Source organism: Bradyrhizobium sp. USDA 4541 (genome assembly GCF_024171085.1).
Classification (GTDB): domain Bacteria; phylum Pseudomonadota; class Alphaproteobacteria; order Rhizobiales; family Xanthobacteraceae; genus Bradyrhizobium; species Bradyrhizobium australafricanum.
The window spans coordinates 3,455,120-3,512,468 of record NZ_JALJZF010000001.1 but is presented as its reverse complement, the minus strand read 5'-3'; the positions used below and the strand labels follow the sequence as shown (position 1 = coordinate 3,512,468).

At 65.7% G+C, this 57,349-nt stretch carries 49 protein-coding genes (2 of these 49 cut by a window edge); 25 read left to right on the top strand and 24 right to left on the bottom strand.

Annotation, left to right across the window (positions count from 1 at the left end; translation table 11 throughout):
* Together J2R80_RS16465 and J2R80_RS16460 are read left to right on the top strand one after the other, a co-directional pair.
* Positions 1–152, top strand: partial view of a cytochrome c gene (locus tag J2R80_RS16465; RefSeq protein ID WP_253638898.1) — the end only. Its footprint begins 160 nt before the window's first position; only the last 152 of its 312 coding nucleotides appear in the window; the start codon falls outside the window, past its left edge; its stop codon occupies positions 150–152.
* 283 nt (positions 153–435) lie between these two features.
* Positions 436–636 (top strand): cold-shock protein, encoded by a 201-nt coding sequence (locus tag J2R80_RS16460; RefSeq protein ID WP_057019268.1) that lies wholly within the window; start codon positions 436–438, stop codon positions 634–636.
* Between the two features lie 213 nt (positions 637–849).
* Here J2R80_RS16460 and J2R80_RS16455 read toward each other — a convergent pair whose 3' ends face one another.
* The 3 genes from J2R80_RS16455 to J2R80_RS16445 all read right to left on the bottom strand — a co-directional run bounded on the left by J2R80_RS16455 (position 850) and on the right by J2R80_RS16445 (position 4,321).
* Positions 850–2,922, bottom strand: coding sequence for a tetratricopeptide repeat protein (locus J2R80_RS16455; protein WP_253638897.1), 2,073 nt, complete (start codon positions 2,920–2,922; stop codon positions 850–852).
* A 209-nt stretch (positions 2,923–3,131) separates the two neighbouring features.
* Positions 3,132–3,755 carry a hypothetical protein gene (locus J2R80_RS16450; protein ID WP_057019267.1) on the bottom strand — a complete coding sequence of 208 codons (624 nt, stop codon included), beginning with the start codon at positions 3,753–3,755 and terminating at the stop codon, positions 3,132–3,134.
* Positions 3,756–3,859: 104 nt separating this feature from the next.
* Positions 3,860–4,321 (bottom strand): Lrp/AsnC ligand binding domain-containing protein, encoded by a 462-nt coding sequence (locus tag J2R80_RS16445; RefSeq protein ID WP_038386239.1) that lies wholly within the window; start codon positions 4,319–4,321, stop codon positions 3,860–3,862.
* A 114-nt stretch (positions 4,322–4,435) separates the two neighbouring features.
* On the opposite strand from J2R80_RS16445, the gene putA reads away from it, so the two are divergent.
* Together putA and J2R80_RS16435 are read left to right on the top strand one after the other, a co-directional pair.
* The gene (gene putA, locus J2R80_RS16440) at positions 4,436–7,444 is read left to right on the top strand and encodes a bifunctional proline dehydrogenase/L-glutamate gamma-semialdehyde dehydrogenase PutA (RefSeq protein WP_253638896.1); all 3,009 of its coding nucleotides are present in this window, start codon (positions 4,436–4,438) and stop codon (positions 7,442–7,444) included.
* 171 nt (positions 7,445–7,615) lie between these two features.
* Positions 7,616–8,821: a CaiB/BaiF CoA-transferase family protein gene (locus J2R80_RS16435; RefSeq protein ID WP_057019265.1), complete on the top strand. Its 1,206-nt coding sequence runs from the start codon at positions 7,616–7,618 to the stop codon at positions 8,819–8,821.
* Between the two features lie 153 nt (positions 8,822–8,974).
* On the opposite strand, the gene J2R80_RS16430 is transcribed toward J2R80_RS16435, so the two are convergent.
* From J2R80_RS16430 to J2R80_RS16420, 3 genes are all read right to left on the bottom strand, one after another.
* A complete protein-coding gene (locus tag J2R80_RS16430; RefSeq protein WP_168855758.1) occupies positions 8,975–9,139 on the bottom strand; it encodes a hypothetical protein in 165 nt (54 codons plus the stop codon).
* A gap of 98 nt (positions 9,140–9,237) precedes the next feature.
* Positions 9,238–10,785 (bottom strand): hypothetical protein, encoded by a 1,548-nt coding sequence (locus tag J2R80_RS16425; RefSeq protein WP_253638895.1) that lies wholly within the window; start codon positions 10,783–10,785, stop codon positions 9,238–9,240.
* A 193-nt stretch (positions 10,786–10,978) separates the two neighbouring features.
* On the bottom strand, positions 10,979–12,052 hold the full coding sequence (locus tag J2R80_RS16420; protein ID WP_253638894.1) for a hypothetical protein: 1,074 nt from the start codon (positions 12,050–12,052) through the stop codon (positions 10,979–10,981).
* A 204-nt stretch (positions 12,053–12,256) separates the two neighbouring features.
* Between J2R80_RS16420 and J2R80_RS16415 the strand changes: the two genes are divergently transcribed.
* From J2R80_RS16415 to J2R80_RS16405, 3 genes are all read left to right on the top strand, one after another.
* The gene (locus J2R80_RS16415; protein WP_018273297.1) at positions 12,257–12,631 is read left to right on the top strand and encodes a Crp/Fnr family transcriptional regulator; all 375 of its coding nucleotides are present in this window, start codon (positions 12,257–12,259) and stop codon (positions 12,629–12,631) included.
* Complete coding sequence (locus J2R80_RS16410; protein WP_057019263.1) at positions 12,628–13,437, top strand: MBL fold metallo-hydrolase; 810 nt, start codon at positions 12,628–12,630, stop codon at positions 13,435–13,437. The genes J2R80_RS16415 and J2R80_RS16410 overlap by 4 nt, the downstream gene beginning before the upstream one ends.
* A 139-nt stretch (positions 13,438–13,576) precedes the next feature.
* The gene (locus tag J2R80_RS16405; RefSeq protein ID WP_168855761.1) at positions 13,577–14,191 is read left to right on the top strand and encodes a glutathione S-transferase family protein; all 615 of its coding nucleotides are present in this window, start codon (positions 13,577–13,579) and stop codon (positions 14,189–14,191) included.
* A 198-nt stretch (positions 14,192–14,389) separates the two neighbouring features.
* Here J2R80_RS16405 and J2R80_RS16400 read toward each other — a convergent pair whose 3' ends face one another.
* The 3 genes from J2R80_RS16400 to J2R80_RS16390 are packed head-to-tail and all read right to left on the bottom strand — an operon-like array spanning position 14,390 to position 16,420.
* Positions 14,390–14,884: a TPM domain-containing protein gene (locus J2R80_RS16400; protein ID WP_253638893.1), complete on the bottom strand. Its 495-nt coding sequence runs from the start codon at positions 14,882–14,884 to the stop codon at positions 14,390–14,392.
* A 2-nt stretch (positions 14,885–14,886) separates the two neighbouring features.
* Positions 14,887–15,783: a YgcG family protein gene (locus tag J2R80_RS16395; protein ID WP_253638892.1), complete on the bottom strand. Its 897-nt coding sequence runs from the start codon at positions 15,781–15,783 to the stop codon at positions 14,887–14,889.
* 19 nt (positions 15,784–15,802) lie between these two features.
* The gene (locus J2R80_RS16390; RefSeq protein ID WP_253638891.1) at positions 15,803–16,420 is read right to left on the bottom strand and encodes a LemA family protein; all 618 of its coding nucleotides are present in this window, start codon (positions 16,418–16,420) and stop codon (positions 15,803–15,805) included.
* A 160-nt stretch (positions 16,421–16,580) separates the two neighbouring features.
* On the opposite strand from J2R80_RS16390, the gene J2R80_RS16385 reads away from it, so the two are divergent.
* The 3 genes from J2R80_RS16385 to J2R80_RS16375 are packed head-to-tail and all read left to right on the top strand — an operon-like array spanning position 16,581 to position 19,799.
* Positions 16,581–17,435 carry an enoyl-CoA hydratase gene (locus J2R80_RS16385; RefSeq protein ID WP_256527846.1) on the top strand — a complete coding sequence of 285 codons (855 nt, stop codon included), beginning with the start codon at positions 16,581–16,583 and terminating at the stop codon, positions 17,433–17,435.
* 8 nt (positions 17,436–17,443) lie between these two features.
* Entirely contained in the window at positions 17,444–18,589 is a 1,146-nt protein-coding gene (locus tag J2R80_RS16380) for an acyl-CoA dehydrogenase family protein (RefSeq protein ID WP_253638890.1), read from the top strand.
* A gap of 13 nt (positions 18,590–18,602) precedes the next feature.
* Positions 18,603–19,799 carry an acyl-CoA dehydrogenase family protein gene (locus tag J2R80_RS16375; RefSeq protein ID WP_141342655.1) on the top strand — a complete coding sequence of 399 codons (1,197 nt, stop codon included), beginning with the start codon at positions 18,603–18,605 and terminating at the stop codon, positions 19,797–19,799.
* A gap of 123 nt (positions 19,800–19,922) precedes the next feature.
* Here J2R80_RS16375 and J2R80_RS16370 read toward each other — a convergent pair whose 3' ends face one another.
* The 7 genes from J2R80_RS16370 to J2R80_RS16340 form a co-directional block, all read right to left on the bottom strand.
* On the bottom strand, positions 19,923–22,250 hold the full coding sequence (locus J2R80_RS16370; RefSeq protein ID WP_253638889.1) for a xanthine dehydrogenase family protein molybdopterin-binding subunit: 2,328 nt from the start codon (positions 22,248–22,250) through the stop codon (positions 19,923–19,925).
* Positions 22,251–22,409: 159 nt separating this feature from the next.
* Positions 22,410–23,498: a S1C family serine protease gene (locus J2R80_RS16365; protein ID WP_253638888.1), complete on the bottom strand. Its 1,089-nt coding sequence runs from the start codon at positions 23,496–23,498 to the stop codon at positions 22,410–22,412.
* Between the two features lie 97 nt (positions 23,499–23,595).
* Positions 23,596–24,471: a dihydrodipicolinate synthase family protein gene (locus tag J2R80_RS16360; RefSeq protein WP_253638887.1), complete on the bottom strand. Its 876-nt coding sequence runs from the start codon at positions 24,469–24,471 to the stop codon at positions 23,596–23,598.
* The gene (locus tag J2R80_RS16355; RefSeq protein ID WP_253638886.1) at positions 24,464–25,420 is read right to left on the bottom strand and encodes an NAD(P)-dependent oxidoreductase; all 957 of its coding nucleotides are present in this window, start codon (positions 25,418–25,420) and stop codon (positions 24,464–24,466) included. Before J2R80_RS16355 ends, J2R80_RS16360 begins: the two co-directional genes overlap by 8 nt.
* A 23-nt stretch (positions 25,421–25,443) precedes the next feature.
* The gene (gene pgm, locus J2R80_RS16350; RefSeq protein WP_253638885.1) at positions 25,444–27,084 is read right to left on the bottom strand and encodes a phosphoglucomutase (alpha-D-glucose-1,6-bisphosphate-dependent); all 1,641 of its coding nucleotides are present in this window, start codon (positions 27,082–27,084) and stop codon (positions 25,444–25,446) included.
* Between the two features lie 231 nt (positions 27,085–27,315).
* Entirely contained in the window at positions 27,316–28,968 is a 1,653-nt protein-coding gene (locus tag J2R80_RS16345) for an acetolactate synthase large subunit (RefSeq protein ID WP_253638884.1), read from the bottom strand.
* 78 nt (positions 28,969–29,046) lie between these two features.
* A complete protein-coding gene (locus J2R80_RS16340) occupies positions 29,047–31,713 on the bottom strand; it encodes a M1 family metallopeptidase (protein WP_253638883.1) in 2,667 nt (888 codons plus the stop codon).
* Positions 31,714–31,962: 249 nt separating this feature from the next.
* Between J2R80_RS16340 and J2R80_RS16335 the strand changes: the two genes are divergently transcribed.
* Entirely contained in the window at positions 31,963–33,417 is a 1,455-nt protein-coding gene (locus tag J2R80_RS16335) for a GH1 family beta-glucosidase (RefSeq protein WP_253638882.1), read from the top strand.
* A gap of 1 nt (position 33,418) precedes the next feature.
* On the opposite strand, the gene J2R80_RS16330 is transcribed toward J2R80_RS16335, so the two are convergent.
* Complete coding sequence (locus J2R80_RS16330; RefSeq protein WP_253638881.1) at positions 33,419–34,486, bottom strand: maleylacetate reductase; 1,068 nt, start codon at positions 34,484–34,486, stop codon at positions 33,419–33,421.
* 20 nt (positions 34,487–34,506) lie between these two features.
* Positions 34,507–35,487 (bottom strand): helix-turn-helix domain-containing protein, encoded by a 981-nt coding sequence (locus J2R80_RS16325; RefSeq protein ID WP_253638880.1) that lies wholly within the window; start codon positions 35,485–35,487, stop codon positions 34,507–34,509.
* 152 nt (positions 35,488–35,639) lie between these two features.
* Between J2R80_RS16325 and J2R80_RS16320 the strand changes: the two genes are divergently transcribed.
* On the top strand, positions 35,640–36,365 hold the full coding sequence (locus J2R80_RS16320; protein WP_253638879.1) for an alpha/beta hydrolase: 726 nt from the start codon (positions 35,640–35,642) through the stop codon (positions 36,363–36,365).
* A gap of 167 nt (positions 36,366–36,532) precedes the next feature.
* Here the strand turns inward: J2R80_RS16320 and J2R80_RS16315 are convergent, their stop codons facing one another.
* From J2R80_RS16315 to J2R80_RS16305, 3 genes are all read right to left on the bottom strand, one after another.
* Complete coding sequence (locus J2R80_RS16315) at positions 36,533–37,696, bottom strand: IS4 family transposase (protein WP_253637922.1); 1,164 nt, start codon at positions 37,694–37,696, stop codon at positions 36,533–36,535.
* Positions 37,697–37,854: 158 nt separating this feature from the next.
* Positions 37,855–39,348, bottom strand: coding sequence for an NAD(P)/FAD-dependent oxidoreductase (locus J2R80_RS16310; protein WP_253638878.1), 1,494 nt, complete (start codon positions 39,346–39,348; stop codon positions 37,855–37,857).
* 121 nt (positions 39,349–39,469) lie between these two features.
* Positions 39,470–39,919, bottom strand: a complete 450-nt coding sequence (locus J2R80_RS16305) for a cupin domain-containing protein (RefSeq protein ID WP_057019245.1) — start codon at positions 39,917–39,919, stop codon at positions 39,470–39,472.
* A 263-nt stretch (positions 39,920–40,182) separates the two neighbouring features.
* On the opposite strand from J2R80_RS16305, the gene J2R80_RS16300 reads away from it, so the two are divergent.
* The 4 genes from J2R80_RS16300 (at position 40,183) to J2R80_RS16285 (ending at position 43,102) form a co-directional block, all read left to right on the top strand.
* Complete coding sequence (locus tag J2R80_RS16300; RefSeq protein WP_253638877.1) at positions 40,183–41,211, top strand: AraC family transcriptional regulator; 1,029 nt, start codon at positions 40,183–40,185, stop codon at positions 41,209–41,211.
* 97 nt (positions 41,212–41,308) lie between these two features.
* On the top strand, positions 41,309–42,175 hold the full coding sequence (locus tag J2R80_RS16295) for a S1C family serine protease (protein ID WP_253625652.1): 867 nt from the start codon (positions 41,309–41,311) through the stop codon (positions 42,173–42,175).
* Complete coding sequence (locus J2R80_RS16290; protein WP_057019243.1) at positions 42,172–42,543, top strand: response regulator transcription factor; 372 nt, start codon at positions 42,172–42,174, stop codon at positions 42,541–42,543. The genes J2R80_RS16295 and J2R80_RS16290 overlap by 4 nt, the downstream gene beginning before the upstream one ends.
* A gap of 397 nt (positions 42,544–42,940) precedes the next feature.
* Positions 42,941–43,102, top strand: a complete 162-nt coding sequence (locus J2R80_RS16285; RefSeq protein WP_253638876.1) for a hypothetical protein — start codon at positions 42,941–42,943, stop codon at positions 43,100–43,102.
* A 192-nt stretch (positions 43,103–43,294) separates the two neighbouring features.
* Here the strand turns inward: J2R80_RS16285 and J2R80_RS16280 are convergent, their stop codons facing one another.
* Positions 43,295–43,645 carry a hypothetical protein gene (locus J2R80_RS16280; protein ID WP_057019241.1) on the bottom strand — a complete coding sequence of 117 codons (351 nt, stop codon included), beginning with the start codon at positions 43,643–43,645 and terminating at the stop codon, positions 43,295–43,297.
* Positions 43,646–43,994: 349 nt separating this feature from the next.
* Between J2R80_RS16280 and J2R80_RS16275 the strand changes: the two genes are divergently transcribed.
* The 7 genes from J2R80_RS16275 (at position 43,995) to J2R80_RS16245 (ending at position 53,026) form a co-directional block, all read left to right on the top strand.
* The gene (locus J2R80_RS16275; protein ID WP_253638875.1) at positions 43,995–45,089 is read left to right on the top strand and encodes a mandelate racemase/muconate lactonizing enzyme family protein; all 1,095 of its coding nucleotides are present in this window, start codon (positions 43,995–43,997) and stop codon (positions 45,087–45,089) included.
* A 219-nt stretch (positions 45,090–45,308) separates the two neighbouring features.
* Positions 45,309–46,727 (top strand): M20 family metallopeptidase, encoded by a 1,419-nt coding sequence (locus J2R80_RS16270; protein ID WP_057019239.1) that lies wholly within the window; start codon positions 45,309–45,311, stop codon positions 46,725–46,727.
* A gap of 446 nt (positions 46,728–47,173) precedes the next feature.
* Positions 47,174–48,964: a peptide ABC transporter substrate-binding protein gene (locus tag J2R80_RS16265; protein ID WP_168855780.1), complete on the top strand. Its 1,791-nt coding sequence runs from the start codon at positions 47,174–47,176 to the stop codon at positions 48,962–48,964.
* 280 nt (positions 48,965–49,244) lie between these two features.
* Positions 49,245–50,201: an ABC transporter permease gene (locus J2R80_RS16260; RefSeq protein ID WP_076830660.1), complete on the top strand. Its 957-nt coding sequence runs from the start codon at positions 49,245–49,247 to the stop codon at positions 50,199–50,201.
* Positions 50,167–51,084: an ABC transporter permease gene (locus J2R80_RS16255; protein ID WP_028334911.1), complete on the top strand. Its 918-nt coding sequence runs from the start codon at positions 50,167–50,169 to the stop codon at positions 51,082–51,084. Before J2R80_RS16260 ends, J2R80_RS16255 begins: the two co-directional genes overlap by 35 nt.
* Positions 51,081–52,061, top strand: coding sequence for an ABC transporter ATP-binding protein (locus J2R80_RS16250; protein ID WP_141340051.1), 981 nt, complete (start codon positions 51,081–51,083; stop codon positions 52,059–52,061). Before J2R80_RS16255 ends, J2R80_RS16250 begins: the two co-directional genes overlap by 4 nt.
* Positions 52,058–53,026 (top strand): ABC transporter ATP-binding protein, encoded by a 969-nt coding sequence (locus J2R80_RS16245; protein WP_076830657.1) that lies wholly within the window; start codon positions 52,058–52,060, stop codon positions 53,024–53,026. The genes J2R80_RS16250 and J2R80_RS16245 overlap by 4 nt, the downstream gene beginning before the upstream one ends.
* A gap of 188 nt (positions 53,027–53,214) precedes the next feature.
* Here the strand turns inward: J2R80_RS16245 and J2R80_RS16240 are convergent, their stop codons facing one another.
* Positions 53,215–54,177: a LysR family transcriptional regulator gene (locus tag J2R80_RS16240; RefSeq protein WP_253638874.1), complete on the bottom strand. Its 963-nt coding sequence runs from the start codon at positions 54,175–54,177 to the stop codon at positions 53,215–53,217.
* Between the two features lie 100 nt (positions 54,178–54,277).
* Here J2R80_RS16240 and bla point away from each other — a divergent pair, with 100 nt between their 5' ends.
* Entirely contained in the window at positions 54,278–55,177 is a 900-nt protein-coding gene (bla, locus tag J2R80_RS16235) for a class A beta-lactamase (protein WP_233475349.1), read from the top strand.
* A gap of 34 nt (positions 55,178–55,211) precedes the next feature.
* On the opposite strand, the gene J2R80_RS16230 is transcribed toward bla, so the two are convergent.
* Positions 55,212–56,633, bottom strand: coding sequence for an amidase (locus J2R80_RS16230; RefSeq protein WP_076830648.1), 1,422 nt, complete (start codon positions 56,631–56,633; stop codon positions 55,212–55,214).
* Between the two features lie 222 nt (positions 56,634–56,855).
* Here J2R80_RS16230 and J2R80_RS16225 point away from each other — a divergent pair, with 222 nt between their 5' ends.
* On the top strand, positions 56,856–57,349 hold the 5' portion of the coding sequence (locus J2R80_RS16225) for an ankyrin repeat domain-containing protein (protein ID WP_253638873.1). 421 nt of this gene lie beyond the right edge of the window; 494 of the gene's 915 nt are visible here — the first part of the coding sequence; its start codon is at positions 56,856–56,858; the stop codon falls past the right edge of the window.

Below are 57,349 nucleotides of genomic sequence, written 5' to 3'. Positions count from 1 at the left end.
CGGCCGACTACATCAAGACCCAACCGCAGGGCGAGAAGTTCAAGAAGGATTTTTGGCAGGCCGAGGTGACCAAGATGATCAAGGTCTACGGTGCGCCGATCGACGAAGCCGACGTCGGCAAGATCGTCGAATACCTCTCCGCGACCTATTGAGACGCCGCCGGTCGATCCCCGCGCGCCGGCCGAAAAGGCAGCGCGCGGGACGATCGATCCAGTTCGGTACACCGGAACCGATCCGTTTTTGCAGCGCATCAATTGACCACGAAACGGGCAATCCGGCGTAAAACCCCCGCAAAGCGGGTTGTTTCCGGTCAAAAACACACCGTCGTTTGATCTACCCAGCTTTTTTCAAACTGCTATCCTGTCGTTGCGGACAAGCCGGTTTTTGCGGGGACCGACTGGTCTGTTTTCGATTGATTCCGCGGAGACGACTGGAATGCCCAAAGGTACAGTGAAGTGGTTCAACCCGACCAAGGGTTATGGATTCATCCAGCCCGCATCGGGCGGCAAGGACATTTTCGTTCATATTTCAGCAGTTCAGAAGGCTGGCCTTCAGACCCTCAACGAAGGTCAGTCGGTTGAATACGAAGAGATTGCAAATCGCGGCAAGACGTCAGCCGAAAATCTCAAGGTCTAGCGTCACAGCGCCAGATCCGGCGGCGCACTCTCGGACGCCATCCGGGAGTGGGGGCCGATCCACACACCAGACAACGTGACGTTCGGCGGGGCGGGCACGATGCCCGCGCGCCATGGCGTTGAACTATATGGCGTTGAACTATTTCGGCGGCCACCGCTCGCGCGCCGACAACAGCCTTTTGCGCCGGGAAGCGCGCGGCTGCGCATTGCAGCATCACAGGCACGTGCCGCTCTGGCCGTTGCCGCACGGCACCCGCTTCGACAGCTGCTGAACCTTGCGCTTCGACTCGGCCTGCGCCAGCACGTCGAACACGCTTGACGGGGTGAGCTGCGTGGCCTTGCGGAAGTCCTCGGTCGCCTTGTCGACATGGTTGAGCGCCTCATGCGCCTTGGCGCGGGCGAACAGGCCCTCAACCGTCTCCTTCTGCGCGATCGCCCGGTCGAGATCCTCGACCGCCTTGTCGTAGTTGCGCAACGCCGACCAAGTGATGCCGCGCAATGTCAGCGCCGGCTGATAATCGGGCCGCGCAGAGAGGATGAAGTTGAGATCCTTCATCGCGTTATCCGGCTTCTTCAGCCCGAGATAGGCCCGGGCGCGCAGCACATGCGGGAAAGCATCGTTGGGCGCCCGCGTGATGATCTGGTCGAAGGCGGCGATGGCGCGGTCGTACTGGGAGGAAGTCAGCATCGCGAGCCCGCGGCCGAGCTGTGCCGTCGGATTGTTCGGGCTTCGCTCCAGCACAGCGTCGATATCGACCAGTCCCTCATCTGCGCGGCCCTTGAGCATCAACGCGAGGCCGCGCCACGATTTGGCGATCAGATTGGTCGGCACCAGCGCCAGGGCCTGATCGAAATCCAGCAGCGCCTTGTCGAGCTGATTGAGGCCGATATGGGCGAGTCCACGCTCTGTGAAAGCGAGCGTCTCCTTGGGATTGAGCGAGATCGAATGATCGTAGTCGGCGAGCGCGTCCTGCACCTTGCCGGTGCCGGCCTTGACGAGGCCACGCGCCAGATACGCCAACGAATTGTTCTGATCGAGCGTGATGGCACGGCCGGCGTCGGCCATCGCTTGATCGAACTGCCGCGTGCCGGCGGCATTGAGCGCGCGGGCCGCCAGCAGCTGCGGATTGTCCGGCTTGACCTTGAGCAGGGCATTGAGATCGTTGCGCGCGTCCGCCGACCGGCCGAGCTTTGAATAGGCCAGTGCACGCAGGCGCAGCGCAGCCTCGTTGCGGGGATCGCCGCCCAGCACCTGGGTGAGATTGGCAACGGCGCCCGCGTAGTTGCCCTGTGCGACGAGCTGCTTGGCCTGCTCGACCTGCTGGTTACCCGCCGCCGGCCCGGCTGGCCGCGCCGGCGGCGCGCCTGGAGCCGGTGCGGCCTGCGGCGGCGCGGCGCCGCCTGCTGCCTTGGCGAGTTCGGCCTGCATCGTGACCGCCTGCTGGCGCTGCTGCTGTATCTCCTTGTTGTCGGGAAGCACCGCCAACAACCGGTCGAAGTCGGCAATCGCGCGGGCATAGTCACCCTTGGCGCTGTAGAGCTGGGCACGGGCGAAATAGGCGTTGCGCTCGGCCTGCGGCGCCTGCGCGATCGCACGCGAGAAATCCTCGATCGCTTTATCCATGTCGCCCTTGCGGCGATGGGCCTGACCTCGCCAGTAGAATGCATTCGGCGTGCCGGCGTTGACGGCAATCGCGGTGTTGGCGTCGGCCACCGCCGCATCGGGCTGTCCGGTTTCGACATAGGCCCGCGCGCGCCCGACACGGGCAGCGGGAAGATCCTGCCGCAACGTGATCGCCTGGTCGTAATCCGAGATCGCATCGCTCCAGGCGTGCTGGTCGGCGCGCAGATTGCCGCGCGCCAGGAAGCCGAACGGGTTCTTCGGCTCGAGCTCGATCACGCGATCGAAATCGGCGCGGGCCTGATCCAAGCTGCCCTTGCGTTGCTGGACATAACCGCGCGCGATCAGCGCCGGCACGAATTGTCCATTCAGCTGCACCGCTGCATCGGCATCGCTGAGGGCCTGATCGATCTTGCCGCGCGCGATGCCAAATCGCGAGCGGCCGGTGAAGGCCTTGGTGCGGTCCTCCGTGGAGCGTGCGGTATCGTTGATGATGCCCGAGCACGCCGCCTCGACCTTGTCCGTCGGCGGCCCGCTGCAATCCTCGACATCGCCCGCGCGGGCCGGACCGGCGAGCACGGGCCAAAGTAGCAGCGCAAGCGCCAGCAGCTTTGGGAAACGAACGCCGCGGGTGGCGGCATCAATGCAGATCGAACGTGAACGCATATGGTAGCCTCGGGTTGACCGAATGCTGCCGGTGTTAACGCGTCACTTGGTTCTTATGGTGATCGGCACTGAACGTATTTTTTGGAACCATATCGTGCGAAGCTATTGTTCGAATCCTGGCATTCGGTTCCCAGCGTCGCGCGGAACGCTATCCCTGCGATCAATGAGGATAGAACAGCGCGGAACGCGCAGCTGCGACGCTCAGCCGTTCAATCTTCCGTCACCCATTTGGCGACGGTCATGACATCAGGCGGTTGCAGATAGCCGCGGGGCCAGAGATCGACCGCCCATTCCACCTTGGTCGCGCGCTCGACGAGAACGGCGGTGTTGTGCGGCGTTTGCACCAACGAAAATCCGCGGTAGTGGGGATCCCCAACGTCATGAAACCTGAACAGGTTCCACGCCTGCATCACCAGCATCAGGCTGGTCGTGTTCCGCGTCGTGTCCCAGCAATCATAATTGTGTTTGTCGTCGTTGGCGCGGAAATCCGCTTTCGCCACGCGCTTGTCGGTGCCGAGGATCGGCCCCATGCGCCGGTCGAACCAGATCACGGCCTTTTGCACGGCCGCGCGTTCGGCGGCGGCATTGGCGCGGCCCGTGGCCATGATCTTGGCCAGAGCCGCCCGGTCGGCTGCGCTGAAGTCGAGCATCTCGCGACGCCGGCAGACGAAGCCGTAACAGACGGTCATCCCCGTCGCCGACGGCGGATAGATCGAGACCGAGGTGTAGAGCTGCAGGATGCCGGAGCTGAGCTCGGCCGCGCGGGCCGGCATGGCCGACGGCAACGACAGCATGAGCACAGCAAGCGCGCCGGCAAATCCGGCCCGCTTCATTCGTATCGGCTGATCAGCGTCTTTCATGAACCACCGCCCCAACTCGACCAAAGGATTATCGCGGGCGTGTCGCGATGCCAAGACATCCGGCGCATGGCTGTGGATCAGACCGGCAGCGGCGCGTCGCGCTTGACTTCCTCCATCACCGCGTAGGTTCGCGTTTCGCGCACGCCCGGCAGCGCCAGCAGGGTCTCGCCGAGAAACCTGCGATAGGCGGTCATGTTGGCGACCCGCGCCTTGACCAGATAGTCGAAGCCGCCGGCCACCATGTGACACTCGAGCACTTCCGGCGCGGTCTGGACCGCCCTGGCGAACTTCTCGAATACATCGGGCGTGGTCTTGTCGAGCAGCACCTCGACAAACACCAGCAGGCCAAGCCCGAGCCGGTGCGGATTGAGCCGGGCGCCATAGCCCTCGACGAAGCCGTCGCGCTGCAGCCGCTTCAACCGTTCGCCGACCGAGGTCGGCGACAGGCCGATCCTTTCCGCCAACTCCACATTGGCAATCCGGCCATCCCCTTGCAGGATCGAGAGGATTTTGCGGTCAGTCTTGTCGATTTCTGTCATATCTACGGTAATTCTCGAATTGATCCTGATTTTCTAAGGCAAATCTGCTAATTTGTCTATCGAACTACGGTTCACTAGCGCGTACGTGTTCCCACACAATCTCAAGGAACCGCCATGCCAGACCCGTTGCCGCTCCCGCCCCCGTTCAGCGCGCCGTATGCGCCAGACGACAGCGCCATCGCCGCCCGCCTGCGCCAGGACGCGACGCTCGGCGCGGAGGCGGAGGCACGGATCGATCGCACGGCAACCCGCCTGATCGAGGCAATCCGGGCCAACGACGATCCGCTTGGCGGGGTCGAGGACATGTTGCGGGAGTTCGCGCTGTCAACCAAGGAAGGGCTGGCGCTGATGGTGCTGGCGGAGGCGCTGCTGCGGGTCCCGGACGCGCGCACCGCCGACCAGTTCATCGAGGACAAGCTCGGTCAGGGCGACTTCGTCAACCACGAGACCAGATCGAGCGCGTTCCTGGTCAACGCCTCGGCCTGGGCGCTCGGCATGTCGGCGCGCGTGATCCAGCCCGGCGAGACGCCGCAGGGCACGATCGGGCGGCTGACGAAGCGACTCGGTGCGCCAGCGGTGCGCGCCGCGACACGGCAGGCGATGCGGCTGATGGGTAGCCATTTCGTGCTCGGCGAGACCATCGAGGCGGCGCTGTCGCGCGCGCAATCGCACACGGCGCGCGGCTCGCGCTATTCGTTCGACATGCTCGGCGAGGGTGCGCGCACCGCCGACGATGCCCATCGCTATTTCGAATCCTACGCCCGCGCCATCGATGCGATCGGCAAGGCGGCCGGCGATCAACCCCTGCCCGACCGGCCCGGCATCTCGGTGAAACTCTCCGCGTTGCACCCACGCTTCGAGGCGGTGAGCCACACGCGGGTGATGACCGAGCTGGTGCCGCAGCTGATCGATCTCGCGCGCCGCGCCAAGGCGTTCGACCTCAACTTCACCGTCGATGCCGAGGAGGCCGACCGGCTGGAGCTGTCGCTCGACGTCATCGCCGCCGCATTCGCCGACCCCTCGCTCGCCGGCTGGAGCGGCTTTGGCCTCGCGATCCAAGCCTATCAGAAGCGCGCCGCCGACGTCATCGACTATGTCGATGCGCTGACGCGTGCGCTGGATCGCAGGATGATGGTGCGCCTGGTCAAGGGCGCCTATTGGGACACCGAGATCAAGCGCGCGCAGGAGCGCGGGCTCGACGGCTATCCGGTGTTCACCCGCAAGGCGATGACCGACCTGAACTACGTCGCCTGCGCGCGCAAGCTGCTGGCGCTGCGGCCTCGGCTGTTTCCGCAATTCGCCACCCACAACGCGCTGACGGTCGCAACCATCCTCGAACTCGCCGACGATCCCTCAAGCTTCGAATTCCAGCGGCTGCACGGCATGGGCGAAGCGCTCTACGCCCAGCTCGGCGAGGACAGGCCCGAGATCGCCCACCGCACCTATGCGCCGGTCGGCAGCCACCGCGACCTGCTCGCCTATCTGGTGCGGCGGCTGCTCGAGAACGGCGCCAACTCGTCCTTCGTGGCGCTGGCCGCCGACAATCGCGTGTCCATCGTGGACCTGCTGCGCCGCCCGGCCGAGATCGTCGGCACCGACGACAAGGCGTCGCACTCCGCGATTCCGTTGCCGGCCGAGCTTTATTGGCCGCAGCGCGAGAACTCGCACGGCACCGAATTCGGCGAACGCAAGGCGCTCGGCGCGCTGACGTCGGCGATCGCGGCCGAACGGAAGGCTTCGCCTTCCGTCACGCCATCAACCACCGAGCAGGCGAATGCCGCCGTTGCCGCGGCGCGCCGCGGCTTCAAGGCCTGGAACGCCACGCCGGCCATAAAGCGTGCGGCGATCCTGGACAAGGCCGCGGAGCTGCTCGAGCAGCGCCGCGCACACTTCCTCGCTCTGCTGCAAAGCGAGGGCGGCAAGACGCTCGATGATGCGCTATCGGAAGTGCGCGAGGCGATCGACTTCTGCCGCTACTATGCCGCGCTGGGGCAAGAGCTGTTCGGCGAAGGCGAGACGATGCCGGGCCCGACCGGCGAAAGCAATGTGCTGGAGCTGCACGGCCGCGGCGCGTTCGTCGCGATCTCGCCGTGGAATTTCCCGCTCGCGATCTTCCTCGGCCAGGTGACGGCGGCATTGATGGCGGGCAATGCGGTGATCGCAAAGCCGGCCGAGCAGACGCCGCGCATCGCAGCCGAAGCCGTTGCCATGCTGCATCAGGCCGGCGTGCCGCCATCGGCGCTGCATCTGATCCAGGGCGACGGCGCGGTCGGCGCCGCGCTGGTGGCGCATCCCACCATCGCCGGGGTCGTCTTCACCGGCTCGACGGAGGTCGCGCGGTCGATCAACCGCACGCTCGCCGCCAAGGACGGCCCGATCGTGCCGCTGATCGCGGAAACCGGCGGCATCAATGCCATGATCGTCGATGCCACCGCGCTGCCCGAGCAGGTCGCCGACGACGTCGTGACCTCGGCGTTCCGCTCCGCCGGCCAGCGCTGCTCGGCGCTGCGGCTGTTGTTCGTACAGGACGACGTCGCGGACCGCATGATCGAGATGATCGCGGGCGCCGCGCGCGAATTGAAGATCGGCGATCCCTCCGAACCGTCGACGCATATCGGACCGGTGATCGATGCCGACGCCAAGCAGCGGCTCGATGCGCATATCGCGCAAATGAAGCAGGAGGCGCGCGTGCATCTCGCCGGCGAGGCGCCATCAGGTAATTTCGTCGCGCCGCACATCTTCGAACTGTCGGCGGCCGGGCAATTGAAGGAAGAGGTGTTCGGCCCGATCCTGCATGTGGTGCGCTACCGCGCCGACAAGCTCGGCGAGGTGCTGAGTGCGATCGAGGCGACCGGGTTCGGGCTGACGCTCGGCATCCATTCCCGCATCGACGACACGATCGAGCACGTGATCGACCGCCTCCAGGTCGGCAATATCTATGTCAACCGCAACATGATCGGCGCGGTGGTCGGCGTGCAGCCGTTCGGCGGCAGCGGCCTGTCCGGCACCGGCCCCAAGGCCGGCGGCCCGCATTACCTCGCGCGCTTCGCCACCGAGCAGACGATCACCATCAACACCGCCGCCGCGGGCGGCAATGCGGCGCTGATGGCGGGGGTGGAGTAATACTCATCACCGACATGTCATTCCAGCATGGTGCATGGGCGCCAGGTCCGGAATGACTTGGTTGCATCGTGCCCCCCAGATGGGTCAAATGGCGGTCCGATCGGGATCATTGCTTGCGATAATTCCAGCTACCGGAAAAACACCAACAAGCGCCACGGGAGCGACGGCACGATGGAAAAAGGCATTTTTGACGGGCTCAAGGTCCTGGACTGCGCGAGCTTCATCGCGGCACCCGCGGCCGCCACCGTGCTGTCCGACTTCGGCGCCGACGTCATCAAGATCGAGCCGCCCGGCGCCGGCGATCCCTATCGCAATCTGCCCAATCTGCCCGGCTATCCATCGAGCGAGCACAATTTCGCGTGGATGCTGGAGGCCCGCAACAAGAAGAGCCTCGCGCTCGACCTCACCAAGCCTGACGCGCAGCAGGTGCTGTACAAGCTCGTCGCCGAGGCCGACGTGTTCATCACCAACATGCCGCCGCAGGTGCGCGCAAAGCTCGGCATCACCTACGACCATCTTGCCCATCTCAACGACCGGCTGATCTACGCGTCCTTCACCGGCTATGGCGAGAAGGGCGAAGAGGCCAACAAGCCCGGCTTCGACTCCAACGCCTATTGGGCCCGCTCCGGCCTGATGGATCTGGTGCGCGCCGACGAGGAGACCACGCCGGCCCGTTCCGTCGCCGGCATGGGCGATCACCCCTGCGCGATGGCGTTCTACGGCGCGATCGTCACCGCGCTGTTCCAGCGCGAGAAGACCGGCAAGGGCTCGCACGTCTCGACCAATCTGATGGCCAACGGCGTCTGGGCCAATGGCGTGCTGGCGCAGGCCAAGCTCGCCGGCGCCAAGTTCAAGAAGCGCAAGCCGCGCGAGGAGGCGCTGAACGCGGTCACCAACCACTATAAGTGCAAGGACGGCCGCTGGCTGATCCTGTCGCTGCTCAACGAAGACCGGCAATGGCCAACGCTGGCGCGCTGCATGGGCCGCGAGGATCTCGTCGCCGATCCGCGCTTCGCCACCAAGGCGGACCGCCATGCGCGCTCGGTCGAGCTGATCAAGATCTTCGACGAGGTGTTCGCCGGCAAGGACCTCGCCGAATGGCGCAAGATACTCGATGGCAACGGTCTCGTGTTCGGCGTCGTCGGCATCCTCGACGACATCCCGAACGACAAGCAGATGATCGAGAACGAGGTGCTGGTGCGCTTCGAGAACGACACCATGCTGACCGTCAACAGCCCGATCTTCATCGACGGCGCGAGGAAGGTGCAGCCGCGCAAACCGCCCGAGGTCGGCGAGCATTCCGACGAGATCCTGCGCCAGGCCGGCTACGACGAGGCCACGATCCAGAAGCTGCGCGCGTCGGGCGCGGTGGCGTAGCGAACTAACCACCTTCGTGAGTAGCCCGGATGGAGCGAAGCGAAATCCGGGACAAGTCTCGCAATCGGATCACGCAATCCCGGATTTCGCTTCGCTCCATCCGGGCTACGAGGTCAGCGAGCATTCCATCGCAGGCATCCAACGCCTAGGAAGCTATCTTTTCATCCAGGCCCAGACCAGGACCACAACGATGATGCCGAGGATGACCGCGAGCCCGATCGCCCAGCTGCTGACGCGGACGGCGCTGACCGCCTGACGCTCGGCCTCGTTGGCCGCAATCTCGCGGTCGCGCTGCTTGTCGTCCTCGGGAGCACTCATCGGCCGGTCTCCGCTCAAGGCTGGCTGTTCGGGGCATGGTCGCGACGTGGAATGTAGCATCGAATAATGACGCGCAGCCGCTCCGGTTCCGGCGGAAATCACCGGCCCTTCACGAAGCACATGCCGATGCGCGAGGCCTTCCCGGCCACCTGGCAGGCAAGGCCGTCGGCGCAGGTCCAGCCGCGGAAGCTGCGGTCGGTCTCGGCGGGCCTCGCGCCCGGCAGATAGCAATGCGCGCCCCAGCCGTCGCTGTATTCGGTGCCGGCAAGTTCCGCGCTGCCGCGCAGCTGCGGCCGGTTGGAGAAGCCGCGCGAAAAGTCCGGCGCCTTGCCGTCGCGGAAGCTTGCGAGGATATCGCGGCGGCGAGGCTGGTCGCCGAAGAAATGCGGCGAGGCCGGCACCACGGTGGAGTTCGACGGCTTTGCCGCCATCCAGTCGACGCCGGGGAAATGGAAGCCGCCGATGCCGCGGGTCTGGTGGCAGCCCGCGCAAGTGACATCGTTGAGGCGCCGCTCGAAGCCGGCCGGCGACTGGATGTTCTGCAGCTTCGTTCCGTCGGCCGCAGCCTTCTGCAGGGCGCCGACGACGTCACCATCGGAGAACACCGCATTGCCGGCCGTGCCCTCGCCCTGCACCATGCCGAACTCGGGCTCCAGCTCGCTGACATCGAAACCGGTCGGCGTTGGCGCGACTGCTGCGGTCGCGAGGAAGCGATCGGGGATCAGCAAGGTGCCGCGATCGAGCTCGGCAAAATGCTTGGGGTCAAGCAGCCACGCCTTGAAGTCGCGCCTCAGTGCCCCGTCCGCCAGAATGCGGTCGCGATCGATCTGGTTCTCCAGCGGCGCTTCGGCAAACCGCTTTGCCGCGCCGTCATAATCGAACACTTTGAGCAGATAGTCGGTGCGGAAATCGCGCACGGCGGATTTCGGCGCGTGCGCGATCTGCAGATTGGTCTCGATGCGATCGATATTGCGCGCGTCGATCAGGTCGAGCGGACCGTCCTTGCCGGACAGTTTCTCCATCGCCGCCGGCGCGCTGCCGGTCGCGAGCCAGCGCCGCGCGATTTCGTGGCAGCCGAGCGATGCGTCGTTGCCGTCGCCTTTCGCCTTCAGCACGAGGTTCAGCGTCATCGGCAGCCGCTGCGACACCGCGTTCTCGCCGATCGGCGGCACATCGGTACGGGTCAGCCGGTAGATCAACCGGATCTCGCCGCAATGTTTCGGCGCCACATAGGCGCGGTCCATGCGGTTGACGATGCCGGCAAGCACGAACCGAACATCGGGGGACTCGAGCAGCGCGCGGTCGAACAGCTGAAACGCAAAGCCGTCGCCGACGCCAATGCTCTCATTCGGCAGGCTTGCTTTATGCTTTGCAACATAGCGATCGAACTCGCGATCCAGCGCCTCGCGCACCGGAACCATCACGGCGAGCCCGAACAGATCACGGTTGGACAGCGGCGTATCGGCGGAACGCTCCGGCGCGAGCATCCGGCCGAGGCTGAAGCGGCCGTGGTCGAACTCGCGCAGGGTGGCGGGATCGATCACCGCCGTGCCGCGCTCGAGCGCGCGATCCTCGGCGGCACGTGCAGGCGCGGCGCCGCAGAGCAGAACGGACATCACCAGAAGGCATTTCAGCGCGCGGCTCATGCCCCACTAACACCGCGCGGCAAACCCTATTCAAGAAAAAAGGCGCTTCACATCGTGGTGAAGCGCCCTGGTGTTGTCGTGTTGCGGAGATGATAGCGTTTTCGAGCGAAGTGGACCCCGGTTCGCGTGAAGAAAACGCGTCCAAACGACGAGCTGGAGCTTCGGTTCTGATTCAGTCAGAACCGAAAATGCTCTAGCGCAAAACGATCAGGCCCTTGCTGGTGACGACCACCCAACGGCCGTCCTGCTTGCGGATGGCATCGACGCGGCCGAGACCGGGGACGGGGTCGCCGGCGTAAACCTCGTAGATGCCGCCGCGGCCTTCGATCAGCGCGCCGCCATTGCCGACGTCGCGCAGCGACCAGCCGTCGACCACCGGCAGGCGGCCGACCTCGGGCCTGGGGGCGGCCGGCGCCGCCGCGGCAGTCGCCGGGGTGATCGAGCCCGTGACCTCGCGGGCGGGCGTCGCCGCGGCGACGGTGGTCTGCGGCGCGGCGCGGAGCTTGTCGACCGCCTCGCTGAGCTTGTTGAGCTTGGCCATCGGCTCGGCCTGGGCCTTCTCGACCTTCTCGATCCGGTCATTGGTCTTGCTGACCTGGGCCTGGCCGGCCCTGGCGGTCTGCTCGACGCTGGCCTTCAGCGCGGCGACCTCGGATTCGATCCGGGCGAGCGCGGCATCGGCCGCCTCCTTGTTGGCGGCGGCGTCCTTGGCAGCCACATCCCTGACGGAGGCAGCAGCGGGGGCGGCGAGATGGCCGAGCCCCGCGGTCGCGAGCGCACCGCCGATGGCGCCGGCCACGGTCGCCAGCGCGATCACCGCGGCCATCGCGCCGATCCGGCGCGTGCCGGCCGGCTTGCCTGCCGCCTTGGCCGCCTGTTCGGCGCCTGGCCTGGATGCGGTCGCCTCATGGTCCCAGGTGCGGTCACCCGGCGCCATGATCATCAGCTTGCCCGGAAAATGCGGCTCTTCCCGCTTGCCGGTCTCGACCTTGGGCACGTCCATATTGGTCGGCTCGACCTTGGCCTCGACCTTCGGCTCGATCATGGACTCGATCTTGGGGTCGATCTTGGGCGGCTCAACCTTCGAGGGTTCAACCTTGGGCGCGTCCATCCGGGGCGCGTCCGCCTTTGGCGACGTCTCTTCCTGCTCGGGCGCAAGCCGGGTAGCTTCGACACCGGTCGCGGCCATCACGGGCTCGCTTTTCGCCGCCATTTCGGCGCCGGTTTGACCGCTGACCGGCTCGCTCTGCTGCTCACTCACGTTCAAAGTCTCCAGACTAGGTTGACAATTCGGTAACTTTTATTGCTTGCGAAATGGTTACCCCGTTCCGCCATTACCTAAATTTTAGGGAGTTTTCCGGGCCGGATTTGGGCGATGCTGCCCTGCGGCAATCTGCGCCGCTTCCGTTTGCGCGCGGCGCTTTCCCGATTAACATACCGTCATCTTCCAGCCAGAAGGCAGGAGAGCGCCATGACGATCGAGAAATGCATCAAGGAATTTGGTGTCGATGACGTCATCTTTGAGGAAGGCTCGACCGGCCGCGAGCTGTTTGTCGTGCTCGACGGCAAGGTCGACATCGCCAAGATCGATCGCGGAAACAAGACTGTTATCGTCAGCCTCGGCAAGGGCGAGTTCTTCGGCGAGATGGCCGTGATCGACGGCTCGGCGCGCTCGGCGACCGCCATCGCCTCCGCGCCCGCAACGCGGGTGATGCGGATCAACCACGCCCGCTTCGTCTATCTGGTCAGCCAGCAGCCGGCGTTCGCGCTGATGGTGATGGATGCGCTCTCGAAGCGCCTGCGCGCATCCAACGCGGTCACTTACCGGACGGCGGCAACCCCATGAGCGACCGCAAGCCAAGCCCGTTCAAGACGCTGTTCGACGCCGAGGTCGCAACGCTGATCCAGGCCGCCGACGACGTCTATCAGATCCGCTTCAAGAACCGTGCGGCGAACGCCTATCTGGTGCGCGGCAGCAAACGGACCATCATGATCGACGTCGGACTGTCGAGCAATTATCCGTCGCTCGTCGCCTGTCTCAACCATCTTGGGGTGACGCCCGAGATGGTCGACATGGTGGTGCTGAGCCATGAGCATCTCGACCACATCGGCGCGGCGTACCATTTCCACGGCAGCGCCTACGTCGCCGCGCACCGGCTCGCCGCCAACAAGATCATGCTGCGCGACGATTTCTCGATGCTGCGCAAGATGTTCAACGAGCCGAACGTGCCGATCGATATCGACATCTGGCTCGAGGAAGGCAACCTGATCGACCTCGGCAATTTTCGCCTCAACGTGATGTACACGCCCGGCCACACCTCGGCCTGCATCACGCTGTTCGACCAGGACAAGGGCCTGCTGTTCGCCGCCGACACGCTGATGCCCGGCGGCGTGATGGGCGGCGTGTTCGGCTCCGGCTCGATCGCCGACTATATCCAGTCGCTGGAGCGGCTGAAGGGCCTCAACTCGAAGATCCTGCTGTCGGGACATGGCCGGCTGTCCGACACGCCGCAGGACGATGTGCGGATCGCGCTGCAGCGCTCGCACGGCCTGCTCGAGGACACCGCGCAACTGTTCGATGCACTCGATGCGCGCTCGAATTTCGAGCCGATCATGCAGTCGGTGCGCGACCTCAACAAGCTCGACGATTGAGCTCAGTTCCTCCCCGTCGTTGCGAGCCAACGGGTCGCAATGACGTTCGGGCGACCGAGCGCCTTCACATTTGACAAATCCGCGCCCGGTCTGTTCAACAGCGGCAACAACAACGTTGAAGAAACAGGGAGCGAGGATCATGAAGCTTTACGACTCGATCGGACCCAATCCGCGCATCGTGCGCATGTTCATGGCGGAGAAGGGCATCGAGATACCCAAACAGGCCGTCGACCTGCGCAAGGGCGAGAACCGCGAGACGGAACACCTGAAGCGCAATCCGCACGGCCAGATGCCGGCGCTCGAGCTCGACTGCGGCAACTACCTCTCCGAGATCACGGCGATCTGCGAATATCTCGAGGAGAAGCATCCCTCGCCCGCGATGATCGGCACCACGCCGGAAGAGCGCGCGGAATGCCGGATGTGGACGCGCCGCGTCGATCTCAATATCGCCGAGCCGCTTGCCAACGGCTACCGCTTCGGCGAAGCGCTGAAATTCTTCGAGAGGCGCATTCCCGTTGCGCCCGAAGCCTCGCCCGGCCTGAAGATGATCGCCGCCAACCGCATCAAATGGCTGAACGACCAGATGGCCGACGGCCGCGACTACATCTGCGGCAAGCGCTTCACGCTCGCCGACATGCTGCTCTATTGCTGGCTCGATTTCGGCAACCAGGTCGGCCAGCCGCTGGACCAGGCGAACGCCAACATCGTCGCCTGGTTCAACCGCGTCGGCGCGCGGCCATCGGTGAAGGCGTAAAAGGCGGTCGTCTTATCCTCCCCTCGAGGAGGAGGATCGGTTCGCATGAAGCGTAGCGCAATGCGAACCGAGGTGGGGTAATCTCTCCCCTCGGGTAGCGTTCACGCGGAGAGACCTTCACCCCACCTCGCCGCTCATTGCATTCGCGTCGATCCTCCCCCTCCAGGGGAGGATGAAGAGCACCCGACCACTCAGTCCCTAAATCACCACCGGCTTGTCCGGCAGCTCATTCGGGCCGGCGGGAGGCGGGAAATGCTTTGCCAGCTCGCGCGACACCGCCTCGATCCCCTTGATCACGCCCTGCTCGAACCGGCCGGCCCGGAAATCCGTTTCCATCGTGCGGCAGATCGCCTCCCAGCCGGCATGGCCGACCTTCGCGTCGATGCCGCGGTCGGCGACGATCTCGACGTCGCGGTCGGCGAGCAACAGATAGATCAGAACGCCATTGTTGTGATCGGTATCCCAGATCCGCAAATGCGAGAACACGTCGAGCGCACGCTCCCGCGCAGGCTGATTGCGGAACAGCGGCACACCGTCGAGCGCGCCCTCGACGACGAAACGAATCTGGCCGGAATGAGTGGCCTCGCCGGCCTTGATCGCTCGCTCGATGGCGTCGAGCACGCGCGGCGGAAAATCACGCCGCACCCGCCAGGGGTGTTCGAGCAGATGCTTGCCGATGCGCTTGATGCCCATGCCTACCAGCTCCCCGAGGCGCCGCCGCCGCCGAAGCTGCCGCCTCCGCCGCTGAAGCCGCCGCTATCGCTCGAGCTCGAGCCGCTGCTCCAGCCCCCGCCGCCGGACCAGCCGCCGGAATAACCGCCGCCGCGCCGGTACGGTCCCGAGCCTGCCGTCGGACCGCCGAAGTTCAATCCGCCGAAGATCAGCGCCGCGACGGCGGCGAACAGGCCGACCACCAGCGCCGTGGCGAGCGAGCCGGCTACCATCCAGGTGAAGACGCCGACGACACCGCCGGTCGCGACCGAGCCCAACAACCGCCCCAGTATCCCGCGCAACACGCCGGCCACGATGATGACGATAAAGATCGTCACCGGATTGGCGAAGTCGACCAGGTTCGGCCCTTGCCAATGCTCGGGCTCCGGCGCCGGCAATTGCTCGCCATTGATCAGGCGGATCATCCGGTCGACGCCGGCCGAGATGCCGCCGGCGAAATCGCCGGCCTTGAATTTCGGCGTGATGTCTTCGTCGATGATGCGATGGGTGACGGCATCGCTCAGCACGCCTTCGAGGCCATAGCCGACCTCGATGCGCAGGTGCCGGTCGTTCTTGGCGACGACAAGGAGCGCACCGTCGTCGACCTTCTTGCGCCCGATCTTCCAGGCCTCGGCCACGCGGATCGAGAATTGCTCGATGGTTTCCTCGCCCGTGGTCGGCACGATCAAGACCGCGATCTGGCTGCCCTTGCGGGCCCCCAGATCCTTCAGCCGGTCGGTCAGCGTCGCGACATCGCTCGCCGACAGCGTCCCGGTCTGGTCAACGACGCGGCCGGTGAGCGGAGGCACCGCGACCTCGGCCCACGCCGGGCACACGAAGCCCAGCAGGAAGGCGAGCAGGATGACGCGTGCGGCGGTCATCGCGATGCGCGCGCCGGCGCTATTTCGACGGCGCGGGGGCCGGTGACGGATTATTGAAATCGACCTTCGGCGCGGTCGATATTTCCTTTTCATTGTCGACCGTGAAGTTGGGCTTCTCCTTGTAGCCGAACGCCGTCGCGGTCAGATTGTTCGGGAAGGTGCGGATGCCGACATTGTAGTCCTGCACTGCCTTGATGTAGCGATTGCGCGCCACCGTGATGCGGTTCTCGGTGCCCTCGAGCTGCGCCATCAGGTCGCGGAACAGCGCGTCCGATTTCAGCTGCGGATAGTTTTCGGTGACGACCAGCAGCCGCGACAGCGCGCTGGTCAATTCTCCCTGCGCCTGTGTGAACTTCTGGAACGCGGCCGGGTCGTTGAGCACCTCGGGCGTTGCCTGGATGCTGCCGACCTTGGCGCGCGCGTTGGTGACGCCGAGCAGCACGTCCTTCTCCTGCTGCGCAAAGCCTTTCACGGAGTTGACCAGGTTGGGCACGAGATCGGCGCGCCGCTGGTACTGATTCACCACCTCCGACCAGCTCGACTTCACCTGCTCGTCACTGGTCTGGATCGCGTTGTAGCCGCAGTTGGTCAGGCTCAATGTCGCCAGCGCTGCGAGCACGGTCCAAAGCTTGCGCATGAAGATGGTCCTCCCCCGGTGGATTCTGCGTCAGCGTAACAGATTTTCGCCGGATAATCCCGTGCGGCGGATTTCGCGGCCTCTTTTGCGGATGATGACGCTTGCCTATCCCTGCCCGCGCCGTTCATCATGGCGAAAAAATCGATCGCGGGAGGATCCATTGGCGTCTGAACAATTCGAGACGATTGTTGTCGAACGGCCCGAGCCCGCGATTGCGCGGATCGTGATGAACCGCCCCGAGGCCCGCAACGCCCAGAACCTGCAAATGACCTACGACCTCAACGCCGCCTTCGACCGAGCGGTGCAGGACGACGCGGTCAAGGTCATCATCCTCGCCGGCAACGGCCCGCATTTCTCGGCCGGTCACGATCTGCGGCCAGGGGCCAAGAACCAGGCCGGCGCCGATTTCCCGCCAGTCGGAAATTGGGGCGGCTTCGCCGAGCCCAACGCCCATGGCCGCTTCGCGCGCGAGCAGGAGATCTACCTGCAGATCACAAGGCGCTGGCGCAATCTCGCAAAACCGACGATCGCCGAAGTGCACGGCAAGTGCATTGCCGGCGGACTGATGCTGGCCTGGGCCTGCGACCTGATCGTTGCCAGCAACGATGCCGAGTTCTGCGACCCCGTGGTGACGATGGGCGTCTGCGGCGTCGAGTGGTTTGTGCATCCCTGGGAGCTCGGCGCGCGCAAGGCCAAGGAGATGCTGTTCACCGCCGATGTCTGGAGTGCCGACGAGGCGCATCGCCTCGGCATGGTCAATCACGTGGTGCCGCGCGGCGATCTCTCGTCCTTCACGCTGGCGCTGGCGCGGCGGATCGCCGCAAAGCCCGCCTTTGCGCTGAAGCTTTCCAAGGAGGCGGTGAACCGCTCCATCGACATCATGGGACAGCCGGCCGCGATCGATCAGGCCTTCGCGCTGCATCAGCTCTGCCACGCCCACAACCTTCAGGAATTCGGCATGGTGGTGGACCCCGCGGGCCTGCATCCCTCCGTCAAGAAAACCGCCAACGTATAGCAAGCCAGATGGACCTCACCCTCAGCGACGAGCAGCGCCTGCTGCGCGAAAGTGCCGACCGCTTCGTGGCGGAAACCTTCAGCCCCGAGCATCGCAAGAAAGCGGCGAACGATCCGCTGGGCTATTCGCCCGCGATCTGGAAACAGTTCGCCGAGCTCGGCTGGCTGGCGCTGCCGATCAGCGAAGCCCATGGCGGGCTCGGCGGCGGCGCGATCGAGATCGGACTGTTGATGGAAGCATTCGGCCGCGGGCTGGTGTCCGAGCCGTTCCTCTCCACGGTCGTGATCAGTGCCGCGCTGGTCGCCGAATGCGGCACCGAGGCGCAGAAGCAGGCGATCCTGCCTGATGTTGCCGAGGGCAAGCTTACGCTCACCTTCGCGCATTCCGAGCGCGCCGCGCGCTTCGATCTCGCTCATGTCGACACCACGGCCGGCAAGACGGCCGACGGTTGGCGCCTGAATGGCAGCAAGATCGCCGTGCTCGACGGCGCGGCAGCCGACCAGATCATCGTCTCGGCCCGTATCGCCAACGCCAATGGTGCATCCGGCAAGCTTGGCCTGTTCCTGGTGCCGGCGGGGACGCCCGGGCTCACTCTGCGCGACTACGCGCGGCTCGGCGGCGGGCGCGGCTGTAATTTTGATCTGAAGGACGTGCAGTTGCCCGCCGATGCGCTGCTCGGCGACGGCAGCGATGCGCTGCCCGCGATCGAAACCGTGGTCGACCGCGCGATGGCCGCGCTCGGCGCCGAGGCGGTCGGCATCATGCAGACGCTGCTCGACACCACGCTCGAATATACCAAGATCCGCAAGCAGTTCGGCCGGCCGCTATCGGCCAACCAGGTGATCCGCCATCGCCTCGCCGACGTGGCGATGCAGGTCGACGAGGCGCGCTCGATGGCGTTGCGCGCTGCGCTGATGGCCAATGCCGAGCCTGTGGCCCGCAGCCGTGCGGCGTCCGGCGCCAAGGCGAAGATCGGCAAATGCGCGCGCTTCGTCGCCGAGCAGGCGGTGCAGCTGCACGGCGCCATGGGCGTCACCGAGGAGCTCGACATCGGCGCCTATTTCAAGCGGCTGCTCGCCTTCGACACGCTGTTCGGCAACAGCGCCCATCATTATCGCCGCCACGCCGCGCTCAGCGGCCGCGCCCACACCTAACGGAGAGCGCACCATGGATCTCACCTTCAGTGCCGAGGAACGCGCGTTCGAGCAGGAAGTCCGCGATTTCATTGCCGGCAGCCTGACGCCGGAGATGAAGCGCGCCACCGCGCTGACGCCGTCGGTGTTCTCCGACCCCGACATCGGCATGGCCTGGCAGCGCGCGCTGCACAAGAAGGGCTGGGGTGCGCCGGGCTGGCCGGTGGAGCATGGCGGACCGGACTGGACACCGGCACAGCGCTGGATCTTCGAGGCCGAATGCGCGCGCGCCGGCGTGCCCAATGTCAACGTGATGGGCGTGAAGATGGTCGGCCCCGTCATCATCGGGTTCGGCTCGCCCGAGCAGCAGAACTTTTACCTCCCGCGAATTCTCTCCGGCGAGGATTACTGGTGCCAGGGCTATTCCGAGCCGGGCTCGGGCTCCGACCTCGCCTCGCTGAAGACCCGCGCGGTGCGCGACGGCGACGACTACATCATCAACGGCACCAAGATCTGGACCACGCATGCGCATCACGCCAACCGCATGTTCGCGCTGGTGCGCACCAATGACGGCGAGCGGCAGCAGGACGGCATCAGCTTCATCCTGATCGACATGAAGACGCCGGGCATCACCACGCGCCCGATCCTGACCATCGGCGGCGACCACGAGGTCAACCAGGTGTTCTTCGACGACGTCCGCGTGCCCGTCGCCAACCGCGTCGGCGAGGAAGGCAAGGGCTGGACCTACGGCAAGTATCTGCTCGAATTCGAGCGCGGCTCCGGCATCGCGTCGGCCAAGCTGCGCGAGGCGCTGAAGACGATCACCGATCTCGCAGACTCCGAGGTCACCGGCCGCGCCATCGAGGATCCCGATATTGCGATCCGGATGTCGGAGGTCGAGGTCGATATCGACGCGCTCGAGATGACCGAGCTCAGGGTGCTGTCGGCGCTGCAGACCGGGCAGAATCCGGGCGCGGTGTCGTCGCTGATCAAGCTCAGGGTCAGCGAGATCCGCCAGGCGGTGACGCGGCTCGGCGTCGACGTGATCGGCCAGGACGGGCTTGCCGTCGAGCCGGCGCGGCCGTTCTACCGGCTCAACCACGAGCCGGCGATCCCCGAAGAACTGCTGCCGGTGGTACCGGAATATCTCAACGGCCGCGCCTATACGATCTTCGGCGGATCGTCCGAAATCCAGCGCGACATCATCGCGAAGATGGTGCTGGGACTGTAGGGCACCGTCGTTCCGGGGCATCGCAAAGCGATGAACCTCCGGTGCGCAATTGCGCACCGGGGAACCTCGATGTTGTGGCGCGAGCTTCCGGGTTCGACGCTGCGCGTCGCCCCGGAATGACGGCTAAACGGCCGTCGCCTTGGCGTCGCGGATCGCCTGCCAGATCTTCGACGGCGTCAGCGGCGTGTTCAGCTGCTTGATTCCGACCTCGCTCAGCGCATCCATCACGCCGTTGGTGATGCAGGGCGGCCCGCCGATCGCGCCGGACTCGCCGCAGCCCTTGGCGCCTAGCGGGTTGGTCTTGCACGGCGCGGAGCCATCGAGCGTCACCGTGATCGGCGGAACGTCATCCGCGCGCGGGATGCAATAGTCCTGATAGCTCGCGGTCAGCAGCTGGCCTTCCTCGCTATAGGCCACACCTTCGTACAGCGCCTGGCCGATGCCCTGGACAACGCCGCCATGCACCTGCCCGGTCACCAGCATCGGATTGACGGCGACGCCGACGTCGTCGACCGTGGTGTAGCGCACCACCCGCGTGACGCCGGTCTCCGGATCGATCTCGACCTCGCAGATATGCGTGCCGTTCGGCCAGCTCGGCCCGTCGACATTGCCCTCGCTCTCGACCGAGAGCTTTGCGCCGTTTTCCTTCGCCGCGATCTCGAACAGGCTGATGCGCCTGTCGGTGCCGACCACGGTGAGGAAGCCGTCGCGATACTCGATGTCCTCAACGGAGGCTTCCAGCAAATTGGAGGCCTTGTCGCGCGCCTTGCTGATCATGTCGTTGGTGGAGACCGCAACCGCGGTGCCGCCGACGAACAGCGAACGCGAGCCGACGCTGCCGAAGCCCGTGGCGAGGTCCGTGTCGCCCTGGATCACGTCGATCTTGTCCATCGCGATGCCGAGCGTATCAGCGATCATCTGGGTGTAGGTGGTGGCGAGGCCCTGCCCCATCGCCATCGTGCCGGAGTGCAGGATGACGCGGCCTTCGGCGGTCGCGTGCAGCGAGACGTTCTCGGTGTGGGCGCGGCCGCCGGTCCATTCGATGTAGCTGGTGAGACCGCGGCCGTAGAGCAGGCCCTTCTTCTTCGCCGCCTTCTTGCGTGCGGCAAAGCCGTTCCAGTCGGCCAAATCAGACGCGCGCTCCAGCATGTGCGCGAAGGCACCGGAATCGTACACCTGCCCGACCGCATTGGTGTAGGGCAGCTGCGCCGGCTTGATGTAGTTGACCTTACGGATGGTGCGCGGGTCCATGCCGATCTGGCGCGCGGCGGCGTCGAACAGCCGCTCGACGATGAACACCGCCTCGGGCCTGCCGGCGCCGCGATAGGCGCCGACCGGCGCGGTGTGGGTCATCACCGACTTCACCTCGAAATGCACCAGCGGCAGGTCGTATACGCCGGTCTGCACGAACGGGCCGAGCACCAGCGGAATGATGTTGGCGGTGCCCGACGAATAGGCCCCGGTGCCGCCGATCGAGCGCACCCGGTAGGCCAGCACGCGGCCCTTGGCGTCGAGCGCGAACTCGCCGGTAGATGTGAGGTCGCGGCCATGGGTGCCGCCGACGAACTCGTCGGTGCGGTCGCCGCGCCAGCGGATCTTCTCGTTCAGCTTGGTCGCGGCATAGGCGACGATGCCGTCTTCCGGATACAGGCTGGTCTTCTGGCCGAAGCCGCCGCCGATGTCGCCGACCAGCACGCGCACGCTGTCCTTCGGCCGCTTCAGGATCGATTCCGCCAAGAGGTCGCGGGTCGAACCCGGAGTCTGCGACTGCACGTGCAGAATCAGCCGGCCGGTCTTCTTCTCGATCTCGGCAATGGTCGAGCGCGGCTCCATCGCCGACGGCACCAGGCGCTGGCTGACCAGGTCGAGCGACACCTTGTGCGCGGCGTTGGCGAAGGCTTCCTCGACCTTGGCGGCATCGCCATAGCTCATCGCGGCCACGATGTTGTCGGGCGCCTCCGGCCAGACCGCCGGCGCACCGGGCTTGATCGCCTCGACCGGATCAACCACCGAGGGCAGCACCTCGTAATCGATCTCGATCGCCTCGGCCGCGGTCTGCGCCAGCACCCGCGAGGTCGCGACCACAGCCGCGACGCCCTCGCCCGCGTAACGCACCACATCATGCGCCAGCAGGCGCCGTGGCGGCACGGTCATCGGCGAGCCGTCGGGCCGCTTGAAGATCGCAAGCGTCGGCAGCGTGCCGATATCGTCCTTGACGAGGTCGGCGCCGGTATAGACGGCCTTGACGCCCGGCATCTCCAGCGCCGCCCTGGCGTCGATCGACTTGATGTTGGCATGGGCGTGCGGCGAGCGCAGCACGTGCAGCCAGAGCGCGCCGTCCTGCGGCTTGTCGTCGATGAAATGACCCTTCCCGGTGACCAGCCGCTGGTCTTCCAGACGCTTGACTGGCTGGCCCGCACCAAAACGCATATTGCCGGGAAGAATGTTCATCAGAGGGTCCTTCGAGCTTCCAAGAATTTCCAGAGAATTTGGCGGGGGTTTTAGCGGATTTTGGCGGCCTGACAACCACGCGCCGGCCGAAGGACAGGCATCTCGTCGCGCGGCGCGCGGAAGCACAATCCGGCGGCACGCGTCAGGCCAGTGACGACATCATTGCGCCCGGCCGATATCGACGATGGCGACCTCGACATCGCGCGCCGAGCCGTCGCGGTTCACGCTGAGCCGCACTTTCTTGCCGACCCCGATCTGCTCGAGCTGGTCGGCCAGATCGGAGAGCCGGTGCACCGGCTTGCCGTCGACCGCGGTGATCACGTCGCCGAGCTCACCGGTCGACATGTCGACCCCGCGTATCCCGGCGCGCTCGGCCGGCGACCCCGGTGTCGTGCGCACCACGATCAATCCTTCGGCACCGATACGCGTGGCGACCGCCTCATTCGCGGTCACGATGCCGATCCCCGGCGTCGGCACGCGGCCGTTGCGGATCAGGTCTGGCACCACGCGATTGACGATGTCGACCGGGATCGCGAAGCCGATGCCGGCATTCGAGCCCGACGGCGACAGGATCGCCGTGGTCACGCCGATCAGCCGCCCGGCAGAATCGAGCAACGGGCCACCCGAATTGCCCGGATTGATCGCGGTGTCGGTCTGGATCACGTTGGAGATCTCGCGGCCGCTCGAGGTCGGCAGCCGGCGCTTGAGCGCGCTGATGATGCCGCTGGACATCGATTGATCGAGCCCGAACGGGTTGCCGATCGCATAGGCAAACTGGCCGACCTTGAGATCGGCCGAGCTGCCGAGCGCCAGTGACGGCGGCAGCTTGCGCGCGCTGCGGATGCGCAGCACCGCCAGGTCGTAGTTCGGCGCCGTGCCGACGATTTCGGCGCGCACCGCTTCGCCGGAGGCAAAGCGGATCGCGACCTGGCTTGCGTTCTGCACCACGTGATTGTTGGTGACGACGTGGCCGTCATTGTCCCAGACAATGCCGGTGCCCGACGCCGCGCCGCCCTCCTGCTCCTCGCTCAGCGGATTGGCGGCGGTTTGCGTCACCACCTGCACGACCGACGGCGAGACCTTCTCGAAGATCTCGACATTGGCCTTTTCGGCATCCGACAGCGCGCCGCGCTCGGTGACCGCGCGGGCAGCCGGGCCGCTCCACGGCGCCTGACGGATGCTGCCGGCCGCGAATATCAGCAGAATGGCCGCGATCACGGCCGGTACAAGGACGGTACGCCGATTCATTGCTGTGCTCCACGCAACAAACGCGCTGACCAAGCGGAGGTTTCCGGCATAGCCAAGGCGGATTGCCCGGCATTTTGCCGCGCAGTCCCCGACGGCTTCAGGCCAGATCGCGCAACGCCGCCTCGACCACCTTGCGCTGCTCGGCCGTGAGCGGCGCCTGCGGCGGCACGGGATCGCCGACGTCGTAGCCCTGGCTCGCGAGCCCGGCCTTGATGCAGGCGGCGAGGTTGAAGCGGGCAAACGCCTCGTTGATGCGCCACAGCTTGCGCTGCAGGGCCATCGCCTCATCCCAGCGGGTGCGGCGGCACAGATTGTAGAGCTCGACGCTTTGCCGCGGGATGATGCAGGCCGGGCCCGCCATCCAGCCATAGCCGCCGATCAGCATCACCGCGGCCGGAATATGGGCGGAGGCCGAGAACACTTTCAGGCCGTCGCCGCAGCGGTTCATGATCGACAGCAGCCGCCCGGTGTTGGTCGACGCGTCCTTGATGTAACCGATGCGCGGATGCCCGGCGAGCCGCGCGATGACGTCAAGCGTGAGGTCGGAGCGCTGGAAATTCGGATTGGTATAGATCACGACCGGAATGTCGACGGCGTCGGCGATGGCGCGGAAATAGGCTTCCACCTGCGCATCACCGACCGGAAAATACGCCTCCATGATCGCGAGGATGCCGGTCGCGCCGCGCTTCTGGTAGGCCTTGGCCTGCGCCACCGCATCCGCCGTCGAGGTCGAGGCGACGCCGGCGACCACCGGCACGCGGCCCTGCGCGGCCTCGATCGTGGTCGCCACCACCTGCATGCGCTGCGCATTGTTGAGGTAGGCGAATTCGCCGGTCGAGCCGAGCGGCGTCAGGCCGTGGACGCCGGCCTTGACCAGATCGTCGCAGAGCCGGCCCAGCACCTCGGTGCGGACATGGCCGGCAGGGTCGACCGGGGACACCAGGTACGGAAAGACGCCGTGGAAATCAGCCATTTGCAAGCCTCGTTGACGGCGAGACATAATCGGGATCGTGCGCAAAGGGAAGCGGCGCGCCGCTGCGCAAGGCGCCGAGCACCGCTGCGAAATCCGTGCCGGCGCGGAAGCCGAGCAGCCGTTCGGCCTTGCCGGCATCGTAGATCCGGCCGATCGATTTCGGCAGGCGCCAGCCAAGCCGCGCGAACAGCGCCGGCGCATCGGGGAATGTGCGCGCGATGACCCCGGCCGCGTCCGTCTTCAGGTCGGCGACATCGCCACGCTTGAACGGCGTCGGCGCGCTGATCACGAAGACCTCGAAGCCGCGGATCTTGTCGAGCGCCACGACATGGGCATCGGCGGCGTCCTCGACCGTGAGGCGGCGGTACAACAGCTCGGTCGCCTTCAGGTTCTCGCCATGGATGTCACGGATGGTGTCGTCATCCTCCGGGAAGAAGCGGCTGGTGCGCAGCACCGCGCAGTTCAGCCCGTGCTCGCGGCTATACAGGCGGCACAGCCCTTCAGCGGCGAGTTTTGTCACTCCGTAGATGTTGCGCGGCTCGAGCGGTCCTGTCGTCTCGTCGAGCCACACCGCAGCATGGCCTTCCTCGTCGCGGATCGCCTGCGAAATCATCAGCGAGGTCGTCGAGGTGAAGACGAAACGGTCGTGGCCGGCAGCCACTGCCGCCTGCAGCAAATTGAGCGTGCCTGTGACGTTGACGTCGACAAAGGCCTGCGGCGCGAACCGCGCGATATCAGGCTTGTGCAGCGCCCCGCCATGGATCACGGCCTCGATGCCGTGATCGGCGAACACACGCTCGACCACCGATCGTTCGGCTACCGAGCCTGTGACATCGGTCGCCTCACCCGGGACGACGTCGAGGCCAACCACGTCATGGCCGGCCTGTCGAAGCCGCGGCGCGAGGAAACGGCCGAGCCAGCCGGAGGAGCCGGTCAACAATATTCGCATGAATTCTGCCCGGCCCGCGCCTTTCAGAACACCTTGGCGATCGCGGCCTGCGCATCGCCCTGGATCTGCTTCAGATGATCCGGCCCGCGGAAGCTCTCGGCGTAGATCTTGTAGACATCCTCGGTGCCGGAGGGACGCGCGGCGAACCAGCCCGCCTCGCTCTCGACCTTGATGCCGCCGAACGGCTGGTCGTTGCCCGGCGCCTTGGTCCTGACCGCGCGCACGGCATCGCCGGCGAGCTGCGTCATGTTGAGTTGCTCGGGCCCGAGCGCCTTCAGCGCGTTCTTCTGCTTCGGCGTCGCCGCCACATCGATGCGCTCGTAATAGGGAACGCCGAGTTCGGCGGTCAGCTCGCCGAACAATTCGCTCGGATCGCGGCCGGTCCTGGCGATGATCTCGGCTGCCAAGAGGCCGAGGATGATGCCGTCCTTGTCGGTGGTCCACACCGAGCCGTCGCGCTTCAGGAACGAAGCGCCCGCGCTCTCCTCGCCGGCAAAGCCGAAGCCGCCGCTGCCGAGCCCGTCGACGAACCATTTGAAGCCGACCGGCGTCTCGACCAGCTCGCGGCCCAGCTTCTTCGCCACGCGATCGATGATCGAGCTCGACACGATGGTCTTGCCGATCGCGGCGTCCTTGCTCCATTGCGGCCGGTGCGCAAACAGATAGGCGATCGCGGTGGCAAGGAAGTGGTTCGGGTTCATCAGCCCGTTCGAGCGGGTCACGATGCCGTGGCGGTCGGCGTCGGTGTCGTTGGCGAAAGCGACGTCGAAACGGTCGCGCATCCCGATCAGGCTCGCCATCGCATAAGGCGACGAGCAGTCCATCCGGATCTTGCCGTCCCAGTCCGCGGTCATGAAGCGGAAGGTCGGATCGACCGCCTCGTTGACGACTGACGCGTTGATGCCGTAGCGCGCGATGATCGGCTGCCAGTAGTGCACCGCCGCGCCGCCGAGCGGGTCGATGCCGATCTTGACGCCGGCAGACTTGATCAGCGCGAGATCGACGGTGTTGCCGAGATCGGCGACATAGGGCGTGATATAATCGTGCAGATGCGTGGTCGCCGCCTTGCGCGCGCGATCATAGGACAGCCGCGCGACGCCCTTGAGGCCGGCCTCGATGTAGCGGTTGGCGTTCTTCTCGACCACGGCGGTGACGTCGGTGTCGGCCGGACCACCATGCGGTGGATTGTACTTGTAGCCGCCGTCCTCCGGCGGGTTGTGTGACGGCGTGATGACGACGCCGTCGGCGAGGCCCGCGCTACGGCCCTTGTTGTAGCTCAGAATCGCATGCGAGATCACCGGCGTCGGGGTGTAGCCGGCCTGCGCGTCGATCATGATCTCGACGCCGTTGGCCGCGAACACCTCGACCGCGCTGGCCAGCGCCGGCTCAGCCAGCGCATGGGTGTCGATGCCGATGAACAGCGGTCCGGTGAGGCCCTTCTCGCGCCGGTAATCGCAGATCGCCTGCGTGGTGGCGAGGATATGGTCCTCGTTGAAGGAATTCTTCAGCGACGAGCCGCGATGGCCCGAGGTGCCGAACGCAACCCGCTGAGCGGGATCGCCAGCGTCGGGCTTGCCGGCAAAATAGGCCGTGACCAGCCGCGGCACATTGGCGAGCTGGGCGGGATCGATGGGTTTGCCGGCGGCAGGATTTGGTGCAGTCACGTGACCTCTCAGATCTGGTATCGCCGACCATCTGCGCAATGGTGATGCAGTGGCGTGCTACCATGGCGGCTTACGTTCAATCAAGCCGAGGGCTTTTCGTTCCTTGGCCACCGCAGCAGTGCTTCAGCTTCTTGTTTGAGCATGATCTCCGCGCAAACGCTTTGCGTTTGTCGCGAGGGAAAACCGCTTCGCACTTTGCGCTAACGCGGCCCCTCGGGTCCGGATCATGCTCTACGACACATCGATCTGCTGCACCTTCTCGCGCAATTCGTCGACCAGCACCCGCTTGTTCTCGGTATAGTCGATCGGCACCACGACAAGATGCACGCCGCCGCCGGAAAACGCCCGTTCCAGGGTCGGAACGATCGCATCCGTGCTCGCGATCCGCGAACCCTTGGCGCCGTAGCTTTCGGCGTATTTGACGAAATCCGGATTGCCGAAGGTCAGGCCGAAATCCGGGAAATTGTCGACCGCCTGCTTCCAGCGGATCATGCCGTAGGCGGAATCCTCCAGGATCAGGATCACCAGATTGAGCTTGAGGCGGACCGCGGTCTCGAGCTCCTGCGAGTTCATCATGAAGCCGCCATCGCCACAGACCGCGAGCACGCGGTTATTCGGATACAGCATCGCCGCCATCATAGCCGACGGCAGGCCGGCGCCCATGGTCGCGAGCGCGTTGTCGAGCAGCAGCGAGTTCGCGAGCAGCGTGCGGTAATTGCGCGCGAACCAGATCTTGTACATGCCGTTGTCGAGCGCGACGATGCCGTCCTCGGGAATGACCTGCCGCACATCGTGCACGATGCGCTGCGGCGTCGGCGGCCAGCGGCCCTCGGTGGCGCGATCGGTGATCTTGGCCAGAATGCTTTGGCGCAGGCTGAGCAGCGCGCTGGCATGCGGCAGCTTTCCCTCGACCCGATCGGCCAGCAATTCAAGGCTCGGACCGACGTCGCCGATCACCTCGCATTGCGGGAAATAGACCTGCTCGACCGTTGCCGGCATGTAGCTGACATGGATCACCTGCGGCCCCTTCGGGCCCATGATGAAAGGCGGCTTCTCGACCGTGTCGTGACCGATCGCGATGATGAGGTCGGCGCGGTCGATCGCCTCGTGCACGTAGTCGCGCTCGCTCAGCGCGGCGGTTCCCATATACTGATTGGTGCCGCCCGACACCGTGCCCTTGCCCATCTGCGTGGTGATGAACGGGATCTTCGTGCGCCGCACGAAGTCACCGATCCCGGCAGTCGAACGCGGACGCGATGCCGCAGCACCAAGCATGATCAGCGGGCGCTGCGCTTTCAGGATCATGTCGGCGGCGCGATCGAGCGCAGCCGCGTGCGCGATCGGAATCTCGATCGGATGCGGCGGTATCATTTCGACCGGCGCAGTCTCCTCGCCTGCGATATCTTCCGGCAGTTCGAGCAGCACCGGCCCCGGCCGTTCCTGCGTCGCAATTCGGAAGGCGTCGCGAACCAGCGTCGGAATGGTCGCGCCGCTGACGATCTGCAGCGACAATTTGGTCAGCGGGCGAAACGTGTTGACGATGTCGACAATCTGGAACTTGGCCTGCCGGCTGCTCAGGATGCCCTTCTGTCCGGTCAGCATCACCATCGGCATCGCGCCGAGCAGCGCATAGGCGGCGCCTGTCGTGAGGTTAAGCGCGCCGGGGCCGAGCGTCGTCATGCAGACGCCGGGCTTACCGGTCAGCCGGCCATAGGTCGCCGCCATGAACGCCGCCGCCTGCTCGTGGCGGGTCACGATCAGTTTGATCGAGGATTTGCGCAGGCTCTCGACGACATCGAGATTCTCCTCGCCCGGGACGCCGAATACCCGCTCCACGCCCTCATTCTCGAGGGCCGCGACCAGCAAATCGGAACCTTTGACCATCTCAGCCTCGCATCGTTGATTGCATGCCGCGCACGGAGCATAGCCGCATCGCGCGCCGCCGGAAACTGCTTCGCGATCTCACGGTTTGCGCGCCCTGATCCAGCCGTCGGCGGCGGGCAGCACGCGCGCGGCGAGATCGGCCGAGATCGCGATCGCCTGCACGGATCGCGCCACCATCACCCGTCCGCCGGTGGTCGATTGCGACGGAGCAAACGCGGTCAGTTCCGCCGCATGGTCCTCATCGGTAAAATTGGTCATGAAGTTCGGCACGAACTGGTCGCGGAAGTTCGGCCCCTGCCTTGCCAGCAACGTATCGAAATTAGTCCGGACGAAGTCCCAGGCGAGCTGCGGCTGCTCGCCTGAAGACGCAACCGCGTTGATCATCCCCGTCACGATCGTGTCGGGCAATTCGTTGGTCAGCGTCAACGCCAGCGTCGCCCGCGCCAATTCGGCATCGCGGGCGCTTGCCGCCGCGAGATAATAGCGCAGCCGTTCATTGGTCGCCGTGCTGTTGCGCGCGAGCGCCAGCAGCTGGCCGTAGGTCGCCCGATCGGCGGTCACACCGACAACATGCGTGACGGCATCGCGCAATGCGGTCGGAAGCGAATTGGGATCATCGACGAATCCCGCAAAGCGCCGCTTCGCTTCCGCCACAATAGCTGCATCCCCGAGATCGCCAAGCGTCGAGATCAGGCTTGCACGCAACAACGCAGTGTCATCGTCGCCTGAACCGGCGCCGTCCCATCCGACCCGATCGAACACCGGGCGCAGCTTGGCGCGGGCATAGGCCTGGATCACCGGCCGCTCGGTGCGGCCGCGCGACAGCCGGTTCAGCGCCGCGAATGTCGAGATCACCTGGTCCCACACCGCGCGTTGGTCACCGGCATCGAGCGCATCGAGCAGCGCGAGATAGGACGGCGCCTCCGCGCGGCCCGCCTGCACCAGCGCCCAGCTGTCGGTGACGACATTGAGACGGTCCGTGACCTGCATTTGCGGGAATGCGTTCAGCAACGCCGCACGGTTCTTCGGGCCGTACTCGACTCTGAAGTAGCCGACGTCGCCGAGGTTGACCTTGATCGCATCGCCGCAGGCGCCGGCCGGGATATCGGTGCTCCCCTTCAACAATATCTCGTCAAACGGCTTGCCATGCGCCGGTCCGACCGCAACGGGGATCTGCCAGTTGCGGGCCGGCAGCGGCGGATTGTTGGCCGGCGCGATCACGAAGCGATCCTGCCGCAGGGTCAGACGTTGCGCCATGCCATCGCAGGCCGCCTCGGCCACGACCAGCGGCACGCCGTCCTGCGCGGTGAACGAGGCGGCGATACCGGTGATGGTCTTGCCGCCGCTACTCTCGAGCGCCTGCCAGAGATCAGCTGTTGTCGCGTTGCTGTAGGCATGCGCGGCCATGTATTTGCGGATGCCGTCGCGGAACGCCGGTTCGCCGAGATAGGTCTCGAGCATGCGGATCAACGCCTGCCCCTTGCTGTAGGTGATGGCGTCGAACGCCGTCACCGCTTCGCTGTGATCGGCAATCGGCTGCTGCACGGGATGCGAGGTGCGCCGCGCATCGAGCGCCATGGCGAACTGCTTCGCGCCGTAGCCGTTCAGCCAGCCCTGCCACTCTGGATAGAACTGCTCCGAGGCCTTGGTTGCCATCCAGCTGGCAAAGCCCTCGTTGAGCCAGAGATTGTCCCACCACGCCATGGTGACGAGATCGCCGAACCACATATGCGCCATCTCGTGCGCGATGATGGCGAAGATGCCACGCCGCGCGGTCTCGGCGGACGTCGCGGGATCGAACAGCAGCCGGCTCTCGAAGAAGGTGATGCCGCCCCAATTCTCCATCGCGCCGCCGAACCCGCCCGGAACGGCGATCAGGTCCAGCTTCGGCAGCGGATATTTGACGCCGAAATAGTCGTTGTAATAGGCGAGCAGCTTCACCGCGCTGTCGAGCGCGAACCGGCCCTGCCCGCTCTTGCCCTCCGTCGTCACCACGCCGACCGTGACGCCGCCGGCATCCGCTGTGACGCGCTCGAGCTCGCCAACCGTGAGCACGAACAGATAGCTCGACATCTTCGGCGTCGGCGCGAACGCAACCTTTTTGAGATCGCCGGCGACCGGCTCTTCGCTGGTCACGGGCATGTTGCCGACCGCGAGCAGATTGCGCGGAATGACGACGGTCAGCGCGAAGCTCGGCTTGAACGACGGCTCGTCCCAGCACGGGAAGATCCGCCTCGCATCGGCCGGCTCCAGCTTGCTGGAGATCATCCGCTTGATCCCGGTCCTGGTCGGGTAGTCGACCGAGAACAGGCCGGTGCCGAATTTGTTGATCTGCGCCGTGAAGGCGATACGCAGCTTGTGGCGGCCGGCCGCAAGCGGCCTGGCGAAGGTCAGCGTTGCGGTCTGCGCGGCGGCGTCGGTCGCGACCTCCGCGTGCTGCGCGCCGTCATCGATCGTGACCTCTGCGAATGTCGTGTTGACCGCGTTCAGCGTCAGCTGCGCGGTCGCCTCGCGTACCTCGATGTCGACGGTCTCGACGCCCGGCAGAGCGAGGCCCGTGATATCAGGCGTCAGCTCGATCGCGTAATGCAACGGGACGACCGTCTTCGGCAGCTTTCCGGGCGTGCGGTCGAACGAAAATGTCTGCTCGGCATGCGCGCTTGCGGCCATCGCCAAAGCCAAGCCGATCGCAGTGGCAAGACAACGCAGCAGCGCCGTTCGGACATGGGTTGCAGGCTTGTTCATCGCGCGCAGCTCACGGGAATCTCGGGGATATTCGGATGTCATTGCGGAATGACGTAGCAGGCAATCTAGTAGAGAAAATGTCGCCACAAAACTGACAACTCCGCGACATTGACATCACAATGGTTCGCATTGATCGGTGCGCCGTTCGCCACGGCGCTTTGGCCCACCGACCCTTGTTGCTCAACGGCGGAATGGAAGGTTAACCTACGGCCCGCATTCCAGCGGCAACATCCGCGACGGGAGACAACAATGTTCGGAAAGTTCTCGCGCCGGCAGTTTGCGGGCCTTGCAGGCCTCTCGGCGCTCGGTTTGACCGGCCCTGCCGAGGCTGCAAACCGCGCGTCGCGGCCGGACGGCACGAACTTTCCCACGGGCTTCGTCTGGGGCACCGCAACCTCGTCCTACCAGGTCGAGGGCGCGGTCAATGAGGACGGCCGCGGCCCATCGATCTGGGACACTTTCACCCACACATCGGGCAAGATCGAGGACGGCTCGACCGGCGACCGCGCCAACGATCACTATCACCGCTACAAGGAGGACGTCCGCCTCATCAAGGATCTCGGCGCCAAGGCCTATCGCTTCTCGATCGCCTGGCCTCGGGTATTTCCCGATGGCACCGGCACGCCGAACCCGAAGGGCCTCGACTTCTACAACCGCCTGGTCGACGAGCTGCTGGCGAACGGCATCGAGCCCTACGCCACGCTCTATCACTGGGACCTGCCCCAGGCGCTGCAGGACCGCGTCGGCGGCTGGCGCTCGCGGGACACTTCGAAGGCGTTCGGCGACTATGCCGGCTACGTGGCGCAGCGACTGACCGACCGCGTGAAGAACGTCTTCACCCTCAACGAGGTCGGACGTTTCCTCCCGTTCGGCTATGCGCTCGGCGTCGACGCCCCGGGGCTGAAGCTGCCGGCTGGCGAGGTGAACCAGGCGCGCCATCATGTGGCGCTGGCGCACGGCCTTGCGGTGCAGGCGATCCGCGCCAAGGGCCGTGCCGGCACGCGGGTCGGGCCGGCCGAGAACATCACCGCCTGCGTGCCCGCCTTCAACACGCCGGAGAACATCCGCGCCACCGAGACCGCGACGCGCGAGCTCAATGCAGGTTTTCTCGGTGTCGTCCTCGAAGGCAGGTACACCGAAGGCTTCCTGCAATTTGCCGGCGCGGATGCGCCCAAATTTACCGCTGACGAACTGAAGATCATCTCGCAGCCCAATGATTTCGTCGGCCTGAACATCTACGCGCCGCAATGCTACATCCTTGCCACCGACCATGCCCCCGGCTGGAAGCCGCTGCCGATGCCGGCTTCCTTCCCGCATATGAGCTCGGAATGGCTGCGGATCGCGCCAGAGACGATCTATTGGGCGCCGCGGATCGCCGCCAAGCTGTGGAACATCAAGAGCATCTATATCAGCGAGAACGGCACGTCCGGTGAGGACAAGGTGCATCCGGACGGGCAGATCTACGATCTCGACCGCATCATGTTCCTGCGCAACTATCTCGCCCAATTGCAGCGCGCGACCGCCGACGGGGTCCCGGTCCACGGCTATTTCCTGTGGAGCCTGATGGACAATTTCGAATGGATCTTCGGCTATGAGAAGCGCTTCGGCCTCTACCGGGTGGATTTCGAGACCCAGGCCCGGGTGCCGAAATTGAGCGCGGCGTTCTACCGCGACGTGATCGCGCGCAACGCGATCGGGGTGTGATCTATCCGGCCTGCGGGCGCGCGCCGGACCACGCGCGCTTCAGCAGGTCGCGGATGCCGCTCTCCTCGATCGGCCTCGGATTCCAGTAAGGATTTTTGGTGGCGAGCGCGGCCGCCTTTGCGATGCCGTCCTCGGGCATGCCGATCTCGGCGAGCGAGCGCGGCGCGCCGAGCCTTGCCGACAGATCGAACAGGCCATCGGCGGCGCTGGCCGCCCCAAGCGCGTTCGCGGCACGGCCGATCGCCTCGCGTGCGGCCGGCGTGTTGTAGGCGATGGTATGCGGCAGCAGCACCGCATGGGTCTCGGCATGCGGCAGGTCGAACAGCGCGCCGACGGTGTGGCAGAGCTTGTGATGCAGCGCCATGCCGACGGTGCCGAGACAGACGGCGCACAGCCAGGCACCATAGAGCGCGTCCGCGCGTGCCTCGAGATCGCGCGGACGCGCGATCACGTTGGGCAGCGACGAGGCAAGCTTCGCAATCGCCTCTTCCGCCATCAGCCAGGTGATCGGGTTGCCGTCCCGCGCGTACAGCGCCTCGGCCGCGTGCGCGATCGCGTTGAGGCCGGAGATCGCGGAGAATTTTGCCGGCATCGAGATCGTCAGGTTGACGTCGTAGATCACGGTCTCGGGCAGGATCTTGGGCGATGATTGCGTGGTCTTGACGCCGTCGACGGTCTCGCCGAGCACCGGCGTCATCTCGGAGCCGGCATAACTGGTCGGCACGATCAGTTGCGGCAGGTCAGTGCGCAGCGCAATCGCCTTGCTGAGGCCGGCCGCGGCGCCGGCGCCGATCGCAACCACGCCGTCCGGCTTGAGCTCGCGGACGATCTCCATCGCACATTCGGTCACCGCGACCGGCGTGTGCACCACTGCACCGTCGAACAATCCGGCCACACGGCCGCCGGTCAGGTCAGCGAGATCGCCGAGCTCGGCCTGCTGCCGCCGGCTCGCCAGCACCAGCGCGCGATTGATGCCGAGCCGGTCGAGCTCGTCCGCCAGCTGCGCGACGGTGCCGACCCCAAACACGACCCGCATCGGGCTGACCTGGTAGGTGAACGGCTGCGTCATGGCGATTTCCGAAGCGTTGGTCAGCCGCGGCGCCAGTCGCGCGGCGTGCAGCCGAAGCGGTGCCTGAAGCGCCGCGTGAAATGCGACAGGTCGGAGAAGCCCCAGTCGAACGCGATGTCGCCGATCGCGCGCCCGGCGACCGCGGGATCCCTCAGATCGCGCGCGGCGCCGTCGAGACGGCGGTCCATCACATGGCTGGCGAATGTCGTGCCGGCGCGCTCGAACAGTTTGTGGACATAGCGCTCGCTGATGCCGATCGCAGCCGCAATGGCGGCAACGCCGAGGCCGGGCTCGCGCAGCCTGCGGTCCACGGCACGGCGCAGCGCAAGCCAGGTCGCGTCGGCAAGGCTTGCGCTCTCCCCGACACCTGCGCGACCACTGCGCGACAGGCTGAGCGCGACCAGATCGAGCAGCACGCCGAACAGCCGTGCGTTGTCCGCGTCCGAAGCACGGAGCGCGGATGTGTTCAGGACCTGCGCCGTCTCGGTGATGAGATGGCCAACGAAGGGATCATCCGAAACCCGCGCCGGCGCGACCTCGGGCGCCGACGGCAGCCGTTCATCGAGCGCCCCGGCCGGCACCCAGAACGAGGCGACCTGCAGCGCCGGGCCGCGGTCGTGCAGCAGCGCGAAGCGCTGGCCGCTGTCGAAGATTCCGACCTGCCCCGGCGACAGGCTGATCTCGCGTCCCGCCTGCTGGATCCGGCAGCGGCCGGCAAGCTTCAGATTGAGGTAGTAGCAGCGCCGGCTGGACGCGGCGATGTCGGCAGCGGAGCGCCGCACGACATGCTCCGGGAAGCTGACCCGGTTGACCGCGCCATCGCCGAGCCCAACGGTCTCGACGCGGGCGAGGAAGCCCGGCGTCGCCGGCGGCTCCGGCGTCAGGTTCATGAAGGCCTGGCAGATCGCCTCGCGGTAGTACGCGAACTGCTCGCCGGGCCTCGTGTCCGCGGTATTCCAGCTCAGCCTGCGCGAGCGATCCGCGGCGGCGATTTGCTGCATCAGTTCACTCCGAGCCCAGTCCGGTTCGCTCACAGCCAAGCGCGTTCCGCGGGTCCAGGTCAATATCCAGGTCAATATCCATCAGGAAGCGGATGAAACTTGCGCGTATCCCGGGCGGTCCGGACGCGGCAATCCAGACAGGGAGGTACAACATGTCGACCTATGTTCTCGTCCATGGCGCCTGGCATACCGGCGCCGAGTTTGAGCCGGTTGCGGCCGCCATCCGCAAGGCCGGCCATGCCGTCCACACCCCGACCATCAGGGGCAACCGGCCCGGCGACCGGAAGGATTCCGGCCTCGCCGAGGCGATCCAGTCGATCGTGGATTATCTCGCCGAGCATGACCTCAAGGACATCGTCCTGGTCGGCCACAGCTATGGCGGCATGGTCATCACCGGCGTTGCCGACGCCGCCGCGAACCGCATCCGCCGCCTCGTCTACTGGAACGCCTTTGTCCCGAACAATGGCGAATGCCTCAACGACATGGTGCCGCCGCACTATCGCGGCCTGTTCGACGCCATTCATGCCGAGCGGGGCGACGGCTCGGTGGTGCTGCCGTTCCCGATCTGGCGCGAGGCCTTCATCAACGACGCCGATCTCGATACGGCGCAGCGCACCTATGACAAGCTCAACCCGCACCCGTTGAAGACCTTCCAGGACAAGATCGCGCTGCGCACCAATCCGGCCGAGATGCCGATCGCAAAGTCCTACGTGAACTGCACGGAGGACACCGCGATGCCGCACAGCCTGCCCTGGCATCCACGGTTGTCGGAGAAGCTCGGACTGTTCCGCCTGGTCCAGGTGCCGGGCAGCCACGAGCTGTGCTTCTCCAACCCCGAGCGGCTGGCGCAGGCCTTCCTCGACGCCGGCCGCGATTAGCGGCCTCCGTTTCACCTCGCCCCGCGTGCGGGGAGAGGTCGGAACGCATCATTAGATGCGTTCCGGGTGAGGGGGAGTCTCCACAAACGCAGCTATCACCGCAGATGCGGGGACGGCCCCTCACCCCAACCCTCTCCCCGTAAGAACGCAGGGGTGTCCGGGGAAATTCAGGCATAGCGGAGCTCCATCTGGTCAGGTGAGATGGTTGATTTCCGACGGCTGGGGTTGATGGGCGGAGGTTTGTCGATGGCAGCGAGGGATCGACGCGTGAGCAGGAGCTGGCCGACGAGTTCGGCGAACCTGAGCGGGAGCATTTTGATGCAGTTGGTGTGAGCGGCGATGCGCAGCAGCAGGTAGGCAATCATCGCAGCGAGCACCTGAAGGCGGATCGCGTTGTCGTTGACGCCGAGGAACTTGCGAATATCGAGATGCTGCTTGATCCAGCGGAACAGCAGCTCGATTTGCCATCGGCTCTTGTAGAGGGCGGCGATCTCGACGGCGCTACGGGCAAGGTCGTTGGTCAGGAGTGTGATCTTGCCGCCTTTCTCGCGTCTGATCTTGATGCGGCGGAGCGGGATTGGAAGGCGCGAATCGCCCTTGCTGGTGAGCTTCACCTCGTCATCGGCAAGGATTTCGAAGCCATCCCCGTTACGCTTGCGGATGGCGCGATGCCTGAGCGAGCGAAGACGGATGCTCGTCTTCGCCCGGGTAACGAAGAAAGCCTTGCTATCATTGATCTTCTGCCACCAGTCGAAACGGCAATAGCCCTTGTCAAACACATAGGTGGTGGCGGGCTGGATTGGGGTCTGTCGGCCGATCTCGATGTCATTGACGTTCGCGGCCGTCATCTCGACGCAGGTCGGGACATCGCTCCTTGGGTCGTAGACGACATGCAGCTTCATGCCGCGGATGCGGCCGTTCCACGTCGCCCAACTGCAGACCTTGCCGAGCGGGATCGGACTGGCGTCGATCAGACGCACCATCTCCATGCCTTCACTCCGCAGCTGGCGACGCGCCATCGCCGACAGCGCCGCAAAGGTTTGCGCGAAAATGCCGATCGGACGGCGGGCATTGGCATCGGACAACGTCGAGCGCGACAGCTTGCCGGTTCCCAAGTGATAGTGATGCTGCGAATTGGCGTTGAAGCCAGTCACCACCCCGCGCAGACTGCTGTTGCCGCTAAGCTGGGCATAGATCAGCGCCACCAGATGATCCCAGCTCCTGAACGACTTGTCGTAGGCATCCCCGTCCAGACGATCCACAACCGTCTGAAACTGCCGTCGATTGATCGGTTCAAGCAGCCTTCCAAAAATGCTACCGCGATATCGCATGCTCGGCCCTCTGTGTCTCGACAACCAGAAAAGACCGATTTGCCTCGGTCCTGCCGAGCATGCACCGCGACACAGTGAATCATTCCCCGGACACCCCTGCGTAAGAACGGGGAGAGGGAGCGCAGCGCCCTTGCTGCTCGCCCCAATCCCGTGATGCTCTACGCTACCGCTCTGTATGCTGGCGCAGTCGCGAGGAAGCGGGCATAGGCGTCGGCGTCCGGCGGGGTGAACTTTTCGACGAGCGGGTTGCGGCGCGACGCCTTGGTGCCGATGTCCGCCAGCAGTTCGTCGAAATGCTTGAAGTGGTACGGCGCGACGCACAGCCCGCCATAGACGCCCGCTGCCGGACGCTCGACGCGCTTGAAGTTCAGCATCATCGCGATGTTGCTATTCATCTCGGCCGCGCTCGGCTGCCGTGCCAGCTGGCCGTCGGCGTAGCGCACCAGCCAGTTCGCAGCGAGATCGGCGCACAGCACGGTGCAGAAGCTCGAATTGAAGCCGACGAAGCCCATGTCGGGCAGATCGGGATTGGCGATCAGCCGGTAGAGCCGGTACTGCCCGTCGGGCTCGACCAGCTTGCTCTGATACTCCTCGGGCAGGAACGGCACGCCGAGCTTGTAGCCGATCGCGAGCACCGCGACGTCGGCCGCGACGCGCTGGCCGCCGCTCATCACGATGGTCTTGCCGTCGTAATGGTCGAAGGTACCGCGCACCGCCTTGATCCGGCCGTCGGCGACCATCGGATAGAAGCCGGGGGTTGCGATCGGCACCGAGCAGTTGACGCCATCCTCGATCCGCTCCTTCGGCACCATGCCGCATTGCTTCAGCTTGAGCTGCATCTTCAGCATGCTTTCGAGCCCGCGCCAGTTCGCCCACACGAACGGCTTTGCCACGACATGCGCAAGGCGCGCCATCGGCCCGATGCCCCAGCTGGCAAACATCTGCTCCTGCGCGCGGATGTAGAGGATGCGCTTGAAGTTGACGAGGCCGCCGACGAAATAGGGAATCCGCCAGACCGGCTCGCGAAACACGATGGTGACTTCGCTGGCGCCGGAATTGACCGCATTCACCGCGATGTCGGTCGCCGATTTGGAGCCGCCGAGCACCACCACCTTGCGGCCCTTGGCAAGCGTTGGATCGCCGTATTGCGATGAATGCAGGATCTGCCCGCCCTGCGCCTTGAAGCCGTCCTCGCCGGCCAGCGGCAGGGCCTGCGGCTCGTTGAATTGCCCGGTGCAGACCGCGACGAAGTCGAAATCCTCGTGGCCGGTGGCGCCGTCGGTCGAGCGCAGCGCCAGCGTCCAGCCGGGCCTGCCGTCAGTGCGACGCGTCATGGTCTCGACCTTGGTGTCGAACCGCATCGCGCCGTCGAGCCCGTGGCTGCGGGCATAGTCGCGCAAGTAGGCATGAACCTGCGGACCCTTCGGCCATTCCGGATAGGACTCCGGCATCGCCTTGTCGGTGTAGCGATAGAGCTCCTTCGGGCTCTGGGTCTGCACGTCGGGATAGGAGCGCGCCGGCTCCCAAACGCCGCCGAGATCGCCGCTGCGCTCGATGATGGTCACCTTGTGGCCGCGACCGGCAAAGGCCTTGCCGGCGGCGAGCCCGGAAATGCCGGCGCCGATGACGCACACATGCTTCTGCTTGACCATGAAACCGCTCCGAATTGAATGAACAGGTCCAATTTCGTTAAGCGCACGCGTCCCCGTCATCGCCGGAGTCCAGCTCCGGCGATTGCCGCCTCGTGTGCGTATTGTCTGTTTGACCGCCGGGCTAGTCGTTGGCTTCCGGCGGCAGGAAGTCCACCTCGTGCTCGGCGGAGATACGCACCACTTCGGCGGGGTCCTGCAGATTGTGCAGCTTCTCGAACAGCGCCTCGAGCTTCTGCATCGGCGACACCCAGAACAGCGCCCGCGCCGGCTTGTCCGACTTGTTGAAATAGCCGTGCGGGATGCCGCGCGGCATGCGCACGAGGTCGCCGGCCTTGGCCTGCACCCAGACGCCGTCGAGCTTGAGGTCGAGCACGCCTTCCTGCACCAGGATGAACTCGTCCTGGGTCGGGTGGATGTGCACCGGCACGAACTGGCCGGGATCGCTGTTGGTTTCGAACGCGAAGGTCGAGTCGGTGACCGCCTTCGGATAGTAGATTTGGCCCAGGATATTCCAGGTCTTGCCGCCGTAGCCGGTGCCGGTTCGGGTAATGCCTTTTTCGAGCGTGCCCATGTCAGCCTCTCCAGTTTTGATGCGCAGTGCCGGCACGGAGCCTGTCGCCGGCCGGTGAGGCTGTCTAGCCGATAAACGAATCCACACCCGGCACCTTCATGCTGCAATGCGGGAGCATTGCGCCGGCCGGCTGCTGCCCAATGCCGTCGCATCGTCCTGACCGCCGATCAGGCAGATTGCACGACGAAACGGCGTTCCCCTTTGCCGCGGGATGCTCTAGGCTGCCTGATGTTTTAGACCTCAAACAACTCCGGACGGCCGGCGTGACTGCTGTTGGCAAGAAGGTTTCGGCAAGCGCAAATCCGGCAAGCGCAAGGCTCAAGGATTTCGCACGCGTCGCGACGGCGCGCGTCGATGACGCGGCGGAAGCGATCGGCCGCATCTTCTGTCCGCACGATCTGACGCCGGTCGATCATTCCGCGAGCGATTTCTCCGCGCATCACAATTGCGCCGACTTCGACGGCTTCTCCGTCAACTATGTCGCCTATGGCGGATCGGTCGCGATCAATCCCGGCTGCCTCGACCGCTTCTTCCTGCTGCAGATGCCGCTGTCCGGCTCGGCCGCGGTGCGGACCGCCGCGCGCGAGCTCACCACCGGACCACGGCACACGGCCTCGCTGCTGTCGCCGACCATTCCGACCGAGATGACCTGGCGCGGCGACTGCGCTCAGCTGATCTTGCTGCTCGACCGCAAGCTGGTCGAGCATCGCGCCGCGGCGCTTGGCGGCCTGGCGGTGAGGCCGGTCGAGTTCGATCCGGCCGTCGCGCTGAGCGGGCCACTCGGGCAGACGCTCTCGGCCAAGATCGAGCAGCTTGTCACGGCCGCCGAGCAGCTCGGGCCGCGCAAGGCTTTGTCGGCGGTCGCGGCGGCCGATTGGCGCGAGTCGTTTCTCAATGTGCTGCTCAACGAGCAGCGGCACAGCCTGAGTTCGGCGATCGATGTCTTCAACGGCCGCACCGAGGCCCAGCCGGCCGCCTTGAAACGCGTGCGCGCCTATCTGGAGAGCCGCGCGACCGAGCCGATGGACCTCGCCGAGCTCGCGGAGATCGCGGGCACCGGCATCCGCGCGCTGCAACTCGGCTTCCGCCGTCACTTCGGCACCACCGTGTCCGAGATGCTGCTCGACATCCGCCTCGCCCATCTCAACGCCCGCCTCAAGACGGCACGGCCGGGCGAGCGCATCGTCGATATTGCATTCGACCTCGGCTTTACCCATCTGAGCCGGATGGCGAGCGCCTACCGCGCCAAGTTCGGCGAGAGCCCGAAGGCGACCCTGCAGCGGCTGAGCTGAGCGGCAGTTCCGGGCGGCCCGGCCACGCCCTGCCCATCCGGCCAGTATCGCCGTCAGCCGCGACATCCCAGATTGAGGGAAGCCAACGGAGTTTCCCATGACCGAACCGAATATCCTGTCATCGCTGTCATCTGCCCTTGCGGAGACCATTGCACGCGCTGCGCCCGCCATCGTCTCCGTGCATTCGCATCGCGCGCGCGCCTCCGGCTTTGTCTGGAAGGTAGGCCTCGTCGTCACCGCCGACGAAGCGCTGGCCGACGAGGGCGAGATCGAAATCCAGTTCGCCGACGGCAGCCGCAGGCCAGCGACCGTCGTCGGACGCGACCACACCACCGACGTCGCGCTGCTGCGCGTCGAAGGCGACGTTGCCCCCGTCAAGCTCTCGACCGAGAACCCCGCGTTGGGATCGCTCGCGGTGATCGTCGCCGCCGACCGCGGCGCGCCGACCGCGCGGCTCGGCATGGTCGCACTGTCCGGCCCGGCCTGGCGCAGCCTGCGCGGCGGCGAAATCGATGCACGGATCGAGCTCGACGTCCGGCTGCGGCACAGCCAGCAGGGTGGCCTCGCGCTGAACGCCGCGGGCGAGCCGTTCGGCATGGCCGTGCTCGGCCCGCGCCGCGTGCTGACGATCCCGGCTACGACCATCGAGCGGGTCGCAGGCCAGCTCGAGAAGAGCGGCCGCATCGCGCGCGGATATCTTGGCGTCGGATTGCAGCCGGTCCGGCTCGACGATGGCCTCGGCGCGATGGTGATGAACGTCGACAAGGCCGGCCCCTCGGCCGCCGCCGGCATCCGGCAAGGCGACGTGATCATTGCCGTGAATGGCGAGAAGCTGTCCGGCGTGCGCGCGCTGTCGCGCGGCCTCGGACCGCAGAGCGTCGGCACGGTGGTCGAGCTCACCGTGCATCGCGGCGGCGAGCCGCTGAAGTTCAAGGTGACAGTCGGCGAGAGGCCCGAGACGTGAGCGGTGAGCCGGCCAACGACATCGTCATCGCGCTCGAGGTCGACGACGCCGTCCTCGCCGACCGGCTGGCGACCCTGCTCGGCAGCGTCGCCGGCCTGCGGCTCGCCGCGCCGGGCGAACAGGCCACGGCTGCGGTCGTCGCACGCAACCGCGAGGCCGCGGGCGGCGACTTCGAGCTGACGCCGCGCGAGCTCGACGTGCTGGCGCTGCTGGCGGAAGGCGCGTCCAACAAGATGATCGCACAGCGGCTCGGGATTTCCGTCCACACCGCCAAGTTTCATGTCGGCTCGCTGCTCGACAAGCTCGACGCCACCGGCCGCACCGACGCCGTCGCCCATGCCGCGCGGCGCGGGGTGATAAATTTGTGAGGGCTGGGATGACTGTTGTAGTGACGCTGAGCTGAGATTTCTCCACCCGTCGTTCCTGCGAAAGCAGGGACCCGTACGCTGCGGCGGATGTTGCAGGCAGGACTCGTCATTGTCGTCCTGGCGAAAGCCAGGACCATAACCACCGCATTTGACAGTGAACGAGATCGTGGCCCTAGCGTCGCGCAACATTGCGCACTTGGGGTAATGGGTCCTGGCCTTCGCCAGGACGACTGCGAATCTTCGTGCGCACTCGTCAGTTGCACGCAGCCACTGCACAGCGACCCCAAATCAGTGATTTGGAAAATTCCGCCCTGCGGACACCCGACTCAGTATTCGACCGGATACAGACGCCTTCACGATCTGGCTATGCAATCTTCAGCCAACAAGAAGAAACGGCATGAAGAAGCTGATCGGTCGTCATCGGGACATTCAATACACACTCACCAACATCGAACCCGACCTCTGGGCCTGGTCGTTCGACATCAACGGCAAGACCAGGCAAGGCACCACGCGCGCGCGGCTCGACCTGCTGGCGCGGCGGCGCGCGTCTGCACGCTGATCGATCGCGAATTGAAACGCGCGGAACGTACCAGGCCCAACGAGCCTGACTGATCGCTCTCCCCGGTGAGGGTCCATTGGACGGGCCGCGCCTATCAGAAATGAAAACTCCCGCAGCGCCGGCTGCGGGAGTTGTTGGCATCGGTGGCCGCGGGGAGGTCCAACCACCGATACCGACATTCGCTGACCCTGGTCAGGCTGTTTTGGCGAACATCGTCAGCACGCCATCGGCAATGTTGATAGCGACGACCTGCGACGAAGTCAGGCCCTTGGCCTTGAGCGCGGAGACCGCCTGCGGTGTCGCGTCAATCGACTTCCGAAGCGACTGGATGTCGTCTTCCTTGGTCTTTGCCATCGCATCCTCGATCTTCGATCGCATCTCGGGCTTGAGGTCCTTGATGTCGACGACCTGTATGCTCCGGATGACGGTGGACTGATCAGATGACTGCGGCGGCGCATTGGGTTGCGTGCCTTGCGCTTGCACCAAGGCGGGCGTTCCGAGGACGAGCGCGGCAACAGTGACGAATGCTGTGAGATTGCGCATGGTCGATTCCTTTTCGAGGTCAGCAAGCGATAAAACCTACGCGCGAAGTTTGGCTGACGTCTGATTTTTCCATGGCCATTCATTGGAGCCAATGCGACCGCAATGCGGGCGTCGAAGCCCGCTCAGCCGCAGCGTCGACGTCCAGCACGCGGCATCGCTCGTCGCCACGACACCCGCACGGTCCCAGTCCGTTATGACCGCCGATCTGCATGGCGGTCATATGCTTTGCATCTCCGAAGGCACGCCGATCGCTCAAGGCAGACATTCGCAGGCGCAAGGTTGCAGGCAGCCGGGGCTTTTGAGATCGTGTGTCACGCATTGCAGTCGTCCCATGACAAGGAGTTCCGGCGTGGCCATCCTCAAGGACCTCAGCATCGGATTCTACAAGATCCCGCTCCCGGTGGTGCTGAGCGACAGCACGCACGGGGAGATCAAGGCGTTCGAGCTCGTCACGATCCGCGCCCGCGATGCCGACGGCGCCGAAGGCACCGGCTACACCTACACGGTCGGCCGCAATGGCGGCGCCATCGCCGATATCCTGGGCCGCGAAATCACCGAGATCGTGCGCGGGATGGAGGCCGACGACACCGAGCAGCTTTGGCACAAGGTGTGGTGGGCGCTGCATTATGGCGGCCGCGGCGGGCCGGCGGTGCTGGCGCTGTCCGCGCTCGACATCGCGTTGTGGGACCTCAAGGCGCGGCGGGCATCGCTGCCGCTGTGGCGGCTGCTCGGCGGCTTCGACCGTCGCGTGCCCTGCTATGCCGGCGGCATCGACCTCGATCTGCCACTGGATGGTTTGCTGAAGCAGACCGACGACAATCTGGCCAAGGGCTTTCGCGCCATCAAGATGAAGGTCGGCCGGCCGAGCCTTGCGTCCGACGTGGCGCGCGTGAAGGCGATGCGCGGCCATCTCGGCGACGAGTTTCCGCTGATGGCCGACGCCAACATGAAATGGACCGTCGAAGAAGCGATCCGCGCCGCGCGCGCCCTGCAACCCTTCGACCTGACCTGGATCGAGGAGCCGACGATTCCGGACGACGTCGCGGGACACGCTCGCATCGTGCAGGCCGGCGGCGTGCCGATCGCGGCCGGCGAGAACCTGCGCAGCCTGTGGGAGTTCAAGCCGTATATCGCCGGCGGCGCGCTGTCCTATGCCGAGCCCGACGTCACCAATTGCGGCGGCGTTACCAGCTTCATGAAGATCGCCCGGCTCGCCGAGGCCTTCAATATTCCCGTCACCAGCCATGGCGCGCATGACATCACCGTGCATCTGCTGGCTGCGTGCCCGAACCGGTCGTATCTCGAGGCGCACGGCTTCGGCCTCGACCGCTATATCGAGCACCCGCTGGTTCTGGAGCAGGGCATGGCGATCGCGCCCGATCATCGCCCGGGGCACGGCATCGCCTTCGACTGGAAAGGCCTGGAGCGGCTCAGCGCCGCCTGACGCAGAAACATTTCTGCACACCAAGACGTGACATTCGGAAAAGCAGGTCTGCCGGCGCGCGCTAGGCGGCGTCGCGACAAGCTGCTAGCGTTTCGCGCTTCAGATTGCCCAAAGAGCGATGAAATCATCGCGCTTTGGGTCATTGTCTGAGCATGATCTTTTCGGAAAACCGCTTCACACTTTTCCGGATCATGCTCTAGCGTTAAGGGATCGGAGCAAATGGACAACCGTAGTGATGTTTGGCGCGGCGTCGACGCGATCAAGCCGCGTTTCATCGAATTGAGCGACCGGGTCTGGGCGATGCCCGAGGTCTGCTACACCGAGGCGCGCTCATCCGCCGAACATCTGGCCGAACTGCGCCATCAGGGTTTTCGCATCACCGAGAACGTCGCCGACATCCCGACCGCGGTGATGGGCGAATGGGGCGAAGGCGGCCCGGTGATTGCCTTCCTCGGCGAGTATGACGCCCTGCCCGGTCTCAGCCAGGAGGCCGGAATCGCCGAGCATCGCCCGGTCGAGAGCGGCGGCCACGGCCATGGCTGCGGACATAATCTGCTCGGCTCCTCCGCGCTGCTCGCCGCGACCGCGGTGAAGGACTGGCTTGCGGCCAACAAGGTGCCGGGCCGCGTGCGATATTACGGATGTCCTGCCGAGGAAGGCGGCGCGGCAAAGGCCTTCATGGTGCGCTGTGGCGCGTTCGAGGACGCCGACATCGCCATCACCTGGCATCCGCACAGCTTCTGGGAGGTGGCGGTGACGCCGTCGCTCGCCAACACCCGCGCCGATTTCATCTTCACCGGGCGCACCTCGCATGCGGCAGCCTCGCCTCATCTTGGCCGCAGCGCGCTCGATGCGGTGGAATTGATGAATGTCGGCGTCAACTACATGCGCGAGCACATGCCGAGCGACGCGCGGGTGCACTACGCGCTGCTCGACACCGGCGGCATCGCGCCCAACGTGGTGCAGGCCCATGCCCGGGTGCGCTATTCGATCCGCGCCCGCGACCTGCCCGGCATGAACGAGCTGGTCGAGCGCGTGCACAAGATCGCGCAGGGCGCGGCGCTGATGACCGAGACCAAGGTGGAGATGAAGATCATCTCCGCGGTCTCCAACATCCTGCCCAACACGCCGCTGGAACAGACGCTGCACCGGATCATGGAAGAGCTCGGCCCGCCGCATTTCGACGATGCCGACAAGGATTTCGCCGGCAGGATCCGCGCAACCCTGACCGACAAGGACATCGCCTCGGTCTATTACGCGATCGGCATGGAGCCGACCGACCGGCCGCTCGCCGACTTCCTGGTGCCGATCGACGCCAAGCGCAATCCGCTGATCGGCTCGACCGACGTCGGCGACGTCAGCTGGGTGGTGCCGACCGTGCAGGTCCATGCACCGACGGTTGCAATCGGCACGCCGTTCCACACCTGGCAGGTTGTGGCGCAGGGCAAGACGCCGGCCGCGCACAAGGCGATGGTGCAGGCCGCCAAGGCGATGGCCGGCCTCGGCGTCAAGGCGCTGATGGAGCCGGAGCTGATCGCGGCCGCCAAGGCCGACCTCAAGAAGCGGACCACAAGAACGCCCTATGTCAGTCCGCTGCCGGCGAATGTTGCACCGCCGTTGGACATGTCGATCGCCTGAGAACCGCGTGTGCGGGCCGGACCTGCTCTCCGGGATCAAGCAATCGCATATCCCCATCGTCATGGCCGGGCTTGTCCCGGCCAACCACGACTTTCTCACGCGAAAACGGAGACGTGGATGCCCGGCAGAAGGCCGGGCATGACGAGTTTGTGGACGGATCGCTTCAGACGCGAACTCCGGCCTGCGTGGCAAAAAAGCATCTCGGAACAAAGGATAACGAACAAATTTTCCGCACTGCGAGGCGCGCAAGGGCGTGCTTTGGCGCCGATCTGCTGAACCGGTGTGCGGCAAGGGGAGGTTCTGCACAAGCGATAGCCAAAAGACCTAGGCGCTGAAGGGCGGGAGGCGTTGACCTTCGCGGTCATTCGGTGTGCCATCCTGCCGCCAACACGGCGGCCGGTTCCACGGCCCGCCGCAATAACCAATTGAGCCGGACCGAGGGGACAATGTTCGACAGGAATCTGCGTGGCATGATCGACGACGTGAAGGACGGGCGGATGGATCGCCGGGCCTTCGTCAAGCGAATGATTGCCGTCGGCCTCACCGCGCCGATGGCCAACCAGATCCTTGCGATCGGCGGCGTCGCGATGGCGCAGAGCCCGAATCCCTACAAGCCGACCAAGCGCGGCGGCGGCGGTCCGCTGAAGCTGTTGTGGTGGCAGGGCCCCACCCTGCTCAATCCGCACTTCGCCACCGGCACCAAGGACCAGGACGGCTCGCGGCTGTTCTACGAACCGCTGGCAAGCTGGGACGTCGACGGCCATCTCAACCCGATCCTCGCCGCCGAAATCCCCTCGATCCAGAACGGCGGGCTTTCCAAAGACGCCATGTCGGTGGTCTGGAAACTCAAGCCCGGCGTCAAATGGCATGACGGCAAACCCTTCACCGCCGACGACGTCGTGTTCAACTGGGAATATGCTACCGACCCCGCGACCGCAGCCGTCTCGAGCGGGACCTATTCCGGCATGACCGTGGAGAAGGTCGACGACCTCACGGTCCGCATCAAGTTCAAGGATCCGACGCCGTTCTGGGCCAATGCGTTCGTCGGCGCCTATGGCTGCATCATCCCAAAACATCTCTTCGCGGAGTACAAGGGCAGCAAGTCGCGCGAGGCGCCGAACAATCTGAAGCCGGTCGGCACCAGCCCCTACAAGTTCGTCGAGTTCAAGCCGGGCGATCTGGTGCGCGGCGAAATTAATCCCGATTACCACATGCCGAACCGGCCCTATTTCGACACGATCGAAATGAAGGGCGGCGGCGATGCGGTGTCGGCGGCGCGCGCGGTGATCCAGACCGGCGAATATGATTTCGCCTGGAACATCCAGGTCGAGGACGAGGTGCTGCTGCGGCTGGAAAAGGGCGGCAAGGGCAAGACGCTCTATGCCGTCGGCGGCGACATCGAATTCATCGCCATCAACTTCACCGACCCGAACACCGAGGTCGACGGTGAACGCTCGTCGATCAAGACCAAGCATCCGATCCTGTCGGATCCGGCGGTGCGCAAGGCGCTGGCGCTGCTGGTCGACCGCGACTCCGTCAAGAAGGTGATCTACGGCCGCGCCGGCCGCGCCACCGCCAATTATCTCAACGGCCCCGAGGAGTTCGTTTCCAAGAACACCAGATGGGAGTTCTCGGTCGAGAAGGCGAGCGCGCTGCTCGAACAGGCCGGCTGGAAGGTCGGCTCCGACGGCATCCGCGAGAAGGACGGCAAGAAGCTGAAGCTGCTGTACCAGACCTCGATCAACGGCCCGCGGCAGAAGACCCAGGCGATCGTCAAGCAGGCCTGCCAGAAGGCCGGCATCGACGTCGAGCTGAAGTCGGTGGTGGCCTCGGTGTTCTTCTCCTCCGACGTCGCCAACCCCGACACCTATTCCAAGTTCTACGCCGACATCGAGATGTTCCAGATCCCGATGACACAACCCGACCCGGGCCTGCACATGCGCCGCTATCTGTCGCGCAATGTCGCGACCAAGGAGAACAAGTGGCAAGGGCAGAACTTCCCGCGCTGGGTCAACAAGGATTTCGACGCCGCGATCGAGGCGGCCGATACCGAGACCGATCCGATCAAGCGGGCCGAGCTCTACATCAAGTGCAACGATCTGATGTGGCAGGACACGGTGGTGATCCCGGTGATGCACCGCCTCGCAGTGGAAGCCTGCTCCAACACGGTGCGGCCCGCACTCTCCGGCTGGGCCAACCAGACCGACAATCTGCAAGACTGGTATCGTGAAACCTGAGACACGGGGACAGGTTCGGAGTTTGAGTAGGTGCATCTTCTCCCTCTCCCCGTTCTTACGGGGTCGAGACGAGCGGAGCTCGCTCTTGGAGGGTTGGGGTGAGGGGCTTTCGCAGCAAACACCGTGAAAGATGAGTTCGTGGAGACTCCCCCTCACCCGGAATTCAAGCCGTGCTTGAATTCCGACCTCTCCCCGCACGCGGGGCGAGGTGAAGCTCGCCTTTCGACTGGAAGCAAGATCAACGTGCTCAAGGTGCGAGCGTTAGTTAGATGATCTCTCGATGAGTCAATATATCCTGCGTCGCCTGATGATCGCGATCCCGAGCCTGCTCGGGATCTCGCTCGTGCTGTTCGTCGTGCTGGCGCTCGCGCCGGGCGATCCGTTCAGCGAGCTCGCGACCAATCCGAACGTGCCGCCCGAGGTACAGGCCGCGTTGCGCGCCAAGTTCGGCCTCGACGACCCGATCTATCTTCGCTACCTGCACTGGCTCGCGGCGATGGCGCAGGGCGACTGGGGCTTCTCCTTTGTCAGCCGGATCAATGTCGACACGCTGATCCTGCAGCGGCTGCCGACCACGCTCTACGTGATCGGCTCGGCGCAGCTGCTGGCGCTGTTGATCGCGATCCCGGTCGGCGTCTATGCCGCCACCCGGCCGTATTCGATCTTCGACCAGCTCGCCAACACCTTCGCCTTCATCGGCTTCTCGCTGCCGACCTTCTTCACCGGCATCCTGTTCATCCTGGTGCTCTCGGTGAAGCTGGACTGGCTGCCCTTCGTCTACACCGACGTGCCGGGCAGCGGCATTCCCTGGCTGCTGGAGATGATCCGGCAGGCGATCATGCCGGTGATGGTGCTCGGCCTGTTCCAGGCGGCGTCGATGACCCGCTTCGTGCGCTCGGCAATGCTCGACGTGATCCGGCTCGACTATGTCACCACCGCCCGCGCCAAGGGACTCGGACAGGCCAAGGTGATCGTCAAGCACGTGATGCGCAACGCGATGATCCCGGTCGTCACGCTCATTGCGCTGCAAATGCCTGCCGTGTTCGGCGGCGCCATCGTCACCGAGCAGATCTTCCGGATTCCCGGCATCGGCTCGCTGCTGATTTCCTCCATCCTCGCCAATGACACGCCGGTCGTGATGGCCGTGACCTTCGTCTTCGCGTGTCTCGTGGTGCTGTTCAACCTGATCGCAGATGTCCTCTATGGCTGGCTTGACCCTCGCATCTCCTTCCGCTGAGCGGCGCGGCTATTCGCCCTGGCGCGAAACCTGGCGGCGCTACCGCCGGCACCGGCCGGCCGTGGTCAGCGCCGTGCTGCTGCTGCTGCTGATCGCGGCCGTCGTGATCGGCCCGTTCGTCTGGCGCGTCTCGATCAGCGACATGGACGTCGTGGCTGGCCTGCAGGGCCCCTCGCTGGCGCACCCGTTCGGCACCGACGATCTCGGCCAGGACCTGCTCGCCCGCATGATCTATGGCGGGCGCATCTCGCTCGCGGTCGGTCTCGCCGCGATGCTGGTCTCGGTGTTCGTCGGCACGCTGATCGGCGCGCTCGCCGGCATGTCGCGCGGCGCGCTCGGCTACGCGCTGATGTGGCTGACCGACTTGTTCCTGTCGCTGCCGCAATTGCCGCTGCTGTTGATGCTGATCTATCTGTTCCGCGACGGGCTAAAGGCGATGTTCGGCCCGGAGGGCGGCATCTTCATCCTGATCGTGCTGGTGATCGGCGGCTTGCGCTGGATGCCGGTCGCGCGCCTGGTGCGCGCCCAGTTCCTGTCGCTGCGCGAGAAGGAATTCGTCGAGGCGGCGCGCGCGCTCGGCGCGAGTCCGGTGCGCCAGGTGGTGCGCCACATCCTGCCCAACGCGCTGGGACCCGTGATCATCGCCGGCACGATCGACGTCGCCGCCGCCATCATCGCCGAATCGACGCTGTCGTTCCTCGGCCTCGGCTTCCCGCCGGATACGCCGACCTGGGGCCGCATCCTCTATGACGCCAAGGACTTTCTCGACATCGGCCCGCATTGGGCGCTGTTTCCGGGCGGCGCGATCTTCATCGCGGTGGTCGCCATCAACTTCATCGGCGACGGGCTGCGCGACGCGCTCGACGCGCGCAAGGTGATCTGATGGCGCTGCTCGACATCAAGGGCCTGAAAACCCATTTCACCACCGACGACGGCATCCTGCAGGCGGTCGACGGCGTCGACATCAGCATCAACCGCGGCGAGACGCTGTGCGTGGTCGGCGAATCCGGCTGCGGCAAGACCGTCACCGCGATGTCGATCCTGAAGCTGATCGCCATGCCGCCGGGCAAGATCGTCGAAGGCGAGATCATCTTCGAGGGCCGCGACCTGGTGCCGCTGACCAGCCACCAGCTCGATGACATCAGGGCCAAGGAGATCGGCTTCATCTTCCAGGAGCCGATGACCTCGCTCAATCCGGTGCTGACCATCGGCGAGCAGATCGCCGAGAGCCTGCGCCGCCACGAGGCGGTGACCAAGAAGCAGGCGCTCGAGCGCACCATCGAGATGCTGAAGCTGGTGCAGATCCCCAACGCCGCGGGCCGCGTGCATCATTATCCGCACCAGTTCTCCGGCGGCATGCGCCAGCGCGTGATGATCGCGATGGCGCTGGCGTGCCGTCCCAAGCTCGTGATCGCGGACGAGCCGACCACCGCGCTCGACGTCACCATCCAGGCGCAGATCCTCGACTTGTTGCAGGACATGAAGGAACGCTTCGGCATGGCGGTGATGCTGATCACGCACGCGATGGGCGTCGTCGCCGAGACCGCGCAGCGCGTCGTCGTGATGTACGCCGGCAAGGTGGTGGAGGAGGCGCCGGTCGACGAACTGTTCGGCAATCCCGGCCATCCCTACACTCAGGGCCTGATCCGCTCGATCCCGCGCATCGATCTCGACGCCGCGCACAAGACGCGGCTGGAGGCGATCGGCGGCTCGGTGCCGATCCTGATCAATCCGCCGCCCGGCTGCCGCTTTGCCGCCCGCTGCAAATACGCCATGAGCATCTGCACCGAAAAGGAGCCGCGGCTGCGCGAGATCGCGCCCGGCCACCGCATGGCCTGCCACCTCGGAGACGCGTCATGACCGAGCCGCTGCTGCGCGTTTCCAATCTGAAGAAGCATTTTCCGGTGCTGGGCGGCCTGCTCTCGCGCGAGGTCGGCCAGGTCTATGCGGTCGACGGCGTGTCGTTCTCGGTCAACCGCGGCGAGACGCTCGGCCTCGTCGGCGAATCCGGCTGCGGCAAGTCGACCACCGGCCGCTGCGTGCTGCGCCTGATCGAGCCGACCTCGGGCGAGGTCGTGTTCGACGGCCGGAGCGTCACCGGCCTCGGCGGCGGCGACCTGCGCGCCATGCGGCGCAACATGCAGCTGGTGTTCCAGGACCCGTTCGCCTCGCTCAATCCGCGCATGACGGTCGGCGCGATCCTCGGCGAGCCCTTCATCATCCATAACCTCGTGAGCTCGGCCAGCGAGCGCGAGGACCGCGTCGCGAGCCTCCTGGTCAAGGTCGGGCTGAAGGCCGAGCACATGCGCCGCTACCCGCACGAATTCTCCGGCGGCCAGCGCCAGCGCATCGCGATCGCCCGCGCGCTGACGCTGGAGCCGAAGCTGATCGTGTGCGACGAGCCGGTCTCCGCGCTCGACGTCTCGATCCAGGCCCAGGTCATCAACCTGCTCGAGGATCTGCAGGCCGAGCTGAACCTCACCTATCTGTTCGTCGCCCACGATCTCTCGGTCGTGGAGCACATCTCCGACCGGGTCGCGGTGATGTATCTCGGCCGCATCGTCGAGCTCGCCAAGGCCAGCGATCTCTACTGCAACCCGCAGCACCCATACACCAAGGCACTGCTCTCGGCGGTGCCGGTGCCGGATCCCAAGGCGAAGCGCGACCGCATCCGCCTGAAGGGCGACGTGCCGAGCCCGATGAATCCGCCCAAGGGCTGCCACTTCCACACGAGATGTCCAATCGCCGAGGAGCGCTGCCGGCAGAGCGCGCCGGAGTTGCTGGAAGGCAGGAACGGGCATTCCGTGGCGTGCCATCTGGCGTAGGTCGCGCGCCAGATGCGATAGCCAGCCGGCGCGGGAGCGCACCGCCTAAAATATCGAAAACAACCCCATGCAAAGTAGCCGGCGGCTGCGGGCGTCCGACACGGCACTTGACATGTCGGGCAAATCAGCGGCATCATTCGATAATTCAGAAATAATGGCGACGATAGTTGAAGTCACGTCGTCAGACGTTAACGCCGCTTGGTGTTGGTCCGTGGCTTCGGTCCGGCCTTTGTCTTGATCTTCCGCCGCGGTGAGGGCGCGACGGCGTCCTCCACCTCATTCACCTCCGTCCGCAGCGTCTCGAGCAGCCAGTCGCGAAACGCGCGCATGCCCGGCGTCACCTCGCGCGACTTCAGCCAGGTCAGCCAATAGGATCCCGCCGGGACCTCGGCCGCGAACGGACGCAGCAGCCGGCCGGAGACCAGCTCATTTTCGAACATCGCGATCGGCACCAGCCCGACGCCGACGCCGCGCGCGGCGGCCTCGGCCATCGCGACCGAACTGTCGAAGATCGGCCCCTGGATTTTCGGACACGGCGCGCCGGCGACCGCAAACCATAGCGGCCATTCCTCGGCGCGGTAGGACCGCAGCAGGAATTCCTGCGCGAGATCGGACGGCTTGCGCAGCCGGTCCGCCGCGTCGGGGCAGCACACCGGCGAGAGCGGTGCGGACAACAGATGGATCGCCTCGGTGCCGTGCCACGAGCCGTCGCCGAAGCGCAGCGCGAGATCGAGCCCGTCGCCTGCGATGTCGACGCGGTTGTTGTTGGTGAGCAGACGCAAATCGATATAGGGATGCGCGCGCTTGAAGCGGTCGACCCTTTGCAAGAGCCATCCGGTCGCAAACGTCGTGACGCAGCCGACGGTCACGACCTCGCGCGTGCCCTTGGCCTCGATGCGGTCGATCGCGGCGCCGATCCGGTCGAGCGCGTCTGACAGCACCGGCAGCAGCGCCAGCCCCTCGTCGGTGAGCACCAGCCCGCGCGGCAGGCGGCGGAACAGGCTCGTGCCCAGGAGATCCTCGAGCTGCTTGACCTGATGGCTGATCGCGGTCTGCGTCACGCGCAGCTCCAGCCCGGCGCGGGTGAAGCTGAGCAGCCGCGCGGAGGCCTCGAAGGCGCGCAGCGCGTTCAGCGGGAGATGCCGGCGCACGGCGTCATGACCAAGTTTTCCTCATGTCTCGCTGTATAAATGATTGTTTGTGCGCCGTCACGCCGCCCGGCAGGTTGGCGCCGCCAACGGGAGATTCGACATGCTGACGAGACGGACATTTGGATTGCGCGCGCTGGGCCTTGCGGTGTCCTGCACTTTGCCGCGGCAAGGCGCAGCGGCAGGACCAGGCGAGCCGGCGCAGCGGCTGCAGCAGGAGTTTGCGCGCATCGAGCTGGCAACCAGCGGCCGGCTCGGCGTCGCCGCGCTCGACATGGAGACGGGATTGCGCGCGAGCCGGCGCGGCGACGAGCGGTTCCCGATGTGCAGCACCTTCAAGGCGTTGGCCTCGGCCGCGGTGCTGCACCGGGTCGACCGCGGCGAATCCAGCCTCGATCAGCGCGTGCAAATCGAGGCCAAGGATATCTTGGCCTACGCGCCGGTCACCAAGGCGCACGTCGGATCGGCCATGACTCTGTCCGAACTCTGCGCGGCCGCCATCACGCTCAGCGACAACACCGCCGCCAACCTGCTGCTGCGGGAGATCGGCGGGCCCGCCGGCTTTACCAGCTTCTTCCGCACCATCGGCGACAATGTCAGCCGGCTCGACCGCTGGGAGGTGGAGCTGAACGAAGCCGTGCCCGGCGACCAGCGCGACACCACGAGTCCTGTCGCGATGCTGAAGGATTTGCAGCGCGTGGTGCTCGGCGACGTTCTGCAGACCGTCTCGCGCCAGAAGCTGGTGGACTGGATGGTCGCCAACAAAACCGGCGACGCAAGGCTGCGTGCCGGCGTGCCCCGCGACTGGCGGGTTGCCGACAAGACCGGCACCGGCGAGCGCGGCACCTACAACGACATCGGCGTGTTCTGGCCGCCCGGCCGCAAGCCAATCGTGGTGACGGCTTACCTGACCGGGGCAAGTGCTCCCATCGAGAAGTGCAACGAGGTGATCGCCAATGTCGCGCGCGCCGTCGCCAATGCGAGCACCGGGCAGACCGGCTAAACCGGCGACGCCGCGACCGGCGGCGCCGACAACATCAGGCCGGCCAGCGACCAAGCAAGTCGCTCGCCGCCTCGAACAACGCTGCAACGCGCAATAGTTCGGCATCGGCCCGGAAGCGGCCGACCAGGTGCAGTCCGATCGGCAGGCCGTCGCGGCCGAAACCTGCGGGGATGCTGACGGCGGGATGCCCGGTCATGTTGAACAGCATGGTCCAGGGAAACCAGTGCGGCCGCACGCTGTCGAAACTCCGGCCGTCGATCTCGATCGTGCCGAACAGGTCCTGGTCGATCGGCAGCGCCGACCGGGTCAAGGTCGGCATCGCCAGGAGATCGCCGCGCGCGAACAGCGACTGCACCCGGCGGAAGAGCGCGGTGCGCTCGAACATCGCCCGCTGGTAGTCGACACCGCTGACCTGGGCCGCCAGCGCGAGCTGCTTCAGGAAGGTTGCGCTGAGATCATCCGGATGATCGGCCGCGAGCTTCTCGAAGCGGGTGCGCCAGACGGTGTGATTGATCGCACGCCAGATCGGCTCGATGTCAAAGCCGTCGCCGGAAAACTCTTCGAGCTCGGCGCCGAGGCTCGCCAGACGGTCGAGGCTTGCCTTGAACGCGTCAGCCACATCGGACGTGACCGGACGCCGCGGCGGCGACACGCAGAACAGCACCCGCCGGCCCTTGAGGTCGCCGCGCGGGGCGGCAAGCCCGAGATAGTCAGGCACCGGCACCCCGATCGACCAGGGGTCCGACGGATCCTCTCCCGCCATCGCCTGCATCATCAGCGCCGTATCCGCAACGGTGCGCGTGGTCGGCGTGACATAGGTCTGGTTGCCGAAAGCGTCCTGCACCTGGCTATGCGGGATCACCCCGTTGCTCTGCTTGATTCCGACCACACCGTTGCAGGCGGCGGGAATCCGGGTGGAGCCGCCGCCATCGGTCGCAACCGCCAGCGGCGCGATGCCGCTCGCGACGGCCACCGCCGCGCCGCCGCTGGAGCCGCCACTGGACCGCTCGGCACTCCATGCATTGCGGGTCCGCCCGAACAGCGGCGAGTCGGTCAGGCACTTGCTGCCGAACTCCGGCGTCGTGGTCTTGCCGATCAATATGCCGCCCTGGGCACGGAGGCGGGCCACCGCGACGGCGTCATTGTCGGGCACGTTGTCCCGGTACGGCACCGCGCCGAAGGTCGTCCGGACGTCTTTGGTGTTGACGATGTCCTTCACGGTGAAGGGGATGCCGTGGAGCAGACCGGCCGGCTCGCCAGCCGTGATTTGCCGCTCGGCAGCTTTCGCCTGCGCCATCGCCGCGTCACCGCACAGCGTGATGAAGCAGTTCAATTCGGGTTGCAGCCGCTCGGCACGGGCGAGCACCGCGCGCGTAACCTCGACAGGCGAAACCTCCTTGCGGGCGATGCGCCCACGAAGCTCAACGGCAGACAGCAGACACAGATCGTCGCTCATTTGGGCAAGGACTCGCGTCAGATAGGGTCGACGCCCGCATCGTGCCGCGCTGCAAGCGGCAAGTCCATCGGCTCGGACGCATGGCGAAAGGCCACGGAGCCGCGACGGCGCATGGCCTGCCGGCGCGGCGGGCCCTTCCCGGCCGCGCGGCTTGGCAGCGACGGAGGATCATGCGACGCTCGACCGAATGGCGCTGCTGTCAGCATGACGGAGGACCACGCCTTGTATCGCCGCATCGCCCTCGCCGCGCTGATCGTTGCCGGCAGCGTGCACGGCAGCCTCGCGGCGCTCGATCCGGCGCGATGCCGCGAGCTGATCCGCAAATACGAAACCGACAAGGCCCAGCTCAGCGCGATCGAGATCTCGCTGTCGCTATTTGCGGCCGCCAATGCCGATTGCATCAACCTTGCCACCGAGCTGCTCGATCACGGCGCCTCGGTCGACGCGCGGGACCGGCTGGGCGCAAGGCCGCTGAGCCACGCCGCCCGCTCCGGCCATCTTGCCATGGTCGACCTGCTGCTGGCACGCGGCGCGCCGGTCGATGCACGCAACCTCGCGGGATCGACCGCGCTGTATTTTGCCGCCGAGCGCGGCCATGTCGCGATCGTGCAGCGCCTGATCGACCGCGGCGCCGACGTCAATCTCACCGGACGTAGCGGCGCCTCCCCGGTCGCGGCCGCCGCCTATGCCGGCAGGGACATGGTGGTGCGCATGCT

Coding starts and splice junctions, on each gene's coding strand:
- J2R80_RS16430 (WP_168855758.1), bottom strand. CDS start 9,139: ATGAGTGCTCCCGAGGACGACAAGCAGCGCGACCGCGAGATTGCGGCC.
- J2R80_RS16335 (WP_253638882.1), top strand. CDS start 31,963: ATGTTCGGAAAGTTCTCGCGCCGGCAGTTTGCGGGCCTTGCAGGCCTC.
- bla (WP_233475349.1), top strand. CDS start 54,278: ATGCTGACGAGACGGACATTTGGATTGCGCGCGCTGGGCCTTGCGGTG.
- J2R80_RS16395 (WP_253638892.1), bottom strand. CDS start 15,783: ATGACCGCCGCACGCGTCATCCTGCTCGCCTTCCTGCTGGGCTTCGTG.
- J2R80_RS16425 (WP_253638895.1), bottom strand. CDS start 10,785: ATGAGCCGCGCGCTGAAATGCCTTCTGGTGATGTCCGTTCTGCTCTGC.
- putA (WP_253638896.1), top strand. CDS start 4,436: ATGCCAGACCCGTTGCCGCTCCCGCCCCCGTTCAGCGCGCCGTATGCG.
- J2R80_RS16455 (WP_253638897.1), bottom strand. CDS start 2,922: ATGCGTTCACGTTCGATCTGCATTGATGCCGCCACCCGCGGCGTTCGT.
- J2R80_RS16365 (WP_253638888.1), bottom strand. CDS start 23,498: ATGAATCGGCGTACCGTCCTTGTACCGGCCGTGATCGCGGCCATTCTG.
- J2R80_RS16380 (WP_253638890.1), top strand. CDS start 17,444: ATGGACCTCACCCTCAGCGACGAGCAGCGCCTGCTGCGCGAAAGTGCC.
- J2R80_RS16450 (WP_057019267.1), bottom strand. CDS start 3,755: ATGAAGCGGGCCGGATTTGCCGGCGCGCTTGCTGTGCTCATGCTGTCG.
- J2R80_RS16355 (WP_253638886.1), bottom strand. CDS start 25,420: ATGCGAATATTGTTGACCGGCTCCTCCGGCTGGCTCGGCCGTTTCCTC.
- J2R80_RS16360 (WP_253638887.1), bottom strand. CDS start 24,471: ATGGCTGATTTCCACGGCGTCTTTCCGTACCTGGTGTCCCCGGTCGAC.
- J2R80_RS16310 (WP_253638878.1), bottom strand. CDS start 39,348: ATGGTCAAGCAGAAGCATGTGTGCGTCATCGGCGCCGGCATTTCCGGG.
- J2R80_RS16345 (WP_253638884.1), bottom strand. CDS start 28,968: ATGGTCAAAGGTTCCGATTTGCTGGTCGCGGCCCTCGAGAATGAGGGC.
- J2R80_RS16410 (WP_057019263.1), top strand. CDS start 12,628: ATGAGCGACCGCAAGCCAAGCCCGTTCAAGACGCTGTTCGACGCCGAG.
- J2R80_RS16340 (WP_253638883.1), bottom strand. CDS start 31,713: ATGAACAAGCCTGCAACCCATGTCCGAACGGCGCTGCTGCGTTGTCTT.
- J2R80_RS16445 (WP_038386239.1), bottom strand. CDS start 4,321: ATGACAGAAATCGACAAGACTGACCGCAAAATCCTCTCGATCCTGCAA.
- J2R80_RS16460 (WP_057019268.1), top strand. CDS start 436: ATGCCCAAAGGTACAGTGAAGTGGTTCAACCCGACCAAGGGTTATGGA.
- J2R80_RS16280 (WP_057019241.1), bottom strand. CDS start 43,645: ATGCGCAATCTCACAGCATTCGTCACTGTTGCCGCGCTCGTCCTCGGA.
- J2R80_RS16320 (WP_253638879.1), top strand. CDS start 35,640: ATGTCGACCTATGTTCTCGTCCATGGCGCCTGGCATACCGGCGCCGAG.
- J2R80_RS16390 (WP_253638891.1), bottom strand. CDS start 16,420: ATGCGCAAGCTTTGGACCGTGCTCGCAGCGCTGGCGACATTGAGCCTG.
- J2R80_RS16375 (WP_141342655.1), top strand. CDS start 18,603: ATGGATCTCACCTTCAGTGCCGAGGAACGCGCGTTCGAGCAGGAAGTC.
- J2R80_RS16435 (WP_057019265.1), top strand. CDS start 7,616: ATGGAAAAAGGCATTTTTGACGGGCTCAAGGTCCTGGACTGCGCGAGC.
- J2R80_RS16285 (WP_253638876.1), top strand. CDS start 42,941: ATGAAGAAGCTGATCGGTCGTCATCGGGACATTCAATACACACTCACC.
- J2R80_RS16245 (WP_076830657.1), top strand. CDS start 52,058: ATGACCGAGCCGCTGCTGCGCGTTTCCAATCTGAAGAAGCATTTTCCG.
- J2R80_RS16270 (WP_057019239.1), top strand. CDS start 45,309: ATGGACAACCGTAGTGATGTTTGGCGCGGCGTCGACGCGATCAAGCCG.
- J2R80_RS16400 (WP_253638893.1), bottom strand. CDS start 14,884: ATGGGCATCAAGCGCATCGGCAAGCATCTGCTCGAACACCCCTGGCGG.
- J2R80_RS16295 (WP_253625652.1), top strand. CDS start 41,309: ATGACCGAACCGAATATCCTGTCATCGCTGTCATCTGCCCTTGCGGAG.
- J2R80_RS16265 (WP_168855780.1), top strand. CDS start 47,174: ATGTTCGACAGGAATCTGCGTGGCATGATCGACGACGTGAAGGACGGG.
- J2R80_RS16330 (WP_253638881.1), bottom strand. CDS start 34,486: ATGACGCAGCCGTTCACCTACCAGGTCAGCCCGATGCGGGTCGTGTTT.
- J2R80_RS16255 (WP_028334911.1), top strand. CDS start 50,167: ATGGCTGGCTTGACCCTCGCATCTCCTTCCGCTGAGCGGCGCGGCTAT.
- J2R80_RS16305 (WP_057019245.1), bottom strand. CDS start 39,919: ATGGGCACGCTCGAAAAAGGCATTACCCGAACCGGCACCGGCTACGGC.
- J2R80_RS16405 (WP_168855761.1), top strand. CDS start 13,577: ATGAAGCTTTACGACTCGATCGGACCCAATCCGCGCATCGTGCGCATG.
- J2R80_RS16325 (WP_253638880.1), bottom strand. CDS start 35,487: ATGCAGCAAATCGCCGCCGCGGATCGCTCGCGCAGGCTGAGCTGGAAT.
- J2R80_RS16415 (WP_018273297.1), top strand. CDS start 12,257: ATGACGATCGAGAAATGCATCAAGGAATTTGGTGTCGATGACGTCATC.
- J2R80_RS16260 (WP_076830660.1), top strand. CDS start 49,245: ATGAGTCAATATATCCTGCGTCGCCTGATGATCGCGATCCCGAGCCTG.
- J2R80_RS16315 (WP_253637922.1), bottom strand. CDS start 37,696: ATGCGATATCGCGGTAGCATTTTTGGAAGGCTGCTTGAACCGATCAAT.
- J2R80_RS16230 (WP_076830648.1), bottom strand. CDS start 56,633: ATGAGCGACGATCTGTGTCTGCTGTCTGCCGTTGAGCTTCGTGGGCGC.
- J2R80_RS16370 (WP_253638889.1), bottom strand. CDS start 22,250: ATGAACATTCTTCCCGGCAATATGCGTTTTGGTGCGGGCCAGCCAGTC.